This is a genomic window from Rhizobium sp. SVR5-2C, from assembly GCF_056755115.1.
On record NZ_JBNDHT010000025.1, the window covers coordinates 1 to 56204 of the forward strand.

53 protein-coding genes and 2 riboswitches (1 of these 55 running past the window's edge) are annotated in these 56204 nt (G+C 60.3%); of the genes, 34 read left to right on the forward strand and 19 right to left on the reverse strand.

The window, feature by feature from the left end; all coding sequences use genetic code 11:
* Together pyc and ACPYOI_RS09720 are read left to right on the forward strand one after the other, a co-directional pair.
* The coding region (pyc, locus tag ACPYOI_RS09715) for a pyruvate carboxylase (RefSeq protein ID WP_481422831.1) at window positions 1-1957 on the forward strand (1957 nt) is incomplete at its 5' end.
* A gap of 72 nt (window positions 1958-2029) precedes the next feature.
* Window positions 2030-2605 carry an NADPH-dependent FMN reductase gene (locus ACPYOI_RS09720; RefSeq protein ID WP_481419731.1) on the forward strand — a complete coding sequence of 192 codons (576 nt, stop codon included), beginning with the start codon at window positions 2030-2032 and terminating at the stop codon, window positions 2603-2605.
* A 47-nt stretch (window positions 2606-2652) separates the two neighbouring features.
* Here the strand turns inward: ACPYOI_RS09720 and ACPYOI_RS09725 are convergent, their stop codons facing one another.
* The 3 genes from ACPYOI_RS09725 to ACPYOI_RS09735 all read right to left on the reverse strand — a co-directional run bounded on the left by ACPYOI_RS09725 (window position 2653) and on the right by ACPYOI_RS09735 (window position 5076).
* Window positions 2653-3414: an amino acid ABC transporter ATP-binding protein gene (locus ACPYOI_RS09725; RefSeq protein ID WP_481419732.1), complete on the reverse strand. Its 762-nt coding sequence runs from the start codon at window positions 3412-3414 to the stop codon at window positions 2653-2655.
* A complete protein-coding gene (locus ACPYOI_RS09730) occupies window positions 3411-4091 on the reverse strand; it encodes an amino acid ABC transporter permease (protein ID WP_481419733.1) in 681 nt (226 codons plus the stop codon). Before ACPYOI_RS09730 ends, ACPYOI_RS09725 begins: the two co-directional genes overlap by 4 nt.
* Before the next feature lie 211 nt (window positions 4092-4302).
* Window positions 4303-5076, reverse strand: a complete 774-nt coding sequence (locus ACPYOI_RS09735) for an amino acid ABC transporter substrate-binding protein (RefSeq protein WP_481419734.1) — start codon at window positions 5074-5076, stop codon at window positions 4303-4305.
* Between the two features lie 243 nt (window positions 5077-5319).
* On the opposite strand from ACPYOI_RS09735, the gene ACPYOI_RS09740 reads away from it, so the two are divergent.
* The 3 genes from ACPYOI_RS09740 to ispG all read left to right on the forward strand — a co-directional run bounded on the left by ACPYOI_RS09740 (window position 5320) and on the right by ispG (window position 8694).
* Window positions 5320-6102, forward strand: coding sequence for a DeoR/GlpR family DNA-binding transcription regulator (locus tag ACPYOI_RS09740; RefSeq protein ID WP_481419735.1), 783 nt, complete (start codon window positions 5320-5322; stop codon window positions 6100-6102).
* A 53-nt stretch (window positions 6103-6155) separates the two neighbouring features.
* Window positions 6156-7349 carry an MFS transporter gene (locus ACPYOI_RS09745; RefSeq protein ID WP_481419736.1) on the forward strand — a complete coding sequence of 398 codons (1194 nt, stop codon included), beginning with the start codon at window positions 6156-6158 and terminating at the stop codon, window positions 7347-7349.
* Between the two features lie 94 nt (window positions 7350-7443).
* Entirely contained in the window at window positions 7444-8694 is a 1251-nt protein-coding gene (gene ispG, locus ACPYOI_RS09750; protein WP_481419737.1) for a flavodoxin-dependent (E)-4-hydroxy-3-methylbut-2-enyl-diphosphate synthase, read from the forward strand.
* A gap of 5 nt (window positions 8695-8699) precedes the next feature.
* Here the strand turns inward: ispG and ACPYOI_RS09755 are convergent, their stop codons facing one another.
* Entirely contained in the window at window positions 8700-9338 is a 639-nt protein-coding gene (locus ACPYOI_RS09755) for a LysE family translocator (RefSeq protein WP_481419738.1), read from the reverse strand.
* Window positions 9339-9456: 118 nt separating this feature from the next.
* The gene (locus tag ACPYOI_RS09760; protein ID WP_481422832.1) at window positions 9457-10371 is read right to left on the reverse strand and encodes a polyprenyl synthetase family protein; all 915 of its coding nucleotides are present in this window, start codon (window positions 10369-10371) and stop codon (window positions 9457-9459) included.
* Window positions 10372-10504: 133 nt separating this feature from the next.
* On the opposite strand from ACPYOI_RS09760, the gene mtgA reads away from it, so the two are divergent.
* The 4 genes from mtgA to ACPYOI_RS09780 all read left to right on the forward strand — a co-directional run bounded on the left by mtgA (window position 10505) and on the right by ACPYOI_RS09780 (window position 12867).
* Window positions 10505-11251 carry a monofunctional biosynthetic peptidoglycan transglycosylase gene (mtgA, locus tag ACPYOI_RS09765; RefSeq protein ID WP_481419091.1) on the forward strand — a complete coding sequence of 249 codons (747 nt, stop codon included), beginning with the start codon at window positions 10505-10507 and terminating at the stop codon, window positions 11249-11251.
* Window positions 11252-11324: 73 nt separating this feature from the next.
* Window positions 11325-11972 carry a glutathione S-transferase family protein gene (locus tag ACPYOI_RS09770; protein ID WP_481422833.1) on the forward strand — a complete coding sequence of 216 codons (648 nt, stop codon included), beginning with the start codon at window positions 11325-11327 and terminating at the stop codon, window positions 11970-11972.
* A 156-nt stretch (window positions 11973-12128) separates the two neighbouring features.
* Entirely contained in the window at window positions 12129-12314 is a 186-nt protein-coding gene (gene rpmF / locus ACPYOI_RS09775) for a 50S ribosomal protein L32 (protein ID WP_003543812.1), read from the forward strand.
* A 145-nt stretch (window positions 12315-12459) separates the two neighbouring features.
* Window positions 12460-12867 (forward strand): hypothetical protein, encoded by a 408-nt coding sequence (locus tag ACPYOI_RS09780; protein ID WP_168831777.1) that lies wholly within the window; start codon window positions 12460-12462, stop codon window positions 12865-12867.
* Between the two features lie 3 nt (window positions 12868-12870).
* Here ACPYOI_RS09780 and phaR read toward each other — a convergent pair whose 3' ends face one another.
* Window positions 12871-13443 carry a polyhydroxyalkanoate synthesis repressor PhaR gene (phaR, locus tag ACPYOI_RS09785; protein ID WP_481419089.1) on the reverse strand — a complete coding sequence of 191 codons (573 nt, stop codon included), beginning with the start codon at window positions 13441-13443 and terminating at the stop codon, window positions 12871-12873.
* A 239-nt stretch (window positions 13444-13682) separates the two neighbouring features.
* On the opposite strand from phaR, the gene ACPYOI_RS09790 reads away from it, so the two are divergent.
* Window positions 13683-14864, forward strand: a complete 1182-nt coding sequence (locus ACPYOI_RS09790; protein ID WP_481419088.1) for an acetyl-CoA C-acetyltransferase — start codon at window positions 13683-13685, stop codon at window positions 14862-14864.
* Window positions 14865-14932: 68 nt separating this feature from the next.
* The gene (gene phbB, locus ACPYOI_RS09795; protein WP_481419087.1) at window positions 14933-15658 is read left to right on the forward strand and encodes an acetoacetyl-CoA reductase; all 726 of its coding nucleotides are present in this window, start codon (window positions 14933-14935) and stop codon (window positions 15656-15658) included.
* A gap of 21 nt (window positions 15659-15679) precedes the next feature.
* Here phbB and ACPYOI_RS09800 read toward each other — a convergent pair whose 3' ends face one another.
* From ACPYOI_RS09800 to ACPYOI_RS09810, 3 genes are all read right to left on the reverse strand, one after another.
* Window positions 15680-15823 carry a hypothetical protein gene (locus tag ACPYOI_RS09800; protein WP_481419086.1) on the reverse strand — a complete coding sequence of 48 codons (144 nt, stop codon included), beginning with the start codon at window positions 15821-15823 and terminating at the stop codon, window positions 15680-15682.
* A 178-nt stretch (window positions 15824-16001) separates the two neighbouring features.
* Complete coding sequence (locus ACPYOI_RS09805; protein ID WP_481419085.1) at window positions 16002-16268, reverse strand: YMGG-like glycine zipper-containing protein; 267 nt, start codon at window positions 16266-16268, stop codon at window positions 16002-16004.
* Window positions 16269-16294: 26 nt separating this feature from the next.
* Window positions 16295-16450 (reverse strand): DUF3309 family protein, encoded by a 156-nt coding sequence (locus tag ACPYOI_RS09810; protein WP_168831772.1) that lies wholly within the window; start codon window positions 16448-16450, stop codon window positions 16295-16297.
* 619 nt (window positions 16451-17069) lie between these two features.
* On the opposite strand from ACPYOI_RS09810, the gene ACPYOI_RS09815 reads away from it, so the two are divergent.
* The 5 genes from ACPYOI_RS09815 to ACPYOI_RS09835 all read left to right on the forward strand — a co-directional run bounded on the left by ACPYOI_RS09815 (window position 17070) and on the right by ACPYOI_RS09835 (window position 23282).
* Entirely contained in the window at window positions 17070-20150 is a 3081-nt protein-coding gene (locus ACPYOI_RS09815; RefSeq protein WP_481419084.1) for a helicase-related protein, read from the forward strand.
* 3 nt (window positions 20151-20153) lie between these two features.
* On the forward strand, window positions 20154-20558 hold the full coding sequence (locus ACPYOI_RS09820; RefSeq protein ID WP_481419083.1) for an RNA-binding S4 domain-containing protein: 405 nt from the start codon (window positions 20154-20156) through the stop codon (window positions 20556-20558).
* Window positions 20559-20751: 193 nt separating this feature from the next.
* Complete coding sequence (gene fdxA / locus ACPYOI_RS09825; RefSeq protein WP_168831769.1) at window positions 20752-21090, forward strand: ferredoxin FdxA; 339 nt, start codon at window positions 20752-20754, stop codon at window positions 21088-21090.
* A gap of 388 nt (window positions 21091-21478) precedes the next feature.
* Complete coding sequence (locus ACPYOI_RS09830) at window positions 21479-22051, forward strand: CarD family transcriptional regulator (protein ID WP_168831768.1); 573 nt, start codon at window positions 21479-21481, stop codon at window positions 22049-22051.
* Between the two features lie 367 nt (window positions 22052-22418).
* Window positions 22419-23282, forward strand: a complete 864-nt coding sequence (locus ACPYOI_RS09835; protein WP_168831767.1) for an RNA polymerase factor sigma-32 — start codon at window positions 22419-22421, stop codon at window positions 23280-23282.
* A gap of 54 nt (window positions 23283-23336) precedes the next feature.
* On the opposite strand, the gene ACPYOI_RS09840 is transcribed toward ACPYOI_RS09835, so the two are convergent.
* The 5 genes from ACPYOI_RS09840 to ACPYOI_RS09860 all read right to left on the reverse strand — a co-directional run bounded on the left by ACPYOI_RS09840 (window position 23337) and on the right by ACPYOI_RS09860 (window position 30247).
* The gene (locus tag ACPYOI_RS09840) at window positions 23337-24881 is read right to left on the reverse strand and encodes a M48 family metalloprotease (protein ID WP_168831766.1); all 1545 of its coding nucleotides are present in this window, start codon (window positions 24879-24881) and stop codon (window positions 23337-23339) included.
* A gap of 273 nt (window positions 24882-25154) precedes the next feature.
* The gene (locus ACPYOI_RS09845) at window positions 25155-25853 is read right to left on the reverse strand and encodes a thiamine ABC transporter ATP-binding protein (RefSeq protein WP_481419082.1); all 699 of its coding nucleotides are present in this window, start codon (window positions 25851-25853) and stop codon (window positions 25155-25157) included.
* Complete coding sequence (gene thiP / locus ACPYOI_RS09850; protein ID WP_481419092.1) at window positions 25840-27471, reverse strand: thiamine/thiamine pyrophosphate ABC transporter permease ThiP; 1632 nt, start codon at window positions 27469-27471, stop codon at window positions 25840-25842. Before thiP ends, ACPYOI_RS09845 begins: the two co-directional genes overlap by 14 nt.
* Window positions 27471-28493: a thiamine ABC transporter substrate binding subunit gene (thiB, locus tag ACPYOI_RS09855; RefSeq protein WP_481419081.1), complete on the reverse strand. Its 1023-nt coding sequence runs from the start codon at window positions 28491-28493 to the stop codon at window positions 27471-27473. Before thiB ends, thiP begins: the two co-directional genes overlap by 1 nt.
* Before the next feature lie 47 nt (window positions 28494-28540).
* A riboswitch (TPP riboswitch) is annotated at window positions 28541-28654 on the reverse strand.
* A 54-nt stretch (window positions 28655-28708) separates the two neighbouring features.
* Complete coding sequence (locus ACPYOI_RS09860) at window positions 28709-30247, reverse strand: MDR family MFS transporter (RefSeq protein ID WP_481422834.1); 1539 nt, start codon at window positions 30245-30247, stop codon at window positions 28709-28711.
* 117 nt (window positions 30248-30364) lie between these two features.
* Between ACPYOI_RS09860 and ACPYOI_RS09865 the strand changes: the two genes are divergently transcribed.
* The 4 genes from ACPYOI_RS09865 to ACPYOI_RS09880 all read left to right on the forward strand — a co-directional run bounded on the left by ACPYOI_RS09865 (window position 30365) and on the right by ACPYOI_RS09880 (window position 34140).
* Window positions 30365-30892, forward strand: coding sequence for a MarR family winged helix-turn-helix transcriptional regulator (locus ACPYOI_RS09865; protein WP_481419079.1), 528 nt, complete (start codon window positions 30365-30367; stop codon window positions 30890-30892).
* Between the two features lie 42 nt (window positions 30893-30934).
* On the forward strand, window positions 30935-31591 hold the full coding sequence (locus ACPYOI_RS09870) for a thiamine diphosphokinase (protein WP_481419078.1): 657 nt from the start codon (window positions 30935-30937) through the stop codon (window positions 31589-31591).
* A gap of 3 nt (window positions 31592-31594) precedes the next feature.
* Window positions 31595-33418 carry an ABC-F family ATP-binding cassette domain-containing protein gene (locus tag ACPYOI_RS09875; RefSeq protein WP_481419077.1) on the forward strand — a complete coding sequence of 608 codons (1824 nt, stop codon included), beginning with the start codon at window positions 31595-31597 and terminating at the stop codon, window positions 33416-33418.
* A gap of 98 nt (window positions 33419-33516) precedes the next feature.
* On the forward strand, window positions 33517-34140 hold the full coding sequence (locus ACPYOI_RS09880; RefSeq protein ID WP_481419076.1) for a hypothetical protein: 624 nt from the start codon (window positions 33517-33519) through the stop codon (window positions 34138-34140).
* A gap of 9 nt (window positions 34141-34149) precedes the next feature.
* On the opposite strand, the gene ACPYOI_RS09885 is transcribed toward ACPYOI_RS09880, so the two are convergent.
* Complete coding sequence (locus tag ACPYOI_RS09885) at window positions 34150-35982, reverse strand: ABC transporter ATP-binding protein/permease (RefSeq protein WP_481419075.1); 1833 nt, start codon at window positions 35980-35982, stop codon at window positions 34150-34152.
* 151 nt (window positions 35983-36133) lie between these two features.
* Window positions 36134-36211, forward strand: a riboswitch (SAM riboswitch).
* Between the two features lie 64 nt (window positions 36212-36275).
* Here ACPYOI_RS09885 and metA point away from each other — a divergent pair.
* The 6 genes from metA (at window position 36276) to ACPYOI_RS09915 (ending at window position 42136) form a co-directional block, all read left to right on the forward strand.
* A complete protein-coding gene (gene metA / locus ACPYOI_RS09890; RefSeq protein WP_168831759.1) occupies window positions 36276-37199 on the forward strand; it encodes a homoserine O-acetyltransferase MetA in 924 nt (307 codons plus the stop codon).
* 118 nt (window positions 37200-37317) lie between these two features.
* The gene (locus tag ACPYOI_RS09895; RefSeq protein ID WP_481422835.1) at window positions 37318-38340 is read left to right on the forward strand and encodes an aldose epimerase family protein; all 1023 of its coding nucleotides are present in this window, start codon (window positions 37318-37320) and stop codon (window positions 38338-38340) included.
* Between the two features lie 112 nt (window positions 38341-38452).
* Window positions 38453-39226 carry a GntR family transcriptional regulator gene (locus ACPYOI_RS09900; protein ID WP_481418440.1) on the forward strand — a complete coding sequence of 258 codons (774 nt, stop codon included), beginning with the start codon at window positions 38453-38455 and terminating at the stop codon, window positions 39224-39226.
* Window positions 39223-40254: an SIS domain-containing protein gene (locus ACPYOI_RS09905; RefSeq protein ID WP_481418441.1), complete on the forward strand. Its 1032-nt coding sequence runs from the start codon at window positions 39223-39225 to the stop codon at window positions 40252-40254. The genes ACPYOI_RS09900 and ACPYOI_RS09905 overlap by 4 nt, the downstream gene beginning before the upstream one ends.
* Window positions 40254-41405 carry an N-acetylglucosamine-6-phosphate deacetylase gene (gene nagA / locus ACPYOI_RS09910; protein WP_481418442.1) on the forward strand — a complete coding sequence of 384 codons (1152 nt, stop codon included), beginning with the start codon at window positions 40254-40256 and terminating at the stop codon, window positions 41403-41405. The genes ACPYOI_RS09905 and nagA overlap by 1 nt, the downstream gene beginning before the upstream one ends.
* 2 nt (window positions 41406-41407) lie before the next feature.
* Window positions 41408-42136 (forward strand): SIS domain-containing protein, encoded by a 729-nt coding sequence (locus ACPYOI_RS09915; RefSeq protein ID WP_481418443.1) that lies wholly within the window; start codon window positions 41408-41410, stop codon window positions 42134-42136.
* Between the two features lie 32 nt (window positions 42137-42168).
* Here the strand turns inward: ACPYOI_RS09915 and ACPYOI_RS09920 are convergent, their stop codons facing one another.
* Together ACPYOI_RS09920 and efp are read right to left on the reverse strand one after the other, a co-directional pair.
* Window positions 42169-43200 carry a MerR family transcriptional regulator gene (locus ACPYOI_RS09920; protein ID WP_481422836.1) on the reverse strand — a complete coding sequence of 344 codons (1032 nt, stop codon included), beginning with the start codon at window positions 43198-43200 and terminating at the stop codon, window positions 42169-42171.
* Between the two features lie 147 nt (window positions 43201-43347).
* Window positions 43348-43917, reverse strand: coding sequence for an elongation factor P (gene efp / locus ACPYOI_RS09925; protein ID WP_168831752.1), 570 nt, complete (start codon window positions 43915-43917; stop codon window positions 43348-43350).
* Window positions 43918-44069: 152 nt separating this feature from the next.
* On the opposite strand from efp, the gene epmA reads away from it, so the two are divergent.
* The 7 genes from epmA (at window position 44070) to ACPYOI_RS09960 (ending at window position 52254) form a co-directional block, all read left to right on the forward strand.
* The gene (gene epmA / locus ACPYOI_RS09930) at window positions 44070-45134 is read left to right on the forward strand and encodes an EF-P lysine aminoacylase EpmA (RefSeq protein WP_481422837.1); all 1065 of its coding nucleotides are present in this window, start codon (window positions 44070-44072) and stop codon (window positions 45132-45134) included.
* Entirely contained in the window at window positions 45131-46183 is a 1053-nt protein-coding gene (locus ACPYOI_RS09935) for a lysine-2,3-aminomutase-like protein (RefSeq protein WP_481418446.1), read from the forward strand. Before epmA ends, ACPYOI_RS09935 begins: the two co-directional genes overlap by 4 nt.
* A gap of 268 nt (window positions 46184-46451) precedes the next feature.
* Window positions 46452-46703, forward strand: a complete 252-nt coding sequence (locus tag ACPYOI_RS09940) for an acyl carrier protein (RefSeq protein WP_481418447.1) — start codon at window positions 46452-46454, stop codon at window positions 46701-46703.
* Window positions 46703-47884, forward strand: a complete 1182-nt coding sequence (locus tag ACPYOI_RS09945; protein ID WP_481418448.1) for an acyl-CoA dehydrogenase family protein — start codon at window positions 46703-46705, stop codon at window positions 47882-47884. Before ACPYOI_RS09940 ends, ACPYOI_RS09945 begins: the two co-directional genes overlap by 1 nt.
* A gap of 5 nt (window positions 47885-47889) precedes the next feature.
* Complete coding sequence (locus ACPYOI_RS09950) at window positions 47890-48798, forward strand: amino acid--[acyl-carrier-protein] ligase (protein ID WP_481418449.1); 909 nt, start codon at window positions 47890-47892, stop codon at window positions 48796-48798.
* Entirely contained in the window at window positions 48789-49769 is a 981-nt protein-coding gene (locus ACPYOI_RS09955; protein WP_481418467.1) for a DUF1839 family protein, read from the forward strand. The genes ACPYOI_RS09950 and ACPYOI_RS09955 overlap by 10 nt, the downstream gene beginning before the upstream one ends.
* A 16-nt stretch (window positions 49770-49785) precedes the next feature.
* Window positions 49786-52254 carry a beta-mannosidase gene (locus ACPYOI_RS09960; RefSeq protein ID WP_481422838.1) on the forward strand — a complete coding sequence of 823 codons (2469 nt, stop codon included), beginning with the start codon at window positions 49786-49788 and terminating at the stop codon, window positions 52252-52254.
* On the opposite strand, the gene ACPYOI_RS09965 is transcribed toward ACPYOI_RS09960, so the two are convergent.
* Together ACPYOI_RS09965 and ACPYOI_RS09970 are read right to left on the reverse strand one after the other, a co-directional pair.
* Window positions 52217-54076, reverse strand: coding sequence for a serine aminopeptidase domain-containing protein (locus ACPYOI_RS09965; protein ID WP_481418451.1), 1860 nt, complete (start codon window positions 54074-54076; stop codon window positions 52217-52219). The two genes, ACPYOI_RS09960 and ACPYOI_RS09965, sit on opposite strands and share 38 nt — an antisense overlap.
* Before the next feature lie 10 nt (window positions 54077-54086).
* Complete coding sequence (locus ACPYOI_RS09970) at window positions 54087-55601, reverse strand: lipopolysaccharide biosynthesis protein (RefSeq protein WP_481418452.1); 1515 nt, start codon at window positions 55599-55601, stop codon at window positions 54087-54089.
* A gap of 142 nt (window positions 55602-55743) precedes the next feature.
* On the opposite strand from ACPYOI_RS09970, the gene ACPYOI_RS09975 reads away from it, so the two are divergent.
* Window positions 55744-56204 carry the 5' portion of a glycosyltransferase family 2 protein gene (locus tag ACPYOI_RS09975; protein ID WP_481422839.1) on the forward strand. 394 nt of this gene lie beyond the right edge of the window, so 461 of the gene's 855 nt are visible here — the first part of the coding sequence; the start codon lies at window positions 55744-55746; its stop codon lies beyond the right edge, outside the window.

The following is a 56204-nucleotide window of genomic DNA, read 5'->3' on the forward strand; positions in this document are numbered from 1 at the left end:
ACCGGTCGTGCCCTACACCAACGGCGGCGGCATTCCAGACGGCACGAAACAGTTGCTGGATAGGCTCGGTCCGAAGAAGTTCGGCGAGTGGATGCGAAACGAGAAGCGCGTGCTGGTGACCGACACGACGATGCGTGACGGACACCAGTCGCTCCTTGCCACGCGTATTCGCACCCATGACATTGCCCGCATCGCCGGCATCTATGCGCATGCGCTGCCCAACCTGTTGTCGCTGGAGTGCTGGGGCGGAGCGACCTTCGACGTCTCCATGCGCTTCCTCACCGAAGACCCGTGGGAGCGACTGGCGCTGATCCGCGAGGGCGCCCCCAATCTGCTTCTGCAGATGCTGCTGCGCGGCGCCAACGGCGTCGGCTACAAGAACTATCCCGACAATGTCGTCAAATATTTCGTCCGTCAGGCGGCCAAGGGCGGTATCGACCTTTTCCGCGTTTTCGATTGCCTGAACTGGGTCGAGAACATGCGCGTGTCGATGGATGCGGTGGCCGAGGAGAACAAGCTCTGCGAAGCGGCGATCTGCTATACCGGCGACATCCTGAATTCCGCGCGTCCGAAGTATGACCTGAAATACTATGCCGATCTCGCCGTTCAGCTCGAGAAAGCCGGCGCTCACATCATCGCGCTGAAGGACATGGCCGGCCTGCTGAAGCCGGCGGCAGCCAAGGTTCTCTTCAAGGCGCTGCGGGAAGCAACCAGCCTGCCGATCCACTTCCATACCCATGATACGTCCGGGATTGCTGCGGCAACCGTGCTTGCGGCGGTCGATGCCGGCGTCGACGCTGTCGATGCCGCCATGGATGCGCTGTCCGGCAACACCTCGCAGCCGTGCCTGGGCTCGATCGTCGAAGCGCTGCGCGGTTCCGAGCGCGATCCGGGGCTCGATCCGGAATGGATCCGCCGGATATCCTTCTACTGGGAAGCGGTGCGTCATCAGTACGCGGCCTTCGAGAGCGATCTCAAGGGACCGGCGTCCGAAGTCTACCTGCATGAAATGCCGGGTGGCCAGTTCACCAACCTCAAGGAGCAGGCCCGCTCGCTCGGCCTCGAGACCCGCTGGCACCGCGTCGCGCAGGCCTATGCCGACGCCAACCAGATGTTCGGCGATATCGTCAAGGTGACGCCGTCGTCCAAGGTGGTCGGCGACATGGCGCTGATGATGGTCTCGCAGGACCTCACCGTTGCCGATGTCGTCAATCCGGAAAAGGAAGTGTCGTTCCCCGAATCGGTCGTTTCGATGCTGAAGGGCGATCTCGGCCAGCCACCGGGCGGATGGCCGGAAGCCCTGCAGAAGAAGGCGCTGAAAGGCGAAACGCCCTATACGGTGCGCCCCGGCTCGCTGCTCGAAGACGCCGATCTCGATGCCGAGCGCAAGGCGATCGAAACCAAGCTGGAGCGTCAAATCAGCGATTTCGAGTTCGCATCCTACCTGATGTATCCGAAGGTCTTCACCGATTTCGCCTCGGCTTCCGAGACCTATGGCCCGGTTTCGGTTTTGCCGACGCCTGCCTATTTCTACGGCCTTGCGGATGGCGAGGAACTCTTTGCCGATATCGAAAAGGGCAAGACGCTGGTCATCGTCAACCAGGCGATGGGTGGCACCGACGACCAGGGCATGGTCACGGTCTTCTTCGAGCTCAACGGCCAGCCACGCCGCATCAAGGTTCCGGACCGCGCGCACGGTGCGTCGGGTGCCGCCGCCCGCCGCAAGGCGGAGACGGGCAATGCGGCCCATGTCGGTGCCCCGATGCCGGGCGTCATTTCCCGCGTCTTCGTCTCGCCGGGCCAGGCCGTCAGCGCGGGCGATGTGCTGGTCTCCATCGAAGCCATGAAGATGGAAACGGCGATCCACGCCGAGAAGGACGGCACGATTGCCGAAGTGCTGGTGAGGGCGGGCGATCAGATCGACGCAAAGGATTTGCTTGTTGCCTATGCGGGCTGACCGGCAGCTGAAGGGTTGAGGGCGGCTTTTGGAGCCGCCCTTTTTTGTTTTGTGAATAGAGAAAGGGTTGAAATGAGTAAGATCAAGATTGCAGTCATCGTTGGAAGCACACGCATTGGCCGCTTCGCCGATCATCCGGCGAAGTGGATTGCCGACATTGCCCGGAAGCGGCCGGAATTTGAGGTCGAGGTGCTCGATCTTCTCGACTATCCCATGCCCTTCTTCGGTGAAGCGCGTGCCTCGGAAGCCGAAAGCGAGACGGCGGAACGCTGGAAGAAAAAGCTGCGCGAATTCGACGGCTTCATCTTCACTGTCGCCGAATACAATCATGGGCCGACCGCCGTTTTGAAGAATGCCATCGATCTGGGCGATTTTATCCAGAAGCCGGTCGGCTTCGTCGGCTACGGCGGTGTCGGCGGCGCTCGCGCCGTAGAGCAGCTTCGTTTGGTATTCGTGGAAATGAGCGCCGCTTCGGTAAAGACGGGCGTGCACATTTCCTTCCCGGAATATCTGAGCGTCGTCAAGGAAGGCAAGAGCCTCGGCGACTACGCGCACCTGAACGAAGCCGCCAAGAACATGCTTGACCAGCTGAGCTGGTGGGGCAATGCGCTGAAGGCGGCACGCGCCGTCGTCACCGCAGCCGCCTGATGGGCTTACGGTGAAGCCGGGATTGTTTCGGACGATCCCGGCTTTTCTCAGATATCGTAGGTATGGGCGGCGTTGATCGTCGAAATGAAGCGTTTGGTGCGCTCGCGTTCGGGCGCGGTGAAGATGGTCTTTGCCGCGCCGGTCTCGACGACGCTTCCCGCTTCCAGGAACACGACGTTGTTGGCGATCTTTGAGGCGAGCCGCAGATCATGCGTCGCCATGGCCATGGTCGTGCCTTCGCGGGCAAGCTGAGCCAATACTTCCACCACTTCCGCCGACAGCTCCGGATCGAGGGCCGAGGTCGGCTCGTCGCAGAGCAGGACGCGCGGTGAGGGCGCCAGCGCGCGGGCAATCGCGACGCGCTGTTGCTGGCCGCCGGAAAGTGTCGCGGGCCAAGCATCTGCCTTATGCGCCATGCCGACCTTGGTCAGCAATTCCATGGCGCGGGCATGTGCCCTGTCCTTCGGCCATTTGAGGACGGTTACGAGACCCTCCATGACATTTTCGATCGCGGTTTGATGCGGAAAGAGCTGGAAATTCTGGAAGACCATGCCCGTCTGGCGGCGGATCTTCTGGATCGCTGGCCAGGCGACGCGCTTTCCGGGCGCGAAGGAGAGCGTCTCCTCACCGAGGCGGATGGCGCCTGCGGTCGGAATCTCCAAGAGATTGATGCAGCGGAGCAGAGTGCTCTTGCCGCCGCCGGATGGGCCGACGAGGGCTGTGACGCTACCTTCCGGGATGCGGATGCTGATGTCCTTCAGGATGATGGCATCACCGAAGCGCTTTTCGATGTGAGAAAGCTCGATCATGCATTTGCCTCCAGCATGCCGCCGTAGCGCGCAAAGCGGCGCTCGAGCCGCACCTGCAGCGCAGATAGAACGGAGCTCAAAGCAAGGTATATCAAAGCAGCCTCGATGTAGAGGATAAGCGGTTCGTAAGTGGTCGCAACGATGCGCTGTGCCGCCTGGAAAAGCTCAGGCACGGTGATCGCGGCCGCCAGCGACGTGTCCTTGACCAGCGAGATGAAGGTATTCGAAAGTGGAGGCACGGCGACGCGGCCGGCCTGCGGCAGGATCGTGCGGCTCATGGCCTGCCGCCAGTTCATGCCGATCGAATAAGCGGCTTCCCATTGACCCTTGGGCACGGAGGAGATGACGGCACGGATGATCTCGGAGCTGTAGGCGCCAATATTCAGCGTGAAGCCGATGAGGGCTGCCGGGAAGGCATCGAGAAGGATGCCAATGCTCGGCAGGCCGTAGAAGATGACGAAAAGCTGTACGAGCAGCGGCGTGCCGCGGATGATCCAGACATAGAAGCGGGCAACGGCCGCAACCGGCGCCGGAGCGAATAGCCGCGCGACGGCGGTGATCAAGCCAAGGATCAGCCCGAACAAAAAGGAAAGCAGCGTCAGTGGGATCGTGAACTTGATGCCGCCCCAAAGAAGCGTAGGCAGCGATTCCACCATCAATTGAAGCCAGTGCGGCACGGGGTATTCCCTCTCGCGGGTTGATGCGTTGACGTGGAATACCCTTCCCCAGCCCCTCCCCACAAGGGGGAGGGGCTTAGAGGATGCGTCGTACGGGCATAAAACAGCTAATCACCCCCATTGGCGCGGTCCTTGATTACGGAACGGCCAATAAAAAGCCCCTCCCCTTGTGGGGAGGGGTTGGGGAGGGGGCCTTTTGTATAGGCCTGACTTACTTCGAAACGTCCTGACCGAAATACTTGTCAGCAATCTTCTTGTAGGTGCCGTCGGCCTTGATTTCCACCAGCGCCTTGTTGATTGCGTCCAGCAGCTCCGGCTCGCCCTTGCGGATGATGATGCCGGAATAATCGGCGTTCTCCTGCTGGGCGGCGATCTTCACGTTTGCGTCCGGCTTGTGCTTCTTGAAGTCCAGGAAGGAGAGGCTGTCATTGATCGTCGCATCGGCACGGCCGGTCAGCACCAGCTGGATCGACTGGTCGAAGCCGTCAGTGCCGACGAGTTCGGCGCCGGACTGCTCGGCAAGCTTGCCGAAATTGCTCGTCAGAGACTGGGCAGACTTCTTGCCCTTCAGGTCCGCGAAGCTCTTGATGCTGTCGTCGTCGGCGCGGGCGATGAGCACGGCCTTGGACGCGATGTAAGGCTCGGAGAAGTCGTACTTCTGCTTGCGGGCATCGGTGATGCCGACCTGATTGATAACGGTGTCGTAGCGCTCGGAGTCGAGGCCAGCGATCAAGCCGTCCCACTTGCCTTCGACGAATTCAGGCTTGACGCCGAGCTTGGCGGCAATTGCTTCGCCGATCTCGACGTCGAAGCCGACCAGCTTGTTGCTTCCGTCATGATAGGTGAAAGGCGCATAGGTGCCTTCCGTGCCAATCTTCAGGACCCCTGCGGACTTGATGGCGTTGAGATTGTCGCCGGCTTGAGCCGAAGCAAAGGCAGCTGCAGAGAGGAGGGCTGCGGCGGCGATGGTCTTGAGCAGTTTCATTTTTTGCGTGTCCATTCTGGAGGAATTCAATGATGGATAGATTGCAGAAAATAGCGCAGCACGAAGCGTAGAAAACTGCAAAGAAATTGGGCAAGTGCGAATATTTTTCTCATTTATTTCGGTTTTTGGCGCGGCTTGTTTCAGGTTGTCAGAAATCGTGTGACGGATGCCTGTTGTCTGCACGATCATATACGTTTATGCACGATTATACGGTTGAATTTGTATCCGGCGGGCTAATCGAGCATGAACACGCATGAAATGCTCCTCAAGGAGCGGCAGAGCATCATATCGGGAAAGCTTCAAGCGAAAGGCCGCGTGCTCGCAGCGGAACTTGCCCTGGAATTCGGGGTTTCGGAAGACACGATCCGCCGGGATCTGCGTGAGATGGCAGCCGCAGGCCTTTGCGAGCGGGTCTATGGCGGCGCGCTGCCGATTTCGCCTGCAGGCGGGAGCCTGACGCAACGCATAGGCATCGCGCTCGATCGCAAGGAAATGCTGGCTGAGGCCGCCGTCTCGCAGATAGCCCCAGGCTCGACAGTATTCTTTGACGCCGGAAGCACGAATCTTGCGATCGCCAATGCATTACCCGCCGACCTGGCGCTGACGGCTGCAACGAACGCTCCGGCAATTGCCGCCGCCTTGATCGACAAGCCCGGCGTCGATGTCATTCTGATTGGCGGTATGGTCGATCGGCAGGTGGGCGGTGCCCTCGGCGCCAAGGCAATGCGGGATATGGAGCAGTTCTCGCCCGACCTTTGCATTCTCGGTGCCTGCGGCGTCGACCTGGAGGCGGGTGTCACGACCTTCGGCTTTGAGGACGCCGAGTTCAAGCGGTTTGCGACGTCGAAGAGCAGGAAGGTTCTGGTTGCTGCGACTTCGGAAAAATTCGGAACAGCGGCTCCACACAGCATTCTGCCGATCGTGCAGTGCGAATGCCTTGTGGTGGAGCACGATGCCGACGAGGCGCTGCTTGCGGCCTTTCGCGAGCGGGGCTGCCGGACAGTGAAAGCGCAGAAGGCGCGTTGATTTACGTTTGCGAGCCGGCTTAACGCCGGTTGCGGAAGGAAGACGGTACTACGATGGATAATCCTCCAAATGTTGTTAACGGCGTAAGGCGCGGCTTCCTGCCGAAAAGCAGGGTTGCTGTTTCGCTGCTGTTCCTGATGAACGGGTTTGTCGTCGGTAGCTGGGCACCGAAGATTCCGGACTTCGCCGAACGGCTGCAACTGACGAAGTTTCAGCTTGGCTTGATGATACTGGTGTTCGGCCTCGGGTCCCTGACGATGATGCCGATTGCCGGCGCACAGATCGCCAAGCATGGATCGCGCGTGATTTCACGGGCAACTGCAATTTGCGTGCTGCCGATCCTTCTCGCGCTGACGGTGGCGTCGAATGTCGTCACCGCGGCAATTGCGCTTTTCCTGTTCGGCGGCTTCATCGGTGCGATGGATGTCGCCATGAACGCCAATGCGGTTGCCGTTGAAAAATCGATGCGCCGGGCGATCATGTCGTCTTGCCATGCCTTTTGGAGCCTCGGAGGCCTGATCGGCTCAGGCCTTGGCGGCTTCGTCATCGCCAAATTCGGCGTCCTCGGCCACGCCGGACTTGCGACTTTGCTCGCGCTGATTTTCCTGGCTGGCGCCTGGGCGATCATCCTTTCCGATCCACCGCATCCGGACGAGAAGAAAGAGAAGACGCGGCTGCCGATCGACCCTCTGCCCTGGCTGCTGGGATTGATGGCTCTCTTTTCGATGGTTCCGGAAGGTGCGGTGCTGGACTGGGGTGCGCTTTACCTCCGTCAGGAGCTGAGTGCTTCCGTGGCTCTTTCCGGCTTCGGTTTTGCCGCCTTTTCATTGACGATGGCCATCATGCGTTTCGCCGGCGATCTGGTGCGAGACCGGCTCGGCGCGGTCAAGACGCTGCGCGTCTGCACCCTCTTTGCCATTGTCGGTATGCTCGCCGCCGCTTTCGCGCCGAGCGCCGAGATCGCGATCATGGGTTTTGCATTCTGCGGGATCGGCATTTCGAACATGGTGCCGATCGCCTTTTCTGCGGCGGGCAATGTTCCCGGCCTGAAAGCAGGAATCGGTCTCTCGGTCGTCACGACGATGGGCTATTCCGGCATGCTGGTCGCACCGTCTGTAATCGGTTTCGTGGCCGAACATGTCGGTTTCGGAGTGGTCTTCATGGCGTTGCCGGTGTTGCTGGTCGTCGTGCTGATCTTCTCAAGGCTTGCACGCTACGCAGACGGCATTTCCGGCAGTGGCCACTAGCACCGCCAAGCAAAAGTGATGCGTTGGGCGTTGACAAGAAAGCGGGTATGATCCACCTGAAAGCACGAATTTGAAGGGTTCAAGAGCTCTATCCATGTCCTCAGCCAGCGATTTTGATCCGAAACCGCGCCGGGCTTCCGTCGCTGTCGACGTCGGTGGCGTCATCGTCGGCGGCGGTGCGCCGGTCGTCGTGCAGTCGATGACGAATACCGATACGGCGGATGTCGATTCCACGGTTGCGCAGGTGGCAGCCCTCTTCAAGGCCGGGTCCGAACTCGTGCGCATCACCGTCGATCGCGATGAAAGCGCTGCTGCCGTTCCGAAGATTCGCGAGCGGCTGTTGCGCCTCGGCCTGGATGTGCCGCTTGTCGGCGATTTCCACTATATCGGCCACAAGCTGCTTGCCGATCACCCGGCCTGCGCCGAAGCGCTTGCGAAATACCGGATCAATCCCGGCAATGTCGGCTTCAAGGACAAGAAGGACAAGCAGTTCGCCGAAATTATCGAGATGGCGATCCGCTACGACAAGCCGGTGCGCATCGGCGTCAATTGGGGTTCGCTCGACCAAGACCTCCTGACGGCGCTGATGGATCAGAACGCCGAGGCAGGCTCGCCGCTTTCGGCCCGTCAGGTCACCCGCGAGGCAATCGTGCAATCGGCGCTGATCTCGGCCAATCTTGCAGAAGAGATCGGCCTGCCGCGCAACCGCATCATCCTGTCGGCCAAGGTCAGCCAGGTTCAGGATCTGATCGCCGTCTATTCGATGCTGTCGGAGCGCTCCGATCACGCTCTTCATCTCGGGCTCACCGAAGCGGGCATGGGTACCAAGGGCATCGTCGCCTCGTCGGCAGCAATGGGCTACGTGCTCCAGCACGGCATCGGCGATACGATCCGCGTGTCGCTGACCCCGGAGCCGAATGGCGACCGCACGCGCGAAGTGCAGGTGGCGCAGGAACTGCTGCAAGTCATGGGTTTCCGGCAGTTCGTGCCGGTTGTTGCCGCCTGCCCGGGTTGCGGCCGTACCACTTCGACGGTTTTCCAGGAGCTGGCGCAGAACATCCAGAACGACATCCGCAAGAACATGCCGGTCTGGCGCGAGAAATATCCGGGCGTCGAAGCGCTGAACGTCGCGGTCATGGGCTGCATCGTCAACGGCCCGGGAGAAAGCAAGCATGCCGATATCGGCATTTCACTGCCCGGCACCGGCGAAACGCCGGCCGCACCGGTTTTCATCGACGGCAAGAAGGCGCTGACGCTGCGCGGCCCGAAGATTGCTTCGGACTTCGAGGCGCTGGTCGTCGACTACATAGAAAAGCGTTTCGGCCAGAAGACCGCTGCTGAATAAGCCAATTAGATCCGACTGGTGAGTAGCTTCAATCCTGCAAAGCAGTAGAAGGCAGACATCGCGCCTTCGATCCAGCGGCGTAGCCCGCGATAGACCTTCAGCGCATGCGGCGTCGAAAACAGCGCCGCATATCCCATGAAGATCGTAAAGCCGGTAATCATGCAGACGGCGATGATGAGCACGGCAACCGAAGCCGGAGCGCCTTGCGGCATGCCGAGCGCGATGATCGCAAGCCAGGCGAAGATTGCCTTGGGATTGGTGACGTGGATGCCGTAACCACGCAACAACAGGGCTTTGGTCGAGAGCTTCCTTTCTTCCGCCGCCCGTGGAATATCCTCGCCGGCGCGCATCGCCTTAAAGGCCTTGTAGGCGAGGTAAAGCAGATAGAGCCCGCCGAAGACCTTCAGGATTTCCAGAGCGATGGCATAGGTCTGCAGAATGGTCGCAAGCCCGAGGGCGGCAGCGCAGGCCCAGGTGAAGGAGCCGCCGAAAATCCCAAGCGCGATCGTCATGCCCGCTTTGCGGCCCTGCGTCATCGAGGTGGACACGATCGCCATGATCGCCGGGCCGGGGCTGATGACGGCGATGATATAAGCGATGTAGGCAGGGAGAATTTGCGGCAGATAGGACAGGGTTTCGCGCATCTTGCGTCTCTTGTTCGGCCGGGTGGCTGTGTGCTCCGTTTTCTAGGCCGAGCTCCCGGCGACAGACAAGAGACCGCGTCTCGCATGTCGGTGAAAATATTGTCCCGGTGACGCTTTTTCAGCTCTTGCGTCCGGCAATGAAGCGGGCTGCTTCGGCCAGGATGGCGCTGCGCTCGGCGTAAGGAGACAGCAGTGCTTCGGCCTCGCGCACATGCTCAGCAAGCCTGGCTTCGGCCCAATCGATGCCATGGAGGCCAACCAGCGTGCCCTTGCCACGTCTGGCATCCTTGCCCGTCGCCTTGCCCATTGTGGCGGCATCCGAGGTGAGATCGAGAAGATCGTCTGCGAGCTGGAAGGCGAGCCCGATCTTCTCGCCGAAGGCGCGCAGACGCTTGCGGTCATCGCTCGGCGCGCCCGCGACGATCGCACCTGCCTCACAGGCAAAGCGGATCAAGGCTCCGGTCTTCATCGCCTGCAATGTAACGATACCCGGCTCGCCGGGCGCGTTCTTCTCCGCGGCGAGATCCAGTGCCTGGCCGCCGGCCATCCCACCCAAACCCGCGGCGCGCGCGAGCACAAGGGTCAGAGCCACCTTGCTCTGATCGGGAAGTTTCGTTTCGTCAGCGGCGATGATGTCGAAGGCATAGGTCAAAAGACTGTCGCCTGCGAGGATTGCGGTGGCTTCATCGAAGGCGATGTGAACCGTCGGTTTGCCGCGGCGCAGGTCGTCGTCGTCCATGGCGGGCAGATCGTCATGGACGAGGGAGTAGCAGTGAACGCATTCGAGCGCCGCACCCACTCTCAAGGCTGCTCGCTTGTCTCCGCCGAGGAGAAGTGCGCTCTCCACGACGAGGAACGGACGCAGCCGTTTGCCGCCGTTCAGCACCGCATAATGCATCGCCGCCCTCAGATTTTCGGGGCGGGCGATTTCGTCGCCGAGCATGCGTTCGGAAAGCAGCCTGTCCAGCACCGCCTCGATTTCCCGGGCGTTGGTTTTCAAGCGTGTTTCGAAGGCTTCGGGGCTCGCGTCCATGCGCGCTCTTTGGCACGAGCAGCAGCGCGGTTGCAATGGAATTGTAGATGACTGAGGCAAGTTTTCGGTTGCGCTCTGGCCTTCAAGCCCGGCAAACGGTATGAGAACGCAGGGAACAGGTCGGGCTCGCAGATTGGATATTACGCCGGAAAGAGAGGACAGCATTGCGATGCCGGCTCATCGCCGTTTGTTCGCTTGGCTTCAGAGCCGATCGATCATGATGCGCATCGTCCTTGCGATAGCCGGACTTCTGATCCTGCCTTACGTCCTGATCTTCGTTTATCTTGTCCCTTTCATTCACCCCGTCTCGACCCTGATGCTGCGTGATCTCTTGCTTTTGCGGGGTTACGACCGGCAATGGGTCTCTATCGATGACATCTCGCCGGTTCTCGTCCAGTCGGTGATGATGTCCGAGGATGGGCAATACTGCTTCCACGACGGTGTGGACTGGGGGGAAATGCGTATGCTGGTCGAAGATACGCTCAATGGCGAAAGCACTCGCGGCGGCAGCACAATTCCCATGCAGACGGCCAAGAACCTGTTTTTGTGGAACAGCCGCTCCTTTGTGCGCAAGGCGCTCGAACTGCCGTTGGCGGTGGCTTCGGATCTCGTCTGGACGAAGCGCCGGCTGATGGAGATCTATCTCAACATCGCCGAGTGGGGACCGGGCATTTACGGCATCGAGGCGGCGGCGCGTTATCACTTCAAGGTACCCGCTTCCAAGCTGTCGCGGCGCCAGGCTGCCCTTCTGGCCGTTTCCCTTCCGAACCCGATCGATCGCAAGGCCGGTAAACCCGGCCGTGGCCTTCGGAGGCTTGCAGCCGTCATCGAGCGCCGGGCCCAAGGGTCCGGCGATTACATCAGATGCATTTATGACTAGGGCATGAATTATTCATTGGTCGCCGCCGCAGGGCGCCGGTAAGTTCGCTTCGAAATCAAAGCGCGGATGGCCCATGGACAAGCTTACTCTCTATATTGGCAACAAAAATTATTCCTCATGGTCGCTCCGGCCATGGATTGCGATGGAAGCGGCCGGAATTCCCTTCGAGGAAATTCTGATCCCCTTTGATTTTCCCGCAGGCAATCCGCGCTTCAGGGAAATCTCGCCGACGGGCAGGGTCCCGGTTCTGCGTCACGGCAATCTGCAGGTCTGGGAATCTCTTTCCATCATCGAGTATGTGTCCGAGCTCTATCCGGAAGCGGGGCTCTGGCCCAGGGATCGCGCACAGCGCGCGGTGGCGCGCTCGGTCTCCATGGAGATGCTCTCGGGCTTCCGGGCGCTCAGAGGTGCTTGCCCGATGAATATCCGGCGCGCGAGGGCCAAGATTGCGCTTCCCGATGGCGTGATGGACGACGTTGCGCGCATCGAAACGGTCTGGCGGGAAATGCGCGCCGCCTCCGGCGGTCCCTTCCTTTTCGGTGCCTTCTCGGCCGCCGATGCGATGTTTGCCCCGGTCGTCAACCGCTTCGATGTCTATGTTCTCGTGACCGCCGGCGATACGCTGAGTTACATGGCGGCCGTGAAGGCGCATCCCGCCTGGTTGAAGTGGGAAGCTGCCGCCCGGGCCGAGCCCTGGATCGTCCCTGAAGACGAAGCCTGAACCGTCATTCGCCAGAATCGCAAAAAATGCGTTTGGGGACTGGTCAACCAACTTCAAGGCATGTATAAGCGCGCGAAATTTCCGAAATCGCGATACGTCCGTTTCGGCCGCCAGCTTGGCCGGGAATGTGTTGCCTGTGAATTGGAGTATGTAAAAATGGCTGTACCGAAGAGAAAAACGAGCCCGTCCAAGCGCGGTATGCGCCGTTCTGCAGACGCACTCAAGGCTCCGACTTATGTTGAAGACAAGAACTCCGGCGAACTGCGCCGTCCGCATCATATCGATCTGAAGACCGGTATGTATCGCGGCCGTCAGGTTCTGACGCCGAAGGAAAGCGCATAAGCTTTCAGGTTCTGGTCCGCGAGGATTTAAAAGGCCGGCTTCAACGCCGGCCTTTTGCTTTTGAGCATTTATCTATTACGACGACTTGAAGTTGCGTCGAGATCTGCTGCAGTATTCCCCTCGTCAAAGAGGGGGAAATGACAAGATGATCGCTGCAGTGCCGTTGATGGTAATTCCGTTTATTCTTTACAATATGGCGATGCTCGGCTTGATGGGCAGCGGTGGTATTCCCGCGCTTCAACAGGACGTCATCGTTCTTTCGATGATTTCCGGTGCGATCTGGAGCATGTCGCTTGGCGATCTCTTCATCGTCGTGGCTCTGGTGGTTCTGTTTTTCGAGCTCTTGCGGGCTACCCGCCACGGATCCGGCAGCCTAGTCAACCATATGTTGTCGATGCTGGTATTCATCGCCTTCCTGGTCGAGTTCCTGCTCGTGCAGGACGCGGCAACGCAGGTATTCTTCATCCTGATGACGGTTGCGCTGATAGACGTGATCGGCGGATTTGCCGTTTCGATCCGCAGCGCCGGGCGCGATGTGTCGATCGGGCTCTGAGCCTTAAAGACTATCGAGTTTGTTCTGCAGCGCCCGCAGCTGTTCCTTCAGCTCGTCGATGTCCTTCGACTCTGTCTTTTTCGTCTCCTTTGCAGGGGGCGTCATAAACGGAGAGAACATTTGCATGGCCTGCTGGAACATCTCGGTGTTGCGGCGGACCTGCTCTTCGACCATCTGCATCGGCAGCTGCAGGTTCTTGCCGAGCGGCGTTTCGCCAAAGGCACGGGTCACTTGCTCGCGCATCTGAGACTGCTGTTCGGTGAAGGCGCGCATGGAATGTTCCAGGAAGGTCGGAACCACCATTTGCATTTGATCGCCATAATAGGTGATGAGCTGACGCAGGAAGGAAATAGGCAGCAAGGTGTTCCCTGTCTTCGATTCCTGCTCGAAGATGATCTGGGTCAAGACCGAATGCGTGATGTCGTCACCGGTCTTTGCATCCTGTACCGTAAAGTCCTCCCCCTTTTTTACCATCTCCGCCAAATCTTCCAGCGTCACGTAGGTGCTGGTGCCCGTGTTGTAGAGGCGGCGGTTGGCGTATTTCTTGATAATTATCTGACCCTCGTTCTTGGCCATATCAGTCTCCTGATCCCCGTCTGATTGTTATGGATACTCCTCCGCTACAGACTGTAGACGCAAAAGAAGCCCGGTGACAATCTCTTTGTGCGATGCGGCAACTCCTTTGCCTAAAGGCATAAAATTGCATTTTCGTAAGCGCTCACGAAAATTGCGTTGTCATCGTGTTGCCGTTTGACTCGGCGCCAAAGCTTTGCCAGTTTCAACTTATAAATGATGAAGGAAACGAGGAGGCCCCCATGAGCAATTCATCGATCGTCATCGCCAGCGCAGCCCGCACAGCGGTCGGCTCTTTCAATGGTGCATTCGCCACTGTCCCGGCGCACGAGCTTGGAGCAACTGCCATCAAGGGCGCGCTCGAGCGTGCGGGCGTTGATGCGGCGGAAGTCGACGAGGTCATCCTCGGCCAGGTGCTTCAAGCAGGAGAAGGGCAAAATCCGGCTCGCCAGGCGGCCATGAAAGCAGGGGTTTCCAAGGAGGCGACGGCCTGGGGCGTGAACCAGCTTTGCGGCTCGGGGCTGCGCGCCGTGGCGCTCGGCATGCAGCAGATCGCCATGGGGGATGCAAAGATCATCGTCGCCGGTGGCCAGGAGTCCATGTCGATGGCACCCCATGCCGCGCACCTGCGCGGTGGCACCAAGATGGGCGACATGAAAATGGTCGACACCATGATCAAGGACGGCCTGATGGATGCTTTCTATGGCTACCACATGGGCATCACGGCCGAAAACGTCGCTCGTCAGTGGCAGCTCTCCCGTGCCGATCAGGATGAGTTCGCGGTCTCCTCGCAGAATAAAGCCGAAGCTGCCCAGAAGGCGGGCCGCTTCAAGGACGAGATCGTTCCTTTCATCATACAGACGCGCAAGGGTGATGTGACGGTCGATGCCGACGAATATATCCGTCACGGAGCAACGCTCGATACCATGGGGAAGCTTCGGCCGGCCTTCGATAAGGACGGCACGGTAACAGCAGGGAACGCCTCAGGGATCAATGACGGTGCGGCAGCTGCCGTGCTGATGACGGAAGCAGAAGCCGGCAGGCGCGGGGTTCAGCCGCTTGCACGCATCGTCTCCTGGGCAACGGCCGGCGTCGATCCCCAGGTCATGGGCACCGGCCCGATCCCTGCGTCGCGCAAGGCGCTTGAGAAGGCAGGCTGGTCTGTCGGAGACCTCGATCTGGTCGAGGCAAATGAGGCCTTTGCGGCTCAAGCCTGCGCAGTGAACAAGGATCTTGGCTGGGATCCCGCAGTCGTCAACGTCAATGGAGGAGCAATTGCGATCGGCCATCCGATCGGTGCATCCGGGGCGCGCGTCCTCAACACCTTGCTCTTCGAAATGAAACGGCGTGGCGCAAAGAAGGGGCTTGCCACTCTTTGCATCGGCGGCGGCATGGGCGTCGCCATGTGCTTCGAGGCGCTCTGAATAGACCTTGGAACCAACGATTCACCAGCGCCTGAGCAAAGGCGGAACTAAAACGAGGGGAGCGAAATATGAGCAGAGTGGCTCTGGTCACCGGCGGCACCCGTGGAATCGGCGCCGCCATTTCGATGGCGCTCAGGAACGCGGGATACAGGGTCGCTGCCAACTATGCCGGCAATGACGAAAAGGCGAGGGCCTTCCATGAGGTGACCGGCATTCCGGTCTTCAAGTGGGATGTTTCGGATTACGACGCTTGCGGTAAGGGCATCGACAAAGTAGCGGACGAACTCGGTCCGGTCGAAGTGCTGGTCAACAATGCCGGCATCACCCGCGACGCAATGTTCCACAAGATGACGCCGCAGCAGTGGCACGACGTCATCAATACGAACCTCACGGGCCTGTTCAACATGACGCACCAGGTCTGGGGCGGAATGCGCGACCGCAGCTTCGGACGGATCGTCAACATCTCGTCCATCAACGGCCAGAAGGGCCAGATGGGACAGGTGAACTACTCAGCCGCCAAGGCAGGCGATCTCGGCTTTACGAAGGCCCTTGCGCAGGAAGGGGCGGCGAAGAACATTACAGTCAACGCCGTCTGCCCGGGATATATCGGTACGGAAATGGTTCTTGCCGTTCCCGAGAAGGTACTCAACGAAAAGATCATTCCTCAGATCCCTGTCGGCCGCCTTGGCGACCCGGAAGAAATCGCCCGCTGCGTTACCTTCCTCGTGTCGGACGATGCCGGCTTCATCACCGGATCGACGATTACGGCGAATGGCGGCCAGTTCTTCGTCTAAGTCTGCGCGATGAAGCTTGCGTCACCTACGGTGGCGCTCGTTCCTTGCCTTGACCGGAACTCTCTGCGCCGCCCGATCGTCGCCGCGCAGGGCGGCGGCGGTTGTCGTGAGAAATGCAGCCGCGACAAGTATGGCGAGAGCGGAATTCAAAATGATCTGAGCCATGAGACCCCGTTCCTTTCTTACACAGGCTTACTGCCGTGATCTTCAGAAAGAATATGCGCCTTACGCCCGAAGCGCGGTAGATTTGCCTTTCATGACCGATCGTCAACATATTGTTGACGGCGAGCATAAACAAAAACGGGCGCCGAAGCGCCCGTCTGAACCCTTCTAATGGCAGTTCTCAGTAACGGCGTGGGCAACGTGCTTCGTAGCGGCGGCCATACCGGTCGCGATAGACGCAGTAGCCGCGGTGTTCCACGGACTGGCCGATCAGCGCCCCAGCAAGACCACCGGCAACAGCGCCGACTGCAGCGCCGCCCCAGCTGTTGCTCACAGCGCCACCAATGATCGCCCCAGTGCCGGCGCCGATTGCCGTTCCTTGTTCAGTCGGGGTGCAGGCCGCAAGTGCGCCTACCATAGCGGCTACAATGGCAATTTTCTTCATCATGTCTTTTCTCCGTAGGTTACAAGCCGCTAAATTCGGCCCATTAAAACAAGGATAAGAACGATAATGAGAACTAGCCCCAAACCGCCGGAAGGTCCATAGCCCCAGCCACGGCTATAACCCCAATTCGGCAGGGCACCAAGCAGGAGCAGAATAAGAATAATAAGAAGTATTGTTCCGAGCATGTTTTGAATTCCTCCAATTCGCCGTGACGAATGGACAATAAACACGCATCTGTCTTTTTTGTTCCCGGTTGGGATGAGACGCCGGTGATTTTTCTGCCTATCGGTGCATTGCGCAGGCGCGCCGTTCAAATCTTAACAAAGCCGCTCAAACAGCGGCGCATGGTCAGCTTTCCATTCGAGCTTTATGGTTAAAATTATATTCAAATACAACATGTTGCGGTGAACAAATCCGGAAACTCCGGGTGTCGGTGATTCGTAGGCGATTCGTTCTGCATTTGATCAATGGTTAATGCGGGTGCGGTACGACGGAGTGCCTATCGGTGCGAATCCGGCTTCCGAAACTAGGACGCGGCGTGTGGCCTGATTCAGCATCTAGTAGGAAAAACCGATTCAAAACCAATACTTAGCCGTGAACAAAAGCTGAATCACGGAGAGTCACCGATTCGTCGCTGATTCGTTCTCAGGCTGTTCCGAATCTGAAAACAGCGACTTAGCGCCATTTTTTGAATCGAGTTTGCAGCTCGCCTCTTGCGTTTGAAGAGGCACCTGTCCATGTGTTGTCTGCTTTGGAAACAAAGCGCCCTTGACCCTGAGGCTCCCCGCCTCACTTGCATGGACAATGAAACTGACATCGCAGCCCATGATACTGAGCGGGCGCGGCGTGACCGCGGTGCTCGGGCCGACCAATACAGGCAAGACCCACTATGCTATCGAGCGCATGGTTGCGAGCGGTACCGGCGTGATCGGGCTGCCGCTGCGTCTGCTGGCGCGTGAGGTCTATACGCGTGTGGTCGAAAAAGTCGGCGCGCAGAACGTCGCGCTCGTCACTGGCGAGGAGAAAATCTCTCCGCCGAATGCGCGCTTTTCCGTGTGTACAGTGGAGGCCATGCCGCGCGAGACAAAGGCAGCCTTTGTCGCCATCGACGAGGTCCAGCTCGCCGGCGATCTCGAACGCGGCCATATCTTCACCGACCGTATTCTGCATCTGCGCGGCCGCGACGAAACGCTGCTACTCGGCGCTGGTACGATGCGTCCCATTCTCCAGCAGCTCCTGCCGGGTATTACCGTTGTCGAGCGTCCAAGACTGTCGCAACTCCTCTATGCCGGTCAAAAGAAGATCACCCGTCTTCCCCAGCGGACGGCTATCGTCGCCTTCTCGGCAGATGAGGTCTACGCCATTGCGGAATTGATTCGGCGCCAGCGTGGAGGGGCCGCCGTTGTTCTCGGCGCGCTGAGCCCACGCACCCGAAATGCCCAGGTCGCACTCTACCAGGCAGGCGATGTCGAATACCTCGTGGCGACCGATGCGATCGGGATGGGCCTCAACCTGGATGTCGATCACGTCGCTTTTGCGCAGGACCGCAAATTCGACGGCTATCAGTTCCGCAATCTCAATCCCGCCGAACTCGGACAAGTTGCCGGGCGCGCCGGCCGTCATATGCGTGATGGCACCTTCGGGGTGACGGGCCAAGTGCAGCCTTTCGACGAAGAATTGGTGCAGCGGATGGAGGCGCACGAATTCGACAATGTCAAAGTTTTGCAGTGGCGGACGAAGGAACTCGATTTCTCCTCGATACGCTCGTTGCGGGCAAGTCTGGAAACTCCGCCGCGCGAGCAAGGCTTGACGCGTGCTTTGCCCGCCGTCGACCAGCAAGCGCTGGAGCAACTGGCTCGCTATCCGGAAGTTATTGACTTGGCTACCAGTCCGCAGCGCGTGGAGAAGTTATGGGAAGCTTGCGCGCTGCCGGACTATAGGCGTATCACGCCGGCACAGCATGCCGATCTGATCTCGACCCTCTTTTCCGATCTCGTGCGCCATGGCACGGTGAACGAGGGGTTTCTCGCAGAGCAGGTGCATCGCGCGGATCGTACGGACGGCGAAATTGACACGCTTTCGGCACGAATCGCGCAGATAAGAACCTGGACCTATGTGTCGAATCGACCCGGCTGGCTTGCCGATCCGACACACTGGCAGGAAAAGACGCGGGAAATCGAAGATCGATTGTCCGATGCGTTACATGAGAGGTTGACGAAACGCTTTGTTGATCGCAGGACATCTGTGCTCATGAAGCGCCTGAGAGAGAATGCGATGCTGGAAGCTGAAATCAGTGTGAATGGCGATGTCTTTGTTGAAGGACATCATGTGGGACAGTTGTCCGGTTTTCGGTTTACTCCCATTTCGGGTGCGGACGGACCGGATGCAAAGGCAATCCAGGCTGCTTCGCAAAAGGCGCTTGCCCTGGAATTCGAGGCTCGTGCCGCACGCCTCCATGCTGCCGGAAACAGCGATCTGGCGATAAGTTCTGACGGTCTCGTCCGCTGGCTCGGCGATCCGATCGCCCGCCTTGCCGGCAGCGACCACATCATGCGCCCCCGCGTTATCCTGCTCGCCGACGAACAGCTCACGGGGAACGCGCGCGATCACGTTGCCGCGCGCATCGAACGCTTCGTCAATCACCATATCAGCACGGTTCTGAAGTCGCTCGATGATCTTTCGCGCGCTGAGGACCTGCAGGGCCTTGCTAAGGGACTTGCTTTTCAACTCGTCGAAAATCTCGGCGTGCTCTTCCGCCGCGACGTGACGGAAGAAGTGAAGTCGCTGGATCAGGACGCGCGCGCTTCCATGCGCCGTTATGGTGTTCGCTTCGGCGCGTACCACATTTTCGTTCCGGCACTTCTCAAGCCGGCTCCGGCCGAACTTATCACCCTGCTTTGGGCCTTGAAAAACGACGGCCTGGAAAAGCCGGGTTATGGCGATCTCATTCCGGTGCTTGCTGCCGGCCGCACGTCCGTCGTGACCGATCCGAGCTTCGAGCGGGCCTTCTACAAGCTCGCCGGCTTCCGTTTTCTCGGCAAGCGCGCCGTCCGCATCGATATTCTCGAGCGGCTCGCGGACATCATCCGTCCGTTGCTGCAGTGGAAGCCTGGCCAGGCAAACCGGCCGGAAGGCGCCTACGATGGCCGCCGCTTCACGACAACGACAGCGATGCTTTCGATTCTCGGTGCGACGCTGGAGGACATGGAAGAGATCCTCAAGGGCCTCGGTTATCGCGCCGATGCCGTGACGGCCGGAGAAGCGGCGACTCATCTGGCTGCTCAGGACGCGTCTGTCGCTCCGGCGGCGGAAGCCTCCACCGAGGACGCCGCCGAGAAGGCAGATCACGACGACGCTGACAGCACAACCGAAGAAGCAGCCTCCGAGGTGCCGGATACCGAAGCCAAGCCTGCAACGGAAGCCGAGACTGCCGAAGGATCTGCGGCGGAGACATCGGAAGTCGGTGAGGCTGTCGAATCGAAGCCGGTTCTTCTGTGGCGGCTCGGCGGCCGCAACGACAACCACCGCCAGGCACGCGGTCAAGGTGAACGCCGCGGCGGCGAACGTCAGCAGCAGGGCAACCGGCGGCATGGTGGCAATGGTGGGGAAGGCGCCGAAGGCAACCGTCGCGAAGGCCGCGATGGAAAACGTCAGGACCGCGGTCGCGACGGCGGAAAGCCGCATCAGGGCCGTGGCGATCGCAACGAGCAGCGGGGCGACCGTCAGGATCGTGGCGACCGCAAGGATCGCAATGAACGCAACAACAATCGCGGCGGCTCGCAGCCGCTGCGCTTCGAGGCGAAGCCACCGCGGAAGGAAAAGCCAATCGATCCGGATTCTCCTTTCGCAAAGCTCGCTGCCTTGAAGGAGCAGATGAAGAAATAGCCTATGCGCAAGGAGACGCAGCCAGAAAGCGGTTCGCGGCAGCGCATCGACAAGTGGCTGTTCTTCACGCGCATGGTGAAGTCGCGGTCCCTGGCGCAAAGCCACATCCAATCAGGCCACGTTCGCCTCAACGGCGAGCGCGTACAGCTCCCCAGCCAGACCGTGAAGGCGGGCGACCGTATCGACCTTGCGCTTGAGCGCCGGGACGTTGTTCTGATCGTGAAGGCGTCGGGCGAACGGCGCGGGCCTTTCGAGGAGGCAAAACTGCTCTACGAGGATCTGACGCCGCCGCCGGATGAGGCAAAACGTCTCACGCCTTACGAGCAGGCCATCCGTGCGACGGGCGCTGGGCGGCCGACAAAAAAGGAACGGCGCGCAATCGACAGGCTGGTGTCGGACGACGATTAGAAAACTCTGTCTCTCAAGCCGGGGCAAGGAGATCGTTTATTCTTGAAATCCGGCGGTAAAGCCGGTACGTCACAGGCAACTTGCCGGGGAGTGCGACTTGCTCCCAAGCCTGCCCACGCTGCCCTCCGGCTTAGGGGAATGGTGCGACGTTCCAGGTTGCCCGCCCCGCTACATGAAATTCCTGGAGTTCTCCATGACCTATGTCGTGACCGACAATTGCGTTCGCTGCAAATATACCGACTGTGTGGAAGTCTGCCCCGTCGACTGCTTCTATGAAGGAGAGAATTTCCTCGTCATTCATCCTGACGAATGCATCGATTGCGGCGTCTGTGAGCCGGAATGTCCCGCTGAGGCGATCAAGCCCGACACCGAGCCGGGGCTGGATAAGTGGCTGAGGATCAACGCAGAATATGCGAGCATCTGGCCCAACATCACCGTCAAGAAAGAACCGCTGCCGGAAGCCAAGGAGATGGACGGCCAAACCGGCAAGTTCGAGCAGTATTTCTCCGAGAAGCCGGGTTCGGGCGACTGATGATTGCCTGCCCGTGAAATCGGGTTCACAGGCAGCTTAAACGTTTGAATTATGCTCTGCTTAAATGCGTGCCATGTGCTGCGTGCATGGCCCATCTTAAGCAAATTATTGATTTCGTCATATTTTTGTGATAGGTTTCGCACACTGATCCATTTGAGGCACGAGTGTGCCCAAAACCATCACGAAAGCAAAAGAAATCCGTACGCGGTTCCCCGTAACATATCAATGCCTTGGGCTGTTCGATCCTTGATCGCGCGCAAGAGCTTCTTTTGCTTCGGTCTGGTGGGACCAGAGTGAAGTCACCCGACGGAACTGATCCGTCTCATCCGGGCCTGACTGACCCGGCTCCGGCCGCCGCCGGACGCGTAATAGGGAGTTTTTGATTAGAATGACGATCCAGCAGAAAAAACCTTCAGCAGCACGCCATGGCTTCAAGACCGGTGAATCGATCGTGTACCCCGCTCATGGCGTCGGTACCATTACCGCTATCGAAGAGCAAGAAGTCGCCGGCATGAAGCTGGAACTTTTCGTTATCGATTTCGAGAAGGACAAGATGCGCCTGAAAGTCCCGGTTGCCAAGGCCATGAGCATTGGCATGCGCAAGCTTTCGGAAACCGATTTCGTGGAGCGCGCTCTGAAGGTGGTGCAGGGAAAGGCGCGCGTAAAGCGTACCATGTGGTCCCGCCGCGCCCAGGAATACGATGCCAAGATCAATTCCGGCGACCTGATTTCCATCGCTGAAGTGGTTCGCGATCTTTATCGCGCCGAAAATCAGCCGGAGCAGTCCTATTCCGAGCGCCAGCTCTACGAAGCTGCGCTTGATCGCATGGCGCGCGAAATTGCCGCTGTGAACAAGATGTCGGAAACGGAGGCCGTGCGGATCGTCGAGACGAACCTCAACAAGGGGCCGAAGCGCGGCAAGGCCATCGACGAGGACGAGTCGCAGGACGAAGCGGCTTAAATACCGTCGCATTGTTTCAAGAAAAAGCCCGGCTTTCAGCCGGGTTTTTTTGTGGAACTTTTTCTGGCTTGCCGCGTTTCTTGGACGTCAGTGCGGACTGCATTCGGCCCTCGCCGAATGTTCGCAATCCTGTAAACGTTCGATGAGGAGCGGATCATGCTTTCCACGATTTGCCAGGCCGGCAACTTGAAGAAACAGGTCCAGCCTTACCGCCTTACCGGCACATGATGAAGAGATAGGGCTCCCTCCTGAAAAATCCAGGAGCGGGGCCTTTACGCATTGGGACGCCGGATTGGTGTGAGGCTCTCTAAACAAATCTCGTTTGTTTTCTTTCCAGGGCACGAGGCCTGATTTTTAGGAGACCGATATGAAGAACATGTCTGCAGACCGGCGCATGATTAAAATCGCCATGGCGGCTCCGTATCTTGCTCGCGAAGAAGAACATGATCTCGCTCTCCGTTGGAAGGACAACGAAGATCGTGGGGCCCGCAACCAGATCGCGATGGCTCATATGCGCCTCGTCATCTCGATGGCGGGTAAGTTTCGCAACTTCGGTTTGCCGATGAGCGATCTCGTTCAGGAAGGCTATGTCGGCCTTCTGGAGGCGGCGGCTCGCTTCGAGCCGGAGCGCGAGGTGCGTTTTTCCACTTACGCAAGCTGGTGGATCCGCGCCTCGATCCAGGATTATATTCTGCGCAACTGGTCCATTGTCCGCGGCGGCACGAGTTCGGCCCAAAAGGCCCTCTTCTTCAATCTGCGCCGTCTTCGCGCCAAGCTCGCCAGAGGCGACTCGCACCTGACGCTCCAATCCATCCATCAGGAAATAGCCGCAGCCCTCGGAGTCAGCCTCGCCGACGTGCAAACGATGGATGCTCGTCTTTCCGGCAATGATGCCTCGCTGCAGGCGCCGTCCGTTTCAGGCGATGCCGACAGCGCCGAAAAGATGGACTTCCTGGTGAGCGAAGATCCCCTGCCGGACGAACAGGTGTCCAATATGATCGACGGCGAACGCCGCCGTGTCTGGCTGACGTCGGCGCTGAAGCACCTGAACGAACGTGAGATGAAGATCATTGCGGCACGCCGTCTAGCAGAGGAAGGCGCAACGCTCGAGGAGCTCGGCGCCGATCTCGGTATCTCGAAGGAACGGGTTCGCCAGATCGAGAGTCGCGCCATGGAAAAATTGCGCACCGCTCTTGTCAGCGCGGATCCGCATATGGCGGCGCACGCTTGAAAGTCTCTTTACTTCCAGCAGCACCACTTCACCCGGCTAAAGAGCCGGGTTCTTTTATTCGGAAATGATTTTCACGCGGTCGCCGGGCGACACCGATGCGCCGGTCGGCAGGGCATTGATCAGCTTGAAGAGGTCGAGCTTGCGATCCGTGCCCATCATCCGGGCTGCCAGCGTCGTGATGTTCTCACCGGGCCGAACGGTGACGACGCGGACCCTGAGAGGCTTCAACGTTGCGGCTTCCTGCGGCGTCATGCGGCGGAAGCTGGCGCGCAACACATCTGCCGTCTGCTCCAGCGTAGCATTGCCCTTCGGAACGGCCGTGAGGAAGCGGAAGATTTGAGAATTGTTGCGTATCACCGTGACGTCGAAATCCCATCGATCCGCGCTGGCGCGTGCCGTTGCCGCTTCCATCCCATTGAGCGTGATCGGCCGGATCGTAGAGGGATCGAGGCCGGTAACCCAACCGCTTGATATGTAATTGGTCAGGCTCTGGTTACCGCTGTCCGCCACACCATCGAAGCGGATCGCCACATCGCCCGGACCGGTCGCCATGACGGCTTCGACTTTGTTGTCGATGGTGAAATCCGGCGGCACGTCGAAGCGAATGCCGAGGCCGCCATGCAGGAAGGTCTGGCCGCGTACATAGCCTTCCTCCGGGCTGTCGCCGTACAGAAGACCGTCGATACCATCAAGGTAATAACCGTGGCCCGTGTCGCCGACGGTGCCTTCCTGGCCGAAGGCTCGGGCGTGCTCGCGTGCGAGCTCGATGCGCTGCGCCGAATTCGGGTGGCTCGAAAGGAAGTCCAGGCTCTGGTCCGCCTCAGGATCGGCGGACATAAAGCGGCTATAGGCCCCCATGGAATCGAGGAAACGAGCGGCGGCGTAAGGATCATAACCTGCCTCACCCAGCATGCGGACGCCGATCACGTCGGCCTGCAGTTCCTGCTGCCGGGAGAAGGCCGCGAGACGCAGCTTTCCGCGGGCCAGGGCCTGCTTGCCGGCAACGTCGCTTGACAGCACCTCGGCAACCACGCGGCTGGCAATGACTTCCGCCTCCTCGCGCTTCTGGCGCTCGATGCCGTGATTGGCGGTAACGTGGCCCATCTCATGCGAGAGCACAGCCGCGACTTCCGAAGCATCGTTGGCGAGTGCCAGCAGACCACGGGTCACGTAAAGATAGCCGCCCGGCAGAGCGAAGGCGTTGATCGCCGGCGAATTCAATATTGTGATCCGGTAGGACTGGCTGGGGTTTTCCGATACCGCCGTCAGCGCGCCGGCGATGCGGGCGACAAGGCGTTCGGTCTTCGCATCCTTGTACTCACCGCCATAGCTCGCAACGATACGCGGGTGCTCGCGCGCGCCCATGGCTGCGCGCGGATCGTTCTTTTGTACTTCGTCGACGATCTGCGGATTGGCAGAGGGCGAGACAGTTGGCTGATATGTTTGCTCTAGGATGGACTGGCAGCTACTGAGCGCTACCGCAGCCGCGGACAAGAGGAACGCACGGCGGCTCCACCTGGGGGTAGCGGAAAACACGTTACTGGAGGGCGCAGGGCGTTTCCACGTCGTCATGCTGTCCAGTCTAGCTCTCCGAGTCATCTTGCCTTTCGGCCGGTTTGCTGCGTGTCCGATCCGACCGATTCCAACGGGGTTCAACAGGCTTCCATCCCGGGTCTCGCACTGCGCAACGGGAATACCCGAGCCACTGCTGTAACTGATTTTCGTATCGGTTGCATAGCGAGACTCTGCGTAATTATAGCGCCTATGCTAACTCGCAACCGCAACGTAGTTAAGGAGTTTCTCTCGCTCCGATGAAATTGTGGCGAAAGTGCCATCACTGAGGCGAGATTCGTCAACCCTGCCGAATTTACCTTAGCGCGGGACGTCTTCGTGCGGGAGATAATCCGCAAGCGGTGCAGCAAGAGCGATCGTTCCCTTATCTATGGAAACACCGTAATCGGCAATGCGGCGCACCTCATTAGGATCGTGCGAAACGATAACGACCGTGTTGCCAGTTTCCTTGTGCAGGTCGATCAGCAGGTCCGCCATGCCGGTACGCAGGCCAGGGTCAAGGGCCGCAAAAGGTTCGTCCAGCAAGAGGACGGCCCGCTTGCGCACAAGTGCCCGCGCAAATGCGGCCCGCTGCCGCTCGCCGCCTGAAAGCGTTGCGGGCAAGCGCCTTTCGAAACCGGCGAGGCCAACCTTTTCCAGCGCTTGGGAGATGGTTCTCCGGTCTTCGACCCTAAGCCTCAGTGCAGGATCGATACCGAGCCCGACATTGGTCAGGATATCGAGATGCGCGAAGAGATTGTTGTCCTGGAAGACGACTGAGACCGGGCGTTCGGCGGGATGGGCTGCTGTTACGTCTCTGCCATGCATCAGCACGCGGCCGCTATCGGGCTTTTCGAAACCTGCGAGCAGATTGAGAAAAGTCGTCTTTCCGGAGCCGGACGGGCCGCTCACGGCAATGATCCGGCCTGCCGGGAGGTGGCAGTCGAATTGAAAAACGTGCGCGCCGAGCTTCAGCCGGACGTTCTGCATTGCGATCCCGGCTTGGTCAGCGGCCACCATTCTCGCTCCCTTGTTTTGACTGCCCCGCGGTTCCGGCGACGGTCAGCAGCAGGCAGATCATGCCGAGGATCAATGCAAGACCGTCGGCGTCGTTCGTCCGGTAGCTACCCATGCGGCTATAGACGAGCCAAGGCAATGTGACGAAGCCTTCGGAGCCAAAGAGCGCAACGGCGCCAAGATCGCCGAGCGAGAGCGCCATGGCGAATGACAGCGCAGTCAGCAGAGGCTTCCTCAACCCCGGCCAATCGATAAGTTTCCATCGCGCGGTGCCAGTAATGCCCAGGCTTGCCACCAGTTTCTGCGTCCGGCGCTGGTGCACGACATAGGCCGGCTCCAGCACTCGCATGACAAAGGGCAGTGCCATCAGCATGTTGATGAGAACGACGATCAGCGGCGCGAAACGCGACGCATCGCCGAAGGGTCGAAGTGCCATGAACCATCCGGTCGCGAGCACAACCGGCGGCACCAGCAGGATCATCGCCGAGGCGCTGCCCATGGCTGTGAAAAAGGACTTGCTGGCAACGCCGCGGCGCCGCGCCGAGGCGATGGCATGCCGGGCGCGAATGATGGCCATCGATAGGATGATGGAGAGCAAAGCCGCCGAAAGCGAAATCGCGAAGCTCATTCCCGCTGACCGCCAGAAGATCTGTTCCCTCAGCAGCTTCAAGAGATCGGCGCGCAGCCCCGCCGTGATGACAGAGACGAGCGGAAGGCCGAGAAAGAGCACGGCAATCAATAAAATCAGGGCGTCGGTCACTCTTGCGCTCCCGCCATCCAGCCGCTTGATGTCCTTCCCTGTGGTCAAGCCTTCATCCGCGGCGGGCGGAACAAAGGACATTGCGCCGAGGATCATCGCGGTCAGCGCGATCTGCAGGAGTGACAGAGCGATTGCGCGGCCAGGATCGAAATCGAAGCGCAGCGACTGATAGATCGCAACCTCGATCGTCGTCGCGGCCGGCCCGCCACCGAGGGTCAGGACCAACGTAAAGCTGGTGGCACACAGCATGAAGATCAGCCCGGCGATCCCGGCGATGAGTGGGCGGATCGCCGGCCATTCGATGAAGCGGAAGATTGAAGGCGGGCGCATGCCGAGACTGCTTGCCATCAGCCAGTATTCCGATGGTACTCGCTCGAGACCGGCGAGCATCAGCCGGCAGGCAAGCGGCAGATTGAAGAAGACGTGAGCGAGGAGAATGCCGGTCAACCCATAGATGCTCACGGGTTCGGCAAGTCCAAGCTGCATCAGCAGCGCATTCAGCAGCCCCTGCCTGCCCCATATGCCAATCAGTCCCAGCGCGCCGATCAGCACGGGCAGCCCCATTGGGACCGCCATCAGACGAATGATCCAGATGCGGCCGGCAAAATGCGGCTGGCGGGCGAGCGCGCGTGCGACCGGGATCGCAAGGATGATGGAAAGCGCGGTTGAAAGCAGTGCCTGCAGCACTGTAAAGCGCAGCACCCGGAGGATATACGGGTCGAGAAGAATGCCGGCGACGGCTGATCCGCCACCGGCAAGAAGCAACGAGAACGCTGCGAGGCCGACGAACAACCCGATGGCGGCGAGGCCGACCGCCCCGCCGGTCAATGCACGTTGTCGCTCGGCCGCGGTCTGCAGCATCAGTTCATGCTCATGGCCGTAAGCCACTCGTCGATCCAGACCTTGCGGTTCCGGGCAACCTCGTCAGGGCTCATCAGAAAGGTCTTGGAGGGCTTGACGAGTTTATCGAAGGCATCCGGCAACGGCGCGGAGGTGGCGGAAACCGGCATCATCCAGTTGTTCGTCGGGATCGTATCCTGGAAGCCGGGCGTCACCATGAATTTCAGGAAGTCGCGGGCGAGATCCTTGTGCGGCGCGTTCTTCAGCAGGCCTGCGACTTCGATCTGGATGTAATGACCTTCCGAAAACGCAGCGGCCTGATAGCGATCGGTATTTTCGGCGACCATGTGATAGGCCGGAGACGTGGTGTAGGAGAGAACCATCGGAGCTTCGCCCTTGGTGAACAAGCCGTAAGCCTCCGACCAGCCAGGCGTCACCGTCAGGATGCGGTTCTTCAGCTTAGCCCAGGCTTCCGGCGCCTTGTCGCCATAGACGGCCTTAACCCAGAGCAGCAGGCCGAGGCCCGGCGTGGAGGTTCGCGGATCCTCGATGACGAGCTTTTGCGAAGGATCGCCCTCGACCAGATCCTTCATGCTCTGCGGCGGGTTCTTGATCGCCTGGGTGTCGTAGACGATGGCGAAGTGGCCGTAGTCGTAGGGAACGAAGACATCGTCCTTGAAGCCACCAAGCACCTTCAGCGCACTTGCATCGATACCGCTTGCGTCGAAGAGGCCGGTCTCCTTGGCTTCGGTGATGAGGTTGGTGTCGATGCCGAGCACGACGTCGGCTTTGGTTGAGGCGCCTTCCAGCTTCAAACGCGAAAGCAATGCGACGCCATCGGCGACGCTGACGAAATTGATCGTGCACCCGCATGTTTTCTCGAAAGCTTCCTTGACCTTCGGGCCCGGTCCCCATTCGGACGTGAAACTTTCATAGGTATAGATGGTGAGCGTCTTTTCCGCAGCGTGAGCGGCCGTCAAGCCGAGTGTCGCGGCGAAGAATGCTGCGGTCAGCGAAGCGATGATCGATGTGCGGCCGGACATGGCGCGCCTCCTCCTTGGTTTCGTTTGAGCGGGAAAAGGGCGTTGCCGAATGTCACGCGTCTAATCCCTCCGCCGGTGTTAACCGGATCAGGTTCCGCGGGTTGGCTGTAAGCCTCTCAGCCGGGTGTCCTTGCGGACATCCTGCACCCCGTTAGAGCGTCGGCAGATGTATCGCCATGAAGGCTTTATGACAAGGGCGAAGGGCGCCCTTGCAACTATTCGGCGGCTTCCGCGGCCGCTGTCGAATTTGCCGCTTTGCTCTCCGCGCGCGGGAGCTGAACCGGCTTTAGCATGACCGCTGCCAAAAGGCCGATAAGGGCGATGGCACAAGAGGTCATGAAGAGCGGCGAGAAAGCGGCGGCATAGGCATCGGCGACGGCTTGGCGGCTTGCTTCGGGGAGGGCTGCCAGCATCTTCGGCGTCAGCTCCGTGATATTGGCAACCCCTGGAATGGATTGCCCGGCATTGGAGAGTTGCGAAGCGATGATTGCACCGTAGATCGAAATTGCGATCGACGCGCCCCCCATGCGCGACAGTGTCACCGAGCCAGTCGCCGCGCCAACGTCACGCGGCGGCGCGGCATTCTGCACCCCGATGACCGGCACCTGCTGAGCAAGACCGATGCCGATGCCATGCAGCGCCAGGATCGCGCCGATCAAGGCAATCGGTGTTCCCGCATGGACCTGCGAGATCAGAGCAAAGGCAATCGCGCTGCAGCTGAAGCTCGCAATCGCGAAGGGCTTGTAGCGCCCGGTTATCGAGATGATGCGCCCGGCGGAGAGCGAGCCGCAGACCAGCCCAGTCGTCAGAAGAACGAAGAGCAGCCCGGCTTGCGAGGGCGAGAGGCCGGTCGTCGTCTGCAGAAAGAGGGCAAAGTAGTTCACCATGCCGATTGCTATGCCGCCGCTCATAACGGAGATCACCAAGAGCAGGCTGAAGACGGGATTGCGAAAAAGGGTCAAGGGAACGATCGGCTCCGGTGCGCGGCGCTCGACGAAGATCCAGGCAATGGCACAGACGATGCCGAACCCAACAATGGCGAGGCTTAGCGGCGAAATGAGGGAGCCGAAAAGCTCGCTGCCATCGGCCGTCATCACGATGCTGGTGGTCGTCAGCGCCAAGAGGATGGCGCCGGCATAGTCAATTTTCGGGCGACGCTGCGGCTTGCGGTAGGGCAGCATGAGCGCAAGGCCCACGAGGACCACAAACCCGATCGGCACGTTGACCAGAAAGATCGAACGCCAGCCGAAAAGCTCGCTCATCATGCCGCCAAGCACCGGTCCGATGGCGCTGGAGGCCATCAGGGTGAGGCTGGAATAGCTTTGGTAGCGGGCCCGTTCGCGCGGTTCGAAGAGATCGGCGTTGACGGCGAAGATCGAAACCATGATGCCGCCACCGCCGAGCCCCTGCAGAACGCGCGCCGCGATCAGGGTATTCATGGAGACGGCCAAACCGCACACGGCGGAGCCGAAGGTGAACAAGGCAATCGCCGCCATCATCACATATTTTCGGCCGAAGAGATCGCCGAGCTTGCCGTAAACAGGCATGACGGCGCTGAGCGACAGCAAATAGGCCGAGCCGATCCAGCCGAAGCGTTCGAGATGGCCGAACTCGCCGACGATCGTCGGCAACGCCGTGGATACGATCTGATTGTCGAGCATCGCCATGAACATGGAGATCATTAAAAAGAAGAAGAGGATGAGCCGCCGCCGGTGATCGGTCACGAGCGGTGCGGGCGCTAATTGCATATTCATGAGGAAACTTTCTGGCTTTGATTAGCAAATTTATGTGCTATTAGCATATAAATGTCAATGACAGATGAGTGACATTTGCATATTCTCATCTGCCACAAGCTCTGTTATGATTTGCGAATGAATGAAACCATGACCAGACCTGCCGAACTCGACCAGGATTCGCCGGATGCCATCGGCGTGCCGCGCATAGGCCGCAGCATGACTCGCCTGCGCCTGATGACCGGCCGCCGGCTGATCGGAAGATTAGCGATAGAGAGTGTGGCGCCCGGTCTCGAACTCTCGCACCTCGATGTCCTCGACGCGCTCCGCCGGACCCAGACGACCGGCGAAGTCACGGTTGGTACCATCGCCGAGATGCTGCGCATCGATCCGTCGCGTGCCAGCCGCATCGTCGCAGATATGGTCAGCCGCAACGTGCTTCGCCGCAAAGCGTCCCAGGCAGACGCGCGGCGCATCATCGTCGTCTTGACCCCGCTCGGACAGCGGCTCCTTTCGGAGATCCGGGCACAGAAATTGTCGTTCATTTCGGAGATTGTCGCCGACTGGCCGACGAAAGATGTCGAAGACTTTGCGGCGCTCTTCGAGCGTTTCATCGACGGCTATGAGGAGGTCTTCCTGTCGCGCGACAAGGACACGCCCGGCTGATCACTGCCCCTTTCCCTTGACCCCCGCTTTGCGCTATGGGCAATGCCCATGAGCCAATCCATCTTCACGATCCTGCTCGGCGGTGAACTCATCCTGACCGAACGTCTGCGCGGCGCCGTCCTCGGCAGCCGCTTTATCGCGGCCGATGGCGGCATGCGACATGCGGCAGCGCTTGGTGTGGTGCCTGAGCTTTGGGTGGGAGATTTCGACTCCACGCCGGCCGATCTTGCAGGCGCTTTTCCGGATGTTCCGAGGCAACCCTACCCGACGGCCAAGGCTGCCACGGACGGCGAGATCGCGGTTTCCGAGGCGATCGCGCGCGGTGCCAGACGGCTGGTCCTTGCCGGGGCGCTCAGCGGCGAGCGTTCGGATCACGCGCTGCAGCATCTGCTCTATGCCGTCAGCCTTGCCGAACAGGGCTTCGACGTTCTGCTCACCTCCGGAAAGGAGGAGGCCGTTCCGCTTCTTCCCGGCTCGATGGAGATCGACCTGCCGAAGAGCAGTCTTTTTTCGGTATCCGGCTTCAGCGAGCTTCGGGGTCTCCACATCGAGAGCGCGCGCTATCCGCTCGCGGATTTCCATCTGCCCTTCGGCTCCTCGCGCACCATCTCCAACGTCGCGGAGGGAAAGGTTCGTTTCACGCTCGGCAGCGGCCGGGCGATCGTCCTAGCTCGTCCTTATGATCTTTCCGGAGTCTGATTTTTGGCCCCCCCTATCCTGAAACTCGACAACATCTTCCTGAGCTTCGGCGGAACGCCCCTCCTTGCGGGCGCGAACCTGCAGGTCGAGCCCGGCGACAAGATCTGCCTGGTTGGGCGCAACGGGTCGGGCAAATCGACCCTTCTGAAGATCGCTGCAGGAATTGCCGAAGCGCAATCGGGCGAGGTTTTCCGTCATCCTTCCTCGACCGTGCGCTACCTGGAGCAGGCCCCTGACTTCGCCGGGTTCACGACGGTGCAGGCTTATGCGGAAGCCGGTCTTGGACCGGGGGACGACCCCTATCGTGTGGCCTATCTTCTCTCGCATCTCGGCCTCACCGGCGAAGAGGAGCCGAATAGCCTGTCCGGCGGTGAAGCCCGCCGTGCAGCGCTGGCCCGCGTGCTGGCGCCAGAACCGGATATCCTTCTGCTTGACGAGCCGACGAACCATCTCGACCTTCCGACCATAGAGTGGCTGGAAGGAGAGCTTCAGAAGAGCCGCAGCGCGCTCGTATTGATCTCGCACGACCGCCGCTTCCTCGAAAAGGTTTCAACGGCAACCGTCTGGCTCGACCGCGGCACGTCGCGGCGCCTCGACAGGGGCTTTGGGCATTTCGAAGCCTGGCGTGATCAGGTGCTCGAGGCTGAAGAACTGGAACAGCATAAGCTCGGCAAGGCGATCGAGCGCGAGGAGCACTGGCTGCGCTACGGTGTGACCGCCCGGCGCAAACGCAATATGCGCCGCCTCGGCGAACTGCAGACCATGCGGTCGCAGTATCGCGGCCACAAAGGACCGCAGGGCACGGTCCAGGCCACCGCTTCCGACGCGCAGGAATCCGGCAAGCTCGTCATCGAGGCGGAAAAGATCACCAAGACATTCGGCGATCGGCTGATCGTCGCGCCGTTCTCGATCCGCGTTCATCGTGGCGATTGCATCGGTCTCGTCGGGCCGAATGGCGCGGGCAAGACAACGCTGCTCAAGATGCTGACCGGTCAGCTCTCGCCGGATAGCGGAACCGTGAAGCTCGGAACCAATCTTGAAATCGCAACGCTCGACCAGAAGCGCGAGGACCTCAATCCGGAGGATACGCTTGCGAACTATCTGACCGACGGACGCGGCGAGAACCTGCTGGTGAACGGCGAGCAGCGTCATGTGACCGGCTATATGAAGGAGTTCCTCTTCCAGCCGGAGCAGGCACGCACGCCGATCAAGAACCTGTCCGGCGGTGAGCGTGCGCGGCTGATGCTGGCCCGCATCCTTTCGCGGCCGACCAATCTCTTGATCCTTGACGAGCCGACCAACGATCTCGACATCGAGACGCTGGACCTGCTGCAGGAAATCGTTGCTGGTTTTCCCGGGACCGTCATCCTTGTCAGCCACGACCGCGATTTTCTCGACCGGACAGTGACCTCGACCATTGCGCCCGCCGTTCCCGATGCGCCCGATGGCCGGTGGATCGAATATGCGGGCGGCTATTCCGACATGCTGGCGCAGCGCAAGGGCGCCATGGAGGAGCGGCGCAAGGCGGAGAAAGCCGCAGAGAAGCCGAAGGCCGAGGCGACGCAGGCTGCCGAAGCGCCGAAGGCCAAGGGGAAGCTTTCCTTCAAGCAGAAGTTCGCGCTCGACAACCTGCCGAAGGAGATGACCAAGGCCGAAGCCGAGATTGCCAAGCGTGAAGAGAAGATGGCGGATCCGAACCTCTTCACCAAGGATCCAGCCACCTTCAACAAGCTCGCAGCCGAAATGGAAAAGCTGCGCGACAGCCTGACGAAGATGGAAGAGGAATGGCTTGAGCTCGAGATGCTCAGGGAAGAGCTCGAAGGCTAAGCTCTCACATTTCCTTGATTCGCCGGTAGCCGGCAGCAGGCCTAGAGTTCGCCGCGGCAGCCGGGGATATGCCGATCATGGCGACGAGGAAAAGTTATATGTCTAGAAGGCTCTATTCCGGAATTTTCGCAGTGGCAACCGCCGGTGCAATCACCCTTTGTGCAGCTCAATATAGTCAGGCCGCAGACACGCAGCGTGTCCGCATTCGTGGCTCGATCGAAAGCCTCAGCGGCGATACGCTGATGGTCAAGACGCGCGAGGGCGGCGAACAGAAGATTGCGATGAAAGCCGGCTGGAAAGTCAGCGGCATCAAGCCTGCGTCGGTCGATGACATCAAACCAGGCGACTTCGTCGGCGTCGGCTCCATGCCGAAGAGCAATGGTCCGAACGATGCAGTCCAGGTGCTGATCTTTCCGGCTTCGATGAAGGGCACCGGGGAAGGCGACCGCCCCTGGGACGCGAAACCGAATAGCGACATGACCAATGCAACCGTCAGCAACGCGGTAAAGGCCGTTAACGGCCACACCATCACCCTAGCCTGGCAAGGCAAGGAGAAGACGATCTCCATTCCCGACGGAACGCAGATCGTCACCCTAGCGCCAGCGACCAAGGATGACCTCAAGCCGGGTGCGGGCGTTATCGTTAGCGCGGAGAAGGCATCCGACGGCAGTGTTTCCGCTGGCCAGGTGTCCGTCGGGCTGAGCGGCATTACGCCAATGTAAGCTTCTAGCCTAGAGCACCCGAGCAGGCTTGGCCGGCCTGCCGGCGCCCGCCTTTGGCGGAGCCAAAACTTCCGTCTTCGCAGTGAGCGCCTCCAGATGCAGGACGCGCGGCTGCAAGACTTCCATGTAGATTTCCGACCGGCCGATATAAATGATCGTCATATCGGGCAGGTCGGCCAGCAGGTTCGTCAGCGTCGACTGCCATTCCGGCTCCAGGCCTTCGAGCACTTCGTCGAAAACCACCCAGCGCGGGCGGGCCAGGAGCAGACGGGCGAAGCCGATTGCCTTCTGCTCGTCTGCCTCCAGGGTCTTGTCCCACCGGGCCCGCGTGTCGAGCCGTCCTATGAGGTGGTGGAGACCGGCTTTTTCGAGTGCTGCCTTGACGGCATCGTCCTCGTAGGCCGTTGCCGGTTCAGGGAAGGACAGGGCTTCACGCAGCGTGCCGCCCGGTATATAGGCCACTTCCGGAACGAACAGGATGTCCTTGGCGGGCGGCAGCCCTATCTTGCCGTTGCCGCAGGGCCAGACTCCGGCGAGTGCCTGGAACAGCAGTTTGCGGTTCACGTTGTGATCGCCGTTGATCATGACCTTCTCGCCAGCCTTGATCGTGACATCCTTCTCGCGGACGGCAAAGCCGCCGCAGTAATCGATTTCCTCTCCGAGCTTGGCGGCGATCCTGACGTTCTTGAGGGTCAGCGTATCGGCGTTATCCTGGTAGGCAATGACATTCTTCGGATTGAGCGGCTCGTCCATTCCCTGCAGGGCATAGCGGAAATCAGTCACGCGCATCAGCGTGGCACGCCATTCGGCAATTGGGCCGAAATTGGCGACATACCAGCGCAGTGCCGTGTTCACCTGGTTGAAGGCGCCAACCGACATCATCAGCTCGCCGAAGGTCAGGCTGCCCGAGAAATAGGCCGGAGCCGCGACGATGATCGGTATGACGATGACCAGCCAGCCGTAACCGGCCGAAACCCAGGTCAGGTTGGTGGTCGCCATCGTCAGCCGCTTCAGGATGGCAAGGACCGTAGTGATGTCCGTATTGATCCGTTGCCGTTCGTTTTCCTCGCCGCGGGCGACGGTAATCGCCGGCAGATTCTCGTTCGCATGCATCAGCGAGAAGCGGAGCTCCGCCTCCTTCGAGAAGCGGTCGGCGTTCAGTTTCACCAGTTTCCGGCCGACGATCTGGCTGAGGATGGAGGCGGATGCGGCATAGAAGACCGCAGCCCAGACCATGTAGCCCGGGATTGCAAAGGTGTAGGTGCGGAAATGGAAGACGAAGCCGCTGGAAAGCTCCCAGAGGACACCGATGAAGCTGACAAGCAGGATTGTCGACTGGAGAAGGCCGAGCGTCAGGCCGGTAGTGCTCTCAGCGAGATTGCGGGCGTCTTCATGCAGCCTCTGGTCCGGATTCACGCCGATCAGGCCCGATGACGCGAGGCGCAGCGCACGCTTGCGCTTCAGCCACTGATCCACGAGGTCACGGGTCAGCCCTTCGCGCATATAAAGCGCGGTCATCTGGTTGAGCCATGCCTGGCCGACGTTCAGCAGCAGCAACGAACCGGCAATTAGCGCGAAGACCTGAAGCTGATGAAAGAACTCGCCGACGTCGCGGCGCTGCAAGGAATCGTAGAACGGCGCATTCCAGCGGTTCAAGACGACCTGACCGTAGGCGGTCGCCAGGATCACACCGACCAGAATCAACGCGAGAATCAGAATTTTCCCGCGTACATTGGAATCCCAGAATGCCGAGAACATCAGTTTCAGCCGGTATCCGAGGCTTAAATCGTAACCTACTCTATCCTGCGCTTGAATGCTCGGTCTGCCTTTGACCTCTGTCATTGTGACTTCCTATGCGTACCACAGTCCCTGATTAACATGGTGACGCGTGCTGTCCAGCAACAGATTTTACCAGCCATTAATGCGTGAGTGACCCTAGCTCAAAGTACAGCTTGCGAATTCGGATTGATTCGTGTGTCTGCTAGCGCTATCTAAGAGACCTCGTGGTGATTTGGCCGGCCGGCTTGCAGCCACGTTAAATAAGTCGCTAAAGGGCCGCGTGCGGACCGGTAGCGATTCTTGTCGCCGCCGGTTTTTTATTTGCCGGTACACATTGTTTTGATCGAGTAACCGCAATGCCCATCAAGATCCCCGATACGCTGCCCGCTTTTGAAACCCTCGTTCATGAGGGGGTCCGGGTGATGACGGAAACGGCGGCAATCCGTCAGGATATCCGCCCTCTGCAGATCGGACTTCTCAACCTCATGCCGAACAAGATCAAGACCGAGGTGCAGATCGCGCGGCTGGTCGGCGCTACGCCGCTGCAGGTGGAGCTGTCGCTGGTCCGCATCGGAAATCACAAGGCCAAAAACACCTCGGAAGACCACCTGCTTGCCTTCTATGAGACGTGGGAAGAGGTCAGGCACCGCAAGTTCGACGGCTTCATCATCACCGGCGCGCCGATCGAGACCCTCCCTTACGAGGACGTGACCTACTGGAAGGAGATGCAGCGGATCTTCGACTGGACGGAGACGCACGTCCATTCGACGATGAACGTCTGCTGGGGGGCGATGGCGGCGATCTATCACTTCCACAAGGTTCCGAAATACGAGCTGAAGGAAAAGGCCTTCGGCATCTATCGCCACAAGAACCTGAAATCCTCGTCCGTCTATCTCAACGGCTTCTCGGATAATTTCGAAGTTCCGGTGTCGCGCTGGACCGAAGTGCGGCGCGCGGACATCGATAAATCGGAAAGCCTCGAAATCCTGATGGAATCAGACGAGATGGGCGTCTGTCTCGCACATGAGGAAAGAGGCAAGCGGCTCTATATGTTCAATCATGTAGAATACGATTCGACGTCGCTTTCGGACGAGTACTTCCGCGATGTGAATGCGGGCGTGCCTATCAAGATGCCGCACAATTATTTTCCGCATAACGATCCGTCGCTCCCGCCGCAGAACCGGTGGCGCAGCCACGCCCACCTGCTCTTCGGCAACTGGATCAACGAGATCTACCAGACGACGTCCTATAACCTCGACGAAATAGGGACCAAAATCTGAACGGCGGCCAGTGCCAGGTCGCGGGACGGCGTCGCTTTTTGCATTTCGTGGTTGCGAGCCGCAGCAAATGGATGCAGGTTCGCGGGCCTGAACCCAACAGATTTGCGGATGGCAGACCATGGCTGAAAAGCTCGAACGGGAAGTTTTCGGAACGACGAAGGACGGCGAAACTGTCTACCGCGTCGAGATCAAGGGCGGTGGCCTGACCGCCAAGATCATGACCTGGGGCGCTGTCATTCAAGACCTGCGCCTCGAAGGTCACGACGCCCCGCTGCTTCTGGGGTTCGATAATTTCGCCGACTATCCGGCCTATTCTTCCTATTTCGGCGCCACGCCCGGCCGCTGCGCCAACCGGATCGGCGGCGGCAAGTTCACGCTGGACGGCAAGGCCTATCAGCTGGAACTCAATGAAAAGGGTGTCTCGCATCTGCACGGCGGCAGCGACAACATCGCCAAGCGCAACTGGACGATCGTCGAGCACGATGTCGATCGCGTCGTCTTGAAGATCGTCGATCCGGACGGCCGTGCTGGCTATCCTGGCAACTGCACGGTCCAGGTGACCTACCGGGTGCACGGAAACGGCGAATTCTCGATCGTCTACGAATCGACCACCGATCAGCCGACACTCGCTAATGTCTGCCAGCACGCTTACTTCAATCTCGATGGCCGCGATGATGCGCTCGGACACGACATCATGATCGCTGCCGATCACTATCTCCCGACCGATGACAAGCAGATTCCGACCGGTGAGCTACGCCCCGTCTTCGGCACTGCCTTCGACTTCCGCGAAATGGCGCCGATGAAGCGGTTCGAAGGCGGTGAGCAGGCGCTCTATGATCACAACTTCTGCCTCTCGAAAGAGCGCGCTGCCAAGCGTTCCGTCGCGCTGGCGCGCAGCGTCAATTCGGGCGTCTCGCTGGAGGTGCGGACAACAGAGCCTGGCGTGCAGTTCTATGCCGGCTTCAAGCTCAATGTTGCCGTTCCGGGCCTCGACGGCCACAAATACGGGCCGTTCGCGGGCTTCTGCCTGGAAACCCAGGTCTGGCCGGACGCCATAAATCATCAAGGCTTTCCGAATGCGGTGCTGCGCCCAGGCGAAGTCCTGCGGCAGGAAACCGATTACATCTTCACCAAGAATTGATCATAGATCCCTGATCGCCTTTGAAACCCTCGTGCTTGTCACGAGGGTTTTTTGCTTTCCAGGTTTGGAATTACCTTGAAAATTGGTTCTAAATAGGTTCTATTGCCGACCTATGGATAGAACCAGTCTGGTGACGGAGCTCAATGCCCGCGGTCTGCACGACGAAGCGATGGCAGGCCCGCTTTACAAGCGGCTAGCCCTGGCGCTGACCGGTCTTATCCAGGAAGGCCTTCTTAAACCGGGTGCCGCCCTTCCCGGCGAGCGCGATCTTGCCGAAGCCCTCAAGCTCGGGCGCGTGACGGTGCGAACCGCCTATCGTGATCTGATGAGTTCCGGCACGCTGGAATCTCGCCATGGCAGCGGTACGTTCGTTTCGAGCAAGGTAGAACGCATGGAGCAACCGCTCTGGCGTCTTTCCTCCTTCTCCGCCGATATGCGCTCGCGCGGGCGCTCGCCGGCGGCAAGGATACTGTCGCGTGCGATCACTTCGCCGTCGCCGGAAGAAGCTTTCCTGCTCGGACTCGCACAGGAGGAGCCTGTTCTTCGTCTCGATCGTCTCAGACTCGCGGATGGTCAGCCATTGGCGATCGAGAGGGCGGTTGTGCCGGTCAAGTTCCTGGACGACAATGCCGGTGACGAGGGATCGCTTTACGATGCGCTGGCCGCAAGCGGTCACAAGCCGGTGCGCGCGCTGCAACGGCTGACGGCTGTTACACTCGATCCTTCCTCGGCCTCGATGCTGAACGTGAAGACCGGTGCACCGGCGCTTTTGATCGAACGGATTTCGCGCCTGGAAGACCAGCGCGTCGTTGAGTACACCCGCTCGCACTATCGTGGCGATGCTTATGATTTCGTCGCCGAATTGAGAATTGGAGATGACCTATGAGTGAGAACCAGTCGCTGATGCTGCAGGAGTCGGGCCAGTCGCCGGACGTCGTCGCGACGATGCTGCAGAAGGAGAAGCCGGTCTTTGCCGAAATCGCCAAGCTCTTCTCCTCGGCAAGGCCGAGCGTTGTTATGACCGCCGCACGCGGCTCTTCCGACCACGCCGCGACCTTCTTCAAATACCTTTTCGAGATCACCTGCGGCGTTCCCGTGGCCTCCATCGGCCCGTCGATCGCATCCGTCTATGGCGCGCCCCTGCATCTGAAGGGCGGCGTCCATTTCACGGTTTCGCAATCCGGGGCCAGCCCGGATATCGTCGCCCTTCAAGACGCTGCAAAACGAGGTGGGGCGACGACAATCGCCGTCGTCAACGTCACCGACAGTCCTCTTGCCAAGCAGGCCGACATCGTGTTGGGGCTGAATGCGGGCGCAGAAAAGAGTGTTGCCGCAACGAAGTCCTTCATTGCCTCTGCAGCGGCGCTCGCCGGTGTGACGGCTGCAATCGCCGGCACGGCCGATCTGCAGGCATCGCTGGAGAGGCTGCCTGAGTCACTGTCGGCGACCGCAGGTATTGATACTTCAGCCGCTGAAGACGTGCTCTTCAACGCGACCTCGCTCTATACGGCGGGCCGCGGTCCCGCATTCGCGATCGCGCTCGAGGCTGCCTTGAAGGCCAAGGAAACATCCGGTCTTCACGCCGAAGCCTTCTCGCTGGCCGAGCTGATGCATGGCCCTATGCGCCTCGTCCAGCCGGGTTTTCCCATCGTGGCCTTCGCGCCGGACGATGCCGCTTATGCCAACAACGTTCAGGCGCTGGAACGGCTGCAGAAGCTCGGCGCAACCACGGTGCCGTTCTCGGCGCAGCCGCTTCCCGGCATCAATCTGCGCATGCCGACGACGGGCAATGGTTTGCTCGATCCGCTGGTTTCGCTTCTCGTCTACTATCGCTTGATCGAGTCGGTAACGCGCCGCAAAGGCTTTGATCCCGACAGGCCGGCGAACCTGCTCAAGGTCACGGAGACCATCTGATGTCCCGCAAGATTTTCACCGGCGCCCGGATTTTTGACGGCGAGAGGTTTCACGACGAGAAAGCGCTGATCGTGGCCGATGGCCGCGTGGAGGCAATCGTATCGCGCGGCCAACTGCCCGAAGGTGAAACAATCTTGCTTGACGGCGGCGTGCTATCCGCCGGTTTCATCGATGCGCAGGTGAATGGCGGTGGCGGGCGGATGCTGAACGACGAGCCTTCGCCGGAATCGATGTACATCATCGCCGACGGACATCGTCGCTACGGCACGACAGCGCTGCTGCCGACACTGATCACCGACACGGCAGATGCGACGGCAGCGGCGATCGAGGCCGCGAAGGACGCGGTCAAGACAAACCGCGGCGTCGCCGGTCTTCATCTGGAAGGTCCGCATCTCGCACCGGCGCGCAAAGGCGCCCATCTGGCCGAGCTGATGCGTCCCGTCGAAGACAAGGACGTCAAAGCCTTCATTCGGGCCCGGGAAGAGATCGGAACGCTGCTCGTAACGATGGCCGCCGAGCAGGTGACCGCCGCGCAGGTTCGCGAACTGGCCGAAGCCGGGGTCATCGTCAGCATCGGCCATTCGGACTGCACCAGCGAACAGGCCGAAGAGCGGTTCGATGCCGGTGCCCGGGGCGTCACCCATCTCTTCAACGCCATGAGCCAGATGGGCCATCGCGCTCCCGGCCTGGTCGGCGCTGCGATCGATCATCCGTCGACGTGGTGCGGGATCATTGCCGACGGCCATCATGTCGATCCGAAGGCGTTGCGTACGGCACTGCGTGCCAAGCGCGGCGAAGGCAAGCTCTTCCTCGTCAGCGATGCGATGTCGCTCGTCGGATCCGACAAGGACAGTTTTACGTTGAACGGCCGGACCGTTCATCGCGAAAGCGGCAGCTTCTGCTCCAAGGTGGTGCTGGCCGATGGAACGCTTGCCGGCTCGGACGTCGATATGGCTTCCAGTATCCGCTATTGTGTCGCCTATCTGGACCTGACGCTTGCCGAAGCCCTGCGCATGGCGACGCTTTATCCGGCGCGCTTCCTGCGTCTTGAAGGGTACGGCCAGCTATCGCCGGGATACCGCGCCGATCTCGTCCACCTGACCGACAAGATCGAAGTCACGGCGGCCTGGATCAGCGGGGAGAAGAAATAGCGATGACGGCGATCACCGACGCATATTTTACCAACCTGATCGAGCGGCTCGGGCAACTGAAGTCCACGCTCGAAGATCCGATGCGGCAGGCGGCCGCGGCAATCCTCGATGCAGCGCGCAATGACAAACGCGTTTACGTGTTCGGAACCGGCCATTCGCACATGCTGGCAGAAGAGATGCACTATCGGGCCGGCGGGCTCGCCTTCACGGTGCCCATTCTCGTCGGCTCTGCGATGCTGCATGAGGGGGCAGTCATCAGCTCGGTCTACGAGCGCACTCAGGGCCTCGTGCGGCCCGTGCTGGAGCGTTACGGCGTGCAGCCGGGCGACGTCGTCGTCATTGCTTCGAACTCGGGCGTGAACGCCGCGCCGATCGAGGCTGCGGATTACGCACGTGAGATCGGGGCGAAGGTGATCGCCATCACCTCCGTCGCCTACTCAGGCGCAATTGCCAACGGGCGGCGACGACTCGCGGAGATCGCCGATATCGTGCTGGACAACGGCTTGCCGCCGGGCGATGCGGTTCTTGCTCTCGCGGGCACGGACATCAAGGTCGGGCCTGTTTCTACGGCCGTCGGCGTGACCGTTTTGAATGCGATCTTCGCGGAAGTGGCATCGGAGCTTTCGAAGTCCGGAGATGCGCCCATCTATCTGAGCGCCAATATGCCGGGCGCGGCCGAGGTCAATCAACGGCTCGTCAAGAAGTACCGGCCGCGCAATCCTCACCTCTGAGAGAACAGGCCGGCGTTTGCCGGCCTTTCATATCAGGCGACCTGCGGACGCCAGGCGATCATGCCCTCGGTACGGGCGCGCACCTCGGGCGGGGCGAGACAGGAGGCGACGACCTCATAGCCCGGCGTTCCCGGATAGGGCGCGACGAAGAACGGCGGGCTGTGATTGGGCGGGCAGAGGATGATCGCCTCTTTCGGCCCCATCGCGTTCAGATCAAGGATCACCGAAGAACGGGTCATCAGGAAAAGCGGTTTTGCCTCGGCGCTGCGGCGGCGCAGCCAGGCGATCACCGCTTCCTGGGAGGCCTGCTCCAGACCCTGCTCCACCAGATCGATGACATGGATGGTCGAGGTGGACTGCAGCGCGACGACGAGCGCTATTAGTGCGGAGGATATCGTCGCTCCATCTTCTGCAAGCCATTGCAGTATCTCCTCGACTTGTTCCTTGATCGCGGCATCGGCGTCCAGCCGGGCGTGCGCTTCTGCGGCTTCGTCCTGCAGGCGGTCGAGACCGAGGAAACGGGCATCGGGTAGGTTTTCCGCGATTGCCTGGGCGAGGCGGGTCTTGCCGCTACCAAGCGGGCCGGTGATGAAGGTCAGAGGCCGGATCTCGCGCAGCTCGAATTCCTCGCCGCCCCAGGGCCAGGGCAGGTGGAACGTGACACCGATGGCAGGTGCCGGCTGCATCAGGCGGACTAGCTCACCTGCATTCGGCATGCGGCCGATGGTGATGTCGGCGCGCAACGCGCGGATCTTGTCGACGGCTCCGGCGAGTTCGACGATGCGGTTTTCGAGTGTCGCCTGATGGGCGGCAAGGGCTGGCCCCAGCGATTGCGGATCGCCCTTCAGAACGCGTCCGATCTGCGACAGGCTGAGGCCGAGGGCGCGCAGGGCTACGATTTCGGCGGCGCGTACCATCTCGGCGGGACCATAAGTGCGCCATCCCGACGATGTGCGGACGGGCACGATCAGGCCGCGCTGTTCGTAAAGGCGCAGGGCCTTTTGGGAGATGCCGAGCCTGCCGGCAGCTTCGGACGGGCTTAGGAACTGTGCGGAGTAACTCACGAATCACCTCTTTGTTCGTTGACCGCATCCTTATCGGGGCGGTCCCAAGGGCCGGGTCAACCGGTTATTCGCGGAATTCCGCCGTCAAACGAAAACGGCCCGAAGCAGGTGCTTCAGGCCGTCCGAATTTCTAAAAAACCGATGCGATCAGTTCTTTGCGCGTTCGACGTAGGAGTTGTCTTCGGTGGCGATGACGACGCGCGTGCCTGCGTCGATGTGCGGCGGCACCAGAGTGCGTACGCCGTTCGAAAGGATCGCCGGCTTGTAAGAAGAGGAAGCCGTCTGGCCCTTGACGACCGGCTCGGTCTCGACAATTTCGAGCGTGACATGGCGCGGCAGTTCGAGCGCCAGCGGAATGCCTTCGTGGATCGACAGAATGCAGGTCATGCCTTCCTGGAGGTAGGCCTTCTGGTCGCCCATGGTGTCGACATCGACGACGACCTGGTCGTAGGTTGCCGGGTTCATGAAGTGAAAGCCTTCGCCGTCTTCATAAAGGAACTGGAAATTCACGTCTTCGACGAACGCACGCTCGACCTGTTCGGTCGTGCGCCAGCGTTCGGAAACCTTCACGCCGTCAACGATGCGGCGCATGTCGACCTGAGTGACCGGCGTGCCCTTGCCCGGGTGAAAGTTCTGTGCGGTGAGAACGACGTAGAGCTTGCCGTCCACGTCGAGAACGTTGCCCTTGCGGACGGAGGAGGCGATGACCTTGACCATAAGACTTCCTTGTAACTCGGCATTCGGCGTCGTAGAGGATCTGCCGAAGTATCCCCGGGAGACGCAAATTTGTTTTTCGTTGGGGCGCAACTATCCTAAAATCCGGCAAAACGCCACCCCCGCGTTGACCGATACGGCGAAGAAAGCTTTGAATGAACCTGACGAGCGGCAAAGCGTCTCACTGGTGGACACCCGGCGTCCATGCGGATCGCCGTCCTTTCCTGATCGGGCGCAATGCGATCCAGGCGGCGGTACGCGGCTACTTCACAGGCGAGGATTTCATCGAGGTCGATACGGCGACGCTGCAGGTTTCGCCGGGTAATGAGGCGCACCTCCACGCTTTTGCGACGCAGGCTCTGACGACGGACGGGCAGGCGGCCCCTTTCTACCTGCACACATCGCCGGAATTTGCCTGCAAGAAGCTGCTTTCCGCTGGCGAAGAACGCATCGCTTGCTTCGCACACGTCTATCGAAACCGTGAGCGCGGCCCGCTTCATCATCCCGAATTCACGATGCTGGAATGGTATCGCGCCCGCGAAAGCTACGAAACATTGATGATGGATTGCATGCGGCTTCTGGCGCTTGCCGCCGAGACCGCCAAGACGCCGAAGCTGACCTACCGGGGCACCGAAGCCAACCCCTTCGCCGGGCCCGAGCGTATCACCGTCGCCGAGGCGTTCGAGCGCCATGCGGGCATCGATCTGCTTGCGTCGGTCGCCGCCGACGGGTCGACGGATCGGGAGCATCTGGCTTCCGAACTGCGGCGGAACGGCATGCGCGTTTCGGCCGACGATGCCTGGGCAGACCTCTTCAGCCGCGTGCTCGTCGAAAAGATAGAACCGCATCTCGGCTTCGGCCGCGCGACCATTCTCGACGAGTATCCGGTATCCGAAGCGGCGCTCGCCCGTCCTTCGGCGCGCGATCCACGCGTTGCCGAGCGTTTCGAGCTTTACGCCTGCGGTGTCGAGCTGGCGAACGGCTTCGGCGAACTGACGAATGCAACCGAGCAGCGCCGTCGCTTCGAAATCGAGATGGCCGAGAAAGCGCGCATCTACGGCGAGCGTTACCCGATCGACGAGGATTTCCTTGAGGCGCTTTCGATTATGCCGGAAGCCAGCGGCATCGCGCTGGGCTTCGACCGGCTGGTGATGCTCGCCACAGGCGCGTCGCGCATCGATCAAGTGCTCTGGGCGCCTGTCGCGGAGTATGGCCGATGAATATCGTCCGGCCGATCAAAAGCGTCGATGACCTGACGAATGCCGGGTTGATCGCCGAGCGCGACCGGTTGGCCCTGGAAGAGGTCGCCGCCCGATATGCGATCGGCCTGACGCCAGCCGTTGCCAAGCTGATCGATCGCGGCGATCCGGCCGACCCGATAGCGCGCCAGTTCGTTCCGGATGCCGCCGAACTTGCCATGACACCTGAAGAACGCGCCGACCCGATCGGAGATCGCGCACATAGTCCGGTGGAAGGCATCGTGCATCGCTATCCGGACCGCGTGCTCCTGAAGGCCGTGCATGTGTGCCCGGTCTATTGCCGCTTCTGCTTCAGGCGGGAGATGGTTGGCCCCCAGGGGCTCGGCACGCTGGGTCCGGCTGCAATGACGGCGGCTTTCGAGTACATTCGCAGCCACTCCGAAATATGGGAAGTCATCCTCACCGGCGGCGATCCGCTGATCCTTTCGCCCCGCCGCCTCGAAGAGATCATGCGTGAGCTCGCGGCCATCGATCATGTGAAGATCGTCCGCTTCCACACGCGCGTGCCCGTCGTCGATCCGCAGAGGATCGATGCGGCCTTGATCGCATCGCTGAAAGCGAGCGGCAAGACGACGTATATAGCCCTCCATGCCAACCATCCGCGCGAGATGACGAGCGAGGCACGCGCAACCTGCGGACGGCTGGTCGATGCCGGAATCGTCATGATCAGTCAGTCCGTGCTTCTGAAGGGCGTCAACGACGATCCAGCCGTTCTTGCGGATTTGATGAAGGCCTTTGTCGAGACGCGCATCAAGCCTTACTATTTGCATCATCCCGACCTGGCACCCGGCACCAACCATTTCCGGCTGACGATTGAAGAGGGCCAGAAGATCGTTGCTTCGCTGCGCGGCCGTATCTCCGGCCTCTGCCAGCCAACCTATATCCTCGACATCCCGGGTGGTTACGGGAAGGCAGTGATCGGAGAGAGTTCTATCCGCAAGACGGCGGACGGCTGCTTTTCGGTGTTGGATTACACCGGCGGAGAGCATGTCTATCCGCCCGCCGAATAGCAAGATTCGAGGCGGAAACGTATCATTTCCGTACTTTCAGCTCGCAACGGAATCTCGTCGTCTACGGCAAGAGCTAAAGCTAAGTGTCTGTGGGGGAATAAATAAAAGCCATCGCTGCCGAGTGCTTTCTACAATTTTAAGCGCGAATCTTCCTCATATTTAACCAGACCAATTAGCGGAATGTTTTGTTTTCCGGCCTAAGAGAATGCCCATGATGAAGGCGAGTCCTCGCCGGCTCGGGATCATGACAATCTTGGAGGTTTTAAGGATGAACAAGACAATCCGCGAACTGCTAGCCAAATTTGGCAAGCTTCCTGTTTCCATCGACCAGGTTGCCGACGATGCCGATCTTTACGCGGCCGGTCTTACTTCCTTTGCCTCTGTGCAGCTCATGCTCGCCATCGAAGAAGCCTTCGATATCGAATTTCCCGACAATCTCCTGAACCGCAAATCCTTTGCCAGCATCTCCGCCATCGAAAAGACGGTCGATCTGATCAAGGATAGCCGGAAGGTCGCGTGATGAACTTCCAGGTCAAGATCAAGGAAGAAAGCTTCGCGGCGAGAGCCGTGCGCGTCGCCGAGATTGCGGCCAAATACGCCGATATCGTCGATGCCGAAGGCCGTTTCCCGCGCGAAGCGGTCGATGCGATGAAGGCCGAACGCTTGCTCGGCATTCAGGTTCCCCGCCACCTGGACGGCGAGGGTGCGACGACAACGGAAATCGCCGAACTCTGCTCCATTCTTGGCCAGGCCTGCGCCGCGAGCGCCATGGTATTCGCCATGCATCACATCAAGCTTTCAAGCCTCGTCGAGCACGGGGTCGAGAGCGCGTGGCACGCGAGCTTCATGCAACGTATCGCTGCCGAGCAGTTGCTGATCGCGTCTGCGACGACCGAAGGTGGTATCGGCGGCAATCTGCGCAACAGCATCTGCGCCATCGAAGTCGACGGTGACACCTGCCGCCTCGAAAAGGACGCGACGGTCATTTCCTACGGCTCGCATGCCGACGCGATCCTGATCACGTCGCGCAGCCATCCGGAGGCCGCATCCTCGGATCAGGTTTTGACCGCCTTCCTCAAGGACCAGTACACGCTCGAGCGCACGCATGTCTGGAATACGCTCGGCATGCGCGGCACCGGCTCCGATGGCTTCCTGTTCAAGGGCGAGGCGCCTACTGTTCAGATCCTGCCGAAGCCTTTTGCGGAAATCGCGGCGCAGTCGATGCTTGCTTCATCGCATCTCCTCTGGAGCGGGGTCTGGTATGGCATTGCTGTCGATGCCGTCTCTCGCGCGCAGGCTTTCGTCCGCGCCGCGGCGCGCAAATCTCCGGGCGCTCCGCCGCCGGGCGCGCTTCGTCTCGCGGAAGTTTCCAACCTGCTGCAGATGGTGAAGTCGAACGTCGTTGCCGGCCTCAAGGCCTATGAAGACGCCAAGGCCGATCCCGACAAGCTATCGTCGATGGGCTTTGCCGTCGCCATGAACAACGTGAAGATCGCCTCGTCGGAAACGATCCTGGAGATCGTCAACCACGTCATGCTGATCTGCGGCATCATGGGCTACAAGAATGGCACGCCCTTCAGCGTCGGCCGCCATCTGCGCGATGCCCATTCCGCGCAGCTGATGATCTCGAATGACCGCATTCTCGGCAACACGTCGAGCATGCTTCTCGTCCACAAGCAGGACACTAGCCTACTGGGGTGACTCACATGGATATGCAGACCTCGTTTCTGGACCGGCTTTTCGAATCCGGCCTGCTGATTGATACCGGTGTTGACGGCCTCTACGGCCGCAGCGGCCAGTTCGAAGACGTGATCACCGCCTTCGAGCGCCTGATCGATAAATTCGGCGGCGCCGATGGCGCGGAAGCCATGCGTTTCCCGCCCGGCATGAACCGCGCGATTTTTGAAAAGAGCGGCTACATGAAGAGCTTCCCGCAGCTCGCGGGTACGGTGCACAGCTTCTGCGGCAGCGAACTCGATCACATGAGCCTGCTGCAGTGCATGGAAGTCGGAGACGACTGGACGAAGGGCCAGGAAGCGACGGAAATCGTGCTGACGCCGGCGGCCTGCTATCCGCTTTATCCGACGATCGCCAAGCGCGGCAACCTGCCGGCCAAGGGCGGTCTCTACGACCTGCAATCCTATTGCTTCCGCCATGAGCCCTCGAAAGACCCGGCCCGCCAGCAGCTTTTCCGCATGCGCGAATATGTCTGCATGGGCACGGAAGGCCACGTCACCGAATTTCGCCAGCGCTGGATGGACCGCGGCGTGGAGATGATGAAGCAGGTCGGCCTTGAGGTCATCATCGATGTCGCCAACGATCCGTTCTTCGGCCGCGCAGGCAAGATGATGGTCAACAACCAGCGCGACCAGAACCTGAAGTTCGAACTCTTGATCCCGATCACCTCGACGGCCAAGCCGACCGCCTGCATGAGCTTCAACTATCATCAGGATTCCTTCGGCCAGAAGTGGGGTCTCAATCTCGAAGACGGCAGCGTCGCGCATACGGCCTGCGTCGGTTTCGGCCTCGAACGCATCGCGCTTGCGCTCTTCCACCACCATGGCCTCGACGTGAAGGAATGGCCGGCCAGCGTCCGCCAGGCGCTCTGGGGCTGAGCCGTTCGATGTCATCCGTCTTCCCGGCCATCCGTCCCGATGGCTACCGCCAGCATGCGCTCCATTCCAGCGAGCGCATGTGGCCTGAAACCAACTGCTATGTCGATCTCTGGATCGAAGTCCTGAACACGCTCGGGCTGCCGCCCGAAGCGATGCTGGGCTTTACGCTGACGCAGGATTTTGAAGGTGATCAGTTCACCTTCTTCAAGGTGCCGCTCGAGGACCTCGAGGCGCTTTACGGCATTCGCGTCAGCGAACTTGCGATCTTCGATCGCGTTGAGCGTCACGTCGAAACCCAGATCGCGCGCGGCCGTCTCTGCCTGATCGAGATGGACTCGTTTTATATGCCCGACACGCAGGGCACGGCGTATCGTAGCGAGCACGGCAAGACGACGGTTGCGATCAACCGGCTCGATGTTGCCGGAAAGCGGGTCGAGTATTTCCACAACGCCGGCTTCTTCGCGCTCGAAGGCGAGGATTTCGACGGACTCTTTCAGCTGCATCTGACCGACGAAAATCCGCCTTTCCTGCCCTATACCGAATTCGCGAAATTTCCGGAGAGGTTTGCTGGCGAGAAGTATATCCGCGAGGTATCGGACCGGCTTTTCAAAGTGCATTTTTCACGCCGGCCGGCTGAAAATCCGATCCGTGCTTTCGCCAAGCAGTTTCCGCAGCAGGTGGAGGCTATCGCCGAGCGGCCCTTCGGCTTCTTCCACAAGTATGCCTTCAACACGCTGCGCCAGTTCGGCGCCAATTTCGAGCTGGCCGCGGATCATCTTGCATGGCTCGCGCCGGGGAGGTTCAGCGGAGCGGAGGAAGATGCGCGGCGGATTTCCGAAGTGGCGAAGTCTGTGCAGTTCCAACTGGCTCGCGCCGTGACGCGCAGAAAGTTCGAGCCGTTGCAGACGGCACTTGATCCCGCGGCGGATGCATGGGATTCCATGATGGCTTCGATTTCCGAGCGGCTTTGATACCGGGGGCTTGAGCATGCGGGGGCGATTGGCGAGCGTGGGCGCGGAAGAGGCCCCGCTCACCGAAGGCTGGAATTTGGTTCTGACAGAACCCGGGGCGTGCGCAACTCCGCGCGACATTCCGCCGTCTTCCCAGTTCATTGCCGCGCCGGTTCCGGGAACCGTGGCCGAAGCGCTGGAGCGCGCCGGTCTCTTTGATCGCGAAAATCCCGAACCTCTGGAGACGAAAGATGCCTGGTACGTCTGCAGGCTCTTCGACGCCGAGCCCGGTGATGCCATCCTTCGTTTCGATGGGCTTGCGACGCTCTGCCATGTTTTTCTGAATGGTCAGGAAATCCTCTCTTCCGAGAGCATGTTCACCGCCCATGAAATCCCGGTTACGCTGGCAGGCGGCGACGATCTGGCCCTTTGCTTCCGCGCGCTCGGTCCTCATCTGGCCGATTCTGGCGCTCGCGCTCGCTGGCGTCCGCAGATGATCACGCCACAAGGCCTCAAGAATTTCCGCACGACGCTGCTCGGCCATATGCCCGGCTGGTGCCCGGAAATTCATGCCGTCGGTCCATGGAGGCCGATTACGCTCGTCCGCCGCAACGCGGTTTCGATCGACAATGTTTCGATCCGGGCGGTGCTGGAAGAGAGCGGAATTGGCCGCCTCAGCGTTTCGCTGCACACGGATGCGGAAGACCCGGTGATGCTGCTTTGCTGCGGCGGGGTCGAGCAGGGCTTCGAGAAAGTCGGTGACAACCACTATTCGGCGATCATCAAGTTGCCGGAAGTTCAGCCGTGGTGGCCGCATACGCATGGCATTCCGCATCTGTACGAGGTGACGCTTGTTTCAGACGGCGTTGAGTATCCGCTCGGAAAGACCGGCTTCCGGTGTATAGAAATCGATCGGGGTGCCGATGGCGAGGGTTTCGGCCTTCTGGTGAATGGCGAGCCCGTCTTCTGCCGAGGTGCGGTCTGGACGACGGCTGATATCGTGCGCCTGCCCGGCAGGCGGGCGGACTACGAACCCTTCCTGCGTCTCGCCGCCGACGCCGGCATGAACATGATCCGCATCGGCGGGACGATGACATACGAAACGCCTGAGTTCTTCGAGCTTTGCGACGAACTCGGCATCCTCGTGTGGCAGGACTTCATGTTCGCGAATTTCGACTATCCGCGAAACGACAAGGTGTTCACCAGCCATGTCCATGCGGAAGTCGAGCAGTTTCTTCATGGCGTCCAGGCTTGCCCGTCTTTGGCGGTCCTTTGTGGCGGCAGCGAGATCTACCAGCAGGCGGCGATGCTTGGATTGCCGCGGGAATTCTGGAATGGGCCGCTCACGGAGGACGTCATCCCGGCGATCGCGGGGCGCATGCGACCGGACGTGCCTTACGTGCCGAATTCGCCCTGTGGTGGCCCGATGCCGTTCTCGCCGAATGCCGGTGTGACGCATTATTACGGCGTCGGCGCCTATATGCGTCCGCTGGAAGATGCGCGACGTGCCGATATCCGCTTTGCCGCCGAAAGCCTTGCTTTCGCGCATGTGCCGCAACAGAAGACGCTGCAACGGCATCTGGATGTTCCGGCAGTCCATAGTCCGCTATGGAAATCCCGTATTCCGCGAGACCGCGGCGCGTCCTGGGATTTCGAGGATGTCCGTGATTTCTACCTGAAGGAACTTTACGACGCCGATCCGGCAGCGTTGCGCCGCGAAAATCCGGAGGGCTATCTCGATCTGTCCCGGGCCGTCACAGGCGAGGTGCTGACGGAGACTTTCGCCGAATGGCGGCGCCGGGCTTCCAGCTGCAACGGCGCGCTTGTCTGGACGCTGCAGGATCTGCTGCCCGGAGCCGGTTGGGGCGTCATCGATTCCACCGGAGAGCCCAAGCCGGTGTGGTATGCCATGCGCCGAGCCTTCCGTCCGGTCCAGGTGCTGTTGATCGATGAGGGCACGAACGGCCTCGACGTCCATGTCATCAATGAAACCCGCGAAACTGTGGAGGTCGAGCTCGAAGTCGTCTGCCTGCGGGACGGCAAGCAGAGGGCTGTCGGTGGCAGCCGAGCGATGAACCTTGCGCCGAGGTCGAACGAAAGGATTCCGGCAACCGATCTCTTCGGCGCTTTCTTCGATACGACCTACGCTTTTCGTTTCGGTCCGCCGTCGCATGACGTGACCGTGGCACGGCTGCGCTCCGCCGACGGCCTGCTTGCCGAAGCCTTTCACTTTCCGCTCGGACGATCGAAGGAGGTTCATGACGCGACCGTCGAGGCGAGGGCGGTGGAGGAGGGCGGACATTGGATACTCGAACTGCAGGCCGATCATTTTGCGCAGTCCGTGCACCTCGATGTGCCGCACTATCGCGCCGCCGATGACTGGTTTCACCTAGCGCCAGGCATGGTCAAGCGCGTCAGATTGCATGCGCTTGCGAGTGCAGCGGATGGTGAGGCACCATCCGGTGAAATCAGGACGTTGGGGAGTTCGCGTATTTTCGCGATATGACAGCGCGGCCGCGTTCCTCTTTCGGCGCCATCTGGCGTGTACCGACCTTCAGCGACACGGAGCGGACTTCCTGCAGGTAGAAGGTCTGTGCGTGCGCTTGGGTGAGATTATGATCGGCTTCCGGTATGATGCTCAGCCGAACGTTGCTGTAGCGCTTCAGATGCGAGCCTTCCTTGCCAAAGTGATCATTGAACTGCTCAAGTCCGGTATCACGGGCAGTATAGATCAGCGATACATCGACCTTGCGGGCTTTCAGGGACTGGAAAAGCTCGAGAATCGCATTCCTCTCTGGGGAGCGGAAAGGCAAGAAATCCAAGAGGGGGCGGCTGTGACGGATCGCCCGCCGTACGACAGACGTCGTGAAATTCTTGATTGCCCGTGGGCCGTCGATGTCGCCGCGCAGCAACCGCCTCAAGGTATCAAGCTGCAGCAATTTCTGGCCATATGTTTCGAGCGAACGCGGCACGTGGCGGAGCGACGCATCGACCGTGAGGCTGCCGTCCCAGTGAAGGACATAGGGGTTGGCGGCAACGAGACCACGGGAGCGTTTGTCCGAAAGGCTTGCCTGGAAAGCGAGATAGCCGCCGCTGCAACGGCCGACGAGCACAGCGGGCAGCAGTTTGCATGATTCCAGAAGATCAAGAGCCGCAGTGATTTCATCGTTCTGGCCCTTGAAATAAAGCACCTGCTCCGGCGCACCGGGAGAGGGAGGACTATCGGCAACGTTCGCGTTGTCGAAGCGCAGCGAGGGGATGCCATCGCGGGCAAGTTCGCGCGCCATTTTCACGGAGGTGCGGCCCCAGCCCGCAGTCCGGTCGTAAGCGGTCGTCAGGATGATTGCTGTTGCACCGCGCCGCGGAGCCGTAGGCTCGCACAGGATGCCGTAGAGTTCGTTGGCCTTGCCGAAGCGCAGTGGCGTCTCGCGGAATTCGGCGGTCGCCAGCGGCACTGGGGCCGAGCGCTGCATTAGCTTCGACGCGCCGGCAATCGGCTTGGAGATCGATTCAACCCATTCAACAAGAGCATCACCGGTCTCGACGGGCATCGTTGCGATCGTCGGATTGAAGACGAGTTCGTCATAGCCACGATAGACGGCTTCCCGCGTGGCCGGCTGCAGCCCTATTATATGAGCGGCAAAATCCTCGTCGGCCGAACGGTTCGGGCGCGTGAGCACGAGGCAGTTCGCGGCCTCCACCTTCGCGAGGTTCATGAGGTTGAGCTTTCGAACCTCGGCCGCGATCTCCTCCGGCATGCGAAGGCCGGCAATCGATACCCCCTGCGTTTCGCGCTGGCTCTCGGGAACGCCCATTCCGTCATCGATCATCTTCGACCAAACCGAGAGCTCACGCAGATAGAGCCGGCCCGAGATCGCCGGAGCCATCAATGCAACGCCCTCGACGCCGCCGAGCCTTTGTGCGAGCTCGAGGGCGACCGCGCTGCCGAGGCCCTGGCTTACAAGAATGATACTGTCGCAGCCGGAAAGTGATTTCAGCTGGGCCGCGGCCTGCTCTGCCGTTTCGAGCCACACGGCCATGCCGCGGCTATGGTCCGTCACATCCAGTGCATCGCCGGTTCCCGCATAGTCGAACCGCAGGCTCGCGACCCCTGCTTCGGCAAACCCTTCCGCCAGGATGCGGAAAAACTTGCGGGTGCACATCTCCTCGAAACCCCAAGGGCTGACGAAGAGAACGGCGGTGGCCTTGCGGGCGGCCTGTCTGGCAGGAGTGTAAAGGCCGATCGTGCCGGCAAAGGTCACCGGCTCGGCTGCGGACACGGCAAGGTGGGTATTGGAGGGATTTTGCGCATTGAAATTCATCGTCATATATCTCTTCTCAAGCTCGCCGTGGTGTCAGCAGGGCGAGAGCCTGCAGGACCAAGGGGTGCACGAGTCTTGGCAAACGGCCAGAAAGTTGTTCCATAATAATAATATCTTCTTTCGGCACCGCGTTCAGCAGCCTGAGCGCGGCGACATATACAAGAACGGCAAAAGCAATTGCGAGAATAAGACCAGTTGTGCCGCCGACATGATCGACGATCAGATAGGCGACGGCGGCGCACACCGCGGAAGCAGCCGCGACCCGCAAGACGTTGATGAACATTCCGCGCATCGAACCGTCGAGATCCATTCGCCGCATCATCAGCAGGCACATCAGCGAAAAGGCGACCAAGCGAACGAGAGCTGCCCCTTCCCCGCCATACGTAGGCACAAGGACGAAGCAGCCGGCTACCATCAGCGCGCTTGCAAAGCCGCCGATCATCAGCCTCTCGCGGATACGGTCGACCGAATAAAGGTATTGAGTGCAAATCTGCATGAAGACATAGGGTGTCGCAGTCAATGCCAGCAGCGCGACGGTGCCGCCCGCGGGCCTGAAGGGCTCACCGAAGACAGCCACGATCAGCGGTTCGGAAATCGCGGCAAGCCCGAAGCTCATCGGAAGGGTGATGTAGGAAATGCCGCGCACAACGCCTTCGAATACGCTCACCGGCAGCTTACCGCCGGCGTTCGAATGAATCCGCTCCGAGTAATACGGGAGAAGGCTGCCGCTTAGCTGGACGGGAAGCTGAAGCGCCAGATTCGCAAGCGTCAGGCCAACCGCGTAAAAGCCAACCGCCTCGATACCCCAAAAACGCTGCAGGAACAGAAGCTCGATGCGGTTCAGGAAAATGGAGCTGTTGATGTATTCAAACGACAGCATCAGGGACGAGCTTGCGAGATAACCGACGCTTATGCCGCAAGCGTTCTTTGGAGCGGCGGCAATTCTCAGGGTGTAGAGGAACATCGGCAGCTGGCCGGCCACATAACCAGCCAGGGCGCCGCTAACACCGAAGAAGATCGCGCCAAGCGTAACGACGGCCAGCTGTATTGCTGAACTGACCATCGTGAGGCGGAAAAACCGGGTGAGATCCTGCTCGCCAATCAAATAGTTCTTCGTATATGCGCCAATCGACTGAAACAGAAACAGGACGCCGGTGACCGCAACAACGGCGGGGGCGCTGTCGATCCAGTGCAGATCCTCGGCCTCCCGGAAAAACAGGCAGTAGCCGACAAGAAGCAGGATGGTGGAGAGAATTGTCGGCCGCACGAGGAAGGCCGCAAAACCGCGCCGCTGGAGCGGGCTGTAGCCCTGGGCAGCGAGCTGCGGCAGAAGCCGCAGGAGAGTGACGCCGGTCCCGAGCTCGGCGACAAGCGCGCCCGTCGTCACGAGCCACAACGAAAAGGCGATCGCACCGCTCGCTTCCGGACCGAGAAGGCGGGCGGCGACGATGGAGCAGGCAAAACCGGTCGCGAGCAGCGACAGCCCCGCCGCCGCGTTGAGTGCCGAATTCGCCATGATGCCCTTCGCCATGAAGACGCTTTCCCCCTTGCGCCGAACCCCCGGACGGCTTCGCGACGGCGCCCAGCCTATTTTTGAACCCTTAACATTTGGCCTTTAGAGTGCGGTTAACGTCGCCTTACGCGGCGCCTTTCACGATTTGCGGAGGTATCGCTTGTTCAGCCTCGTCGTCTGCACGGTGGATCGTTTCGATCAGCTGGAGCGGCTGCTTTCATCGCTGACGCGGCAGGAGGAGCGCCGCTTCGAGGTGATCCTCGTCGACCAGAACGAGGACGACCGGCTCGGCCCGCTCGTTGACGGCTTCGCCGGCCGGCTGGCGATCCGACGCATCCGCTCGCCGCGCGGCCTTTCGCGGGCGCGCAACCGCGGGATCGCCGCGGCGGCCGGCGACATCGTCTGCTTTCCCGACGACGACTGCTGGTACCGGTCCGGCACGTTGAAGACGGCGGCGGCGCTCTTTGCCGCCGATGCGCGGCTTGCGATCGTGACCGGCCGGACGCTCGATGCCGACGGGGCGCCCTCCGTCAGCCCGACGGGCGAGCAGCCGGTGACGATTACCCGGCGCAATTACCTTTCCTGCGGCAATTCCAACGGCATCTTCGTGCGCCGGCAGGC

Bases quoted from the DNA above. Each gene is read 5' to 3' on its own strand.
- ACPYOI_RS09720 (WP_481419731.1), top strand. From the start codon at position 2,030: ATGAGTAAGATCAAGATTGCAGTCATCGTTGGAAGCACACGCATTGGC.
- ACPYOI_RS09725 (WP_481419732.1), bottom strand. From the start codon at position 3,414: ATGATCGAGCTTTCTCACATCGAAAAGCGCTTCGGTGATGCCATCATC.
- ACPYOI_RS09735 (WP_481419734.1), bottom strand. From the start codon at position 5,076: ATGAAACTGCTCAAGACCATCGCCGCCGCAGCCCTCCTCTCTGCAGCT.
- ACPYOI_RS09740 (WP_481419735.1), top strand. From the start codon at position 5,320: ATGAACACGCATGAAATGCTCCTCAAGGAGCGGCAGAGCATCATATCG.
- ACPYOI_RS09745 (WP_481419736.1), top strand. From the start codon at position 6,156: ATGGATAATCCTCCAAATGTTGTTAACGGCGTAAGGCGCGGCTTCCTG.
- ispG (WP_481419737.1), top strand. From the start codon at position 7,444: ATGTCCTCAGCCAGCGATTTTGATCCGAAACCGCGCCGGGCTTCCGTC.
- ACPYOI_RS09755 (WP_481419738.1), bottom strand. From the start codon at position 9,338: ATGCGCGAAACCCTGTCCTATCTGCCGCAAATTCTCCCTGCCTACATC.
- ACPYOI_RS09760 (WP_481422832.1), bottom strand. From the start codon at position 10,371: ATGGACGCGAGCCCCGAAGCCTTCGAAACACGCTTGAAAACCAACGCC.
- ACPYOI_RS09770 (WP_481422833.1), top strand. From the start codon at position 11,325: ATGGACAAGCTTACTCTCTATATTGGCAACAAAAATTATTCCTCATGG.
- rpmF (WP_003543812.1), top strand. From the start codon at position 12,129: ATGGCTGTACCGAAGAGAAAAACGAGCCCGTCCAAGCGCGGTATGCGC.
- ACPYOI_RS09780 (WP_168831777.1), top strand. From the start codon at position 12,460: ATGATCGCTGCAGTGCCGTTGATGGTAATTCCGTTTATTCTTTACAAT.
- phaR (WP_481419089.1), bottom strand. From the start codon at position 13,443: ATGGCCAAGAACGAGGGTCAGATAATTATCAAGAAATACGCCAACCGC.
- ACPYOI_RS09790 (WP_481419088.1), top strand. From the start codon at position 13,683: ATGAGCAATTCATCGATCGTCATCGCCAGCGCAGCCCGCACAGCGGTC.
- phbB (WP_481419087.1), top strand. From the start codon at position 14,933: ATGAGCAGAGTGGCTCTGGTCACCGGCGGCACCCGTGGAATCGGCGCC.
- ACPYOI_RS09800 (WP_481419086.1), bottom strand. From the start codon at position 15,823: ATGGCTCAGATCATTTTGAATTCCGCTCTCGCCATACTTGTCGCGGCT.
- ACPYOI_RS09805 (WP_481419085.1), bottom strand. From the start codon at position 16,268: ATGATGAAGAAAATTGCCATTGTAGCCGCTATGGTAGGCGCACTTGCG.
- ACPYOI_RS09810 (WP_168831772.1), bottom strand. From the start codon at position 16,450: ATGCTCGGAACAATACTTCTTATTATTCTTATTCTGCTCCTGCTTGGT.
- ACPYOI_RS09815 (WP_481419084.1), top strand. From the start codon at position 17,070: ATGAAACTGACATCGCAGCCCATGATACTGAGCGGGCGCGGCGTGACC.
- ACPYOI_RS09820 (WP_481419083.1), top strand. From the start codon at position 20,154: ATGCGCAAGGAGACGCAGCCAGAAAGCGGTTCGCGGCAGCGCATCGAC.
- fdxA (WP_168831769.1), top strand. From the start codon at position 20,752: ATGACCTATGTCGTGACCGACAATTGCGTTCGCTGCAAATATACCGAC.
- ACPYOI_RS09830 (WP_168831768.1), top strand. From the start codon at position 21,479: ATGACGATCCAGCAGAAAAAACCTTCAGCAGCACGCCATGGCTTCAAG.
- ACPYOI_RS09835 (WP_168831767.1), top strand. From the start codon at position 22,419: ATGAAGAACATGTCTGCAGACCGGCGCATGATTAAAATCGCCATGGCG.
- ACPYOI_RS09840 (WP_168831766.1), bottom strand. From the start codon at position 24,881: ATGACTCGGAGAGCTAGACTGGACAGCATGACGACGTGGAAACGCCCT.
- ACPYOI_RS09845 (WP_481419082.1), bottom strand. From the start codon at position 25,853: ATGGTGGCCGCTGACCAAGCCGGGATCGCAATGCAGAACGTCCGGCTG.
- thiP (WP_481419092.1), bottom strand. From the start codon at position 27,471: ATGCTGCAGACCGCGGCCGAGCGACAACGTGCATTGACCGGCGGGGCG.
- thiB (WP_481419081.1), bottom strand. From the start codon at position 28,493: ATGTCCGGCCGCACATCGATCATCGCTTCGCTGACCGCAGCATTCTTC.
- ACPYOI_RS09860 (WP_481422834.1), bottom strand. From the start codon at position 30,247: ATGAATATGCAATTAGCGCCCGCACCGCTCGTGACCGATCACCGGCGG.
- ACPYOI_RS09865 (WP_481419079.1), top strand. From the start codon at position 30,365: ATGAATGAAACCATGACCAGACCTGCCGAACTCGACCAGGATTCGCCG.
- ACPYOI_RS09870 (WP_481419078.1), top strand. From the start codon at position 30,935: ATGCCCATGAGCCAATCCATCTTCACGATCCTGCTCGGCGGTGAACTC.
- ACPYOI_RS09880 (WP_481419076.1), top strand. From the start codon at position 33,517: ATGTCTAGAAGGCTCTATTCCGGAATTTTCGCAGTGGCAACCGCCGGT.
- ACPYOI_RS09885 (WP_481419075.1), bottom strand. From the start codon at position 35,982: ATGACAGAGGTCAAAGGCAGACCGAGCATTCAAGCGCAGGATAGAGTA.
- metA (WP_168831759.1), top strand. From the start codon at position 36,276: ATGCCCATCAAGATCCCCGATACGCTGCCCGCTTTTGAAACCCTCGTT.
- ACPYOI_RS09895 (WP_481422835.1), top strand. From the start codon at position 37,318: ATGGCTGAAAAGCTCGAACGGGAAGTTTTCGGAACGACGAAGGACGGC.
- ACPYOI_RS09900 (WP_481418440.1), top strand. From the start codon at position 38,453: ATGGATAGAACCAGTCTGGTGACGGAGCTCAATGCCCGCGGTCTGCAC.
- ACPYOI_RS09905 (WP_481418441.1), top strand. From the start codon at position 39,223: ATGAGTGAGAACCAGTCGCTGATGCTGCAGGAGTCGGGCCAGTCGCCG.
- nagA (WP_481418442.1), top strand. From the start codon at position 40,254: ATGTCCCGCAAGATTTTCACCGGCGCCCGGATTTTTGACGGCGAGAGG.
- ACPYOI_RS09915 (WP_481418443.1), top strand. From the start codon at position 41,408: ATGACGGCGATCACCGACGCATATTTTACCAACCTGATCGAGCGGCTC.
- efp (WP_168831752.1), bottom strand. From the start codon at position 43,917: ATGGTCAAGGTCATCGCCTCCTCCGTCCGCAAGGGCAACGTTCTCGAC.
- epmA (WP_481422837.1), top strand. From the start codon at position 44,070: ATGAACCTGACGAGCGGCAAAGCGTCTCACTGGTGGACACCCGGCGTC.
- ACPYOI_RS09935 (WP_481418446.1), top strand. From the start codon at position 45,131: ATGAATATCGTCCGGCCGATCAAAAGCGTCGATGACCTGACGAATGCC.
- ACPYOI_RS09940 (WP_481418447.1), top strand. From the start codon at position 46,452: ATGAACAAGACAATCCGCGAACTGCTAGCCAAATTTGGCAAGCTTCCT.
- ACPYOI_RS09945 (WP_481418448.1), top strand. From the start codon at position 46,703: ATGAACTTCCAGGTCAAGATCAAGGAAGAAAGCTTCGCGGCGAGAGCC.
- ACPYOI_RS09950 (WP_481418449.1), top strand. From the start codon at position 47,890: ATGGATATGCAGACCTCGTTTCTGGACCGGCTTTTCGAATCCGGCCTG.
- ACPYOI_RS09960 (WP_481422838.1), top strand. From the start codon at position 49,786: ATGCGGGGGCGATTGGCGAGCGTGGGCGCGGAAGAGGCCCCGCTCACC.
- ACPYOI_RS09965 (WP_481418451.1), bottom strand. From the start codon at position 54,076: ATGACGATGAATTTCAATGCGCAAAATCCCTCCAATACCCACCTTGCC.
- ACPYOI_RS09970 (WP_481418452.1), bottom strand. From the start codon at position 55,601: ATGGCGAAGGGCATCATGGCGAATTCGGCACTCAACGCGGCGGCGGGG.